Here is a 49,238-nt window from a genome sequence, read left to right as displayed (position 1 = left end):
CGCCTGAGCTACCGCGCACTTAGAAGCAAGAGCAAAAGCATGGGAACGGGGACGGGCATGGGATGAGGACAGGTATGCTGCGGGCTTGGCAGCAGCAAGCGCTTGCGCGATGGCTACGCACAAGTCCCTGACCCGCGGACCAGGCCACCTCCCGCGCTGCAAGCCGAACCACATCCTAATGTCGCGGTCTTCATAAACGAAGGATCCGCTTCATACCTTGGCCCGGTGGGTTTGCCACCGCGCTTGTGTCATCATGCTCCCACCGCCGGTGAGTCCTTTTTAAAGCCCTCTATGAACAAACCCTACGCATTGCTGCTTGCCTTCGCCCTGCTCCAGGGCTGCCAGAGCCTGCCCGCACACAAGGCCGAGCCTGCTGCTGCCGACGCCGGCAAACCCGAAGCCGAGAAGCCCATGGTGTACGGCTCGTTCAAGCAGGATACGCTCTATAACCTGTTGGTAGCCGAGCTTGCCGGGCAACGCAATCGCTTCGACATCGCCCTGGCCAACTACACCGATGAGGCCGCGCGAACCCAGGATCCTGGCGTCTCCGAACGCGCCTACCGTATCGCCGAATACCTGGGCGCCGATGAACCTGCGCTGGACAACGCCCTCATCTGGGCCCGCAACGACCCGCAGAACCTCGATGCGCAACGCGCCGCCGCCATCCAGCTGGCCCGCGCAGGCCGCTATGACGATGCCATGGCCTATATGGAAAAGGTCCTGCAAGGCCAGGGCGATACCCATTTCGATTTTCTGGCCCTGTCGGCTGCCGAAACCGACCAGAGCACACGTGACGGCCTGCTGCAGAGCTTCGAACGCCTGTTGGTCAAGTACCCTGACAACGGTCAGTTGATCTTCGGCAAGGCCCTGCTGCTGAATCAGGACGGCAAGGCCGAAGATGCGCTCGAACTGCTCGAAACGCACGCGCCACAAAACGGCGAAATTGCACCGATCCTGCTGCGCGCTCGCTTGCTGCAAGCCCTGGACCGTGGTCCAGAAGCCCTCCCCCTGCTGCGCAAGGCGATTCGCGAAAACCCCGACGACAAGCGCCTGCGCCTGACCTATGCCCGGACCCTGGTAGAACAGGACCGCATCGCCGACGCCAAGGGCGAATTCGTCAGCCTGGTCCAGCAGTATCCCGAGGACGACGAGCTGCGCTATTCCCTGGCGCTGGTGTGCCTTGAAAACAAGGAGTGGGATGAAGCCGAAGGCTACCTGCAGGAGTTGGTCGAACGCGACAGCAACACCGATGCCGCGCACCTGAACCTTGGCCGCATCCACGAAGAACGCCACGACCCGGCAGGTGCCCTGCGCCAGTACGCCCTGGTAGGGCCAGGGCCCGACTACCTGGCCGCGCAACTGCGCCAGGCCGACATCTTGATCGCCAACGGCCGCGGCACCGAAGCCTCTCGCCTGCTCGCCGAAGCCCGCGAAGCCCAGCCCGACTACGCGATCCAGCTGTTCCTGATCGAATCGGAAAGCTACAGCAACAATAACAAGGACGCCCAGGCCAACCAGGTGCTGCAACAAGCCATCCAGCGCTACCCGGACGACCTCAACCTGCTCTACACCCGTGCCATGCTCGCCGAAAAGCGCGATGACCTGCCCCAGATGGAAAAGGACCTGCGCGCCATCATTGCCCGCGAGCCGGAAAACGCCATGGCCTTGAATGCCCTTGGCTATACCCTGGCCGACCGCACCAATCGTTACGCCGAAGCCCAGGCCCTGATCGACAAGGCGCATCAGCTGACCCCGGACGATCCCGCGGTGCTCGACAGCCTGGGCTGGGTGAACTATCGCCTGGGCAACCTCGACAAAGCAGAGGGTTACCTGCGCCAGGCCTTCGCCAGCTTCCCCGACCATGAAGTCGCCGCCCACCTGGGCGAGGTGCTGTGGGCCAACGGCAAGCGGCGCGAAGCCCGCCAAGTGTGGGCCAAGGGCTTCGAAGCCCAGGCCGACAGCCCAGTGCTGCGCAAGACCCTCCTACGCCTGACCGGATCCGAGACCCTTTAAGACCATGCTATTGCGCCATTTCGTAACCTTCACCCTCATCGCCCTCCTGGCCGGCTGTGCCGGCATTGGCAGCCGCGAAGCCTTGCAGGGCCACGGCGACCCACAGCAGTGGCGTGCCCACAAACAGCAGTTGAGCAGCCTCGACGGCTGGCAGATCAACGGCAAGGTGGGCATCCGTGCCCCACGCGACTCGGGCAGTGGCACCCTGTTCTGGCTGCAGCGCCAGGACTACTTCGACATTCGCCTGGCCGGGCCGCTGGGCCGTGGGGCCGCACGCCTGACCGGCCGGCCTGACGCCGTGGTGCTGGAAGTGGCCAACCAGGGCCGCTACGAAGCCACCAGCCCCGAAGCGCTGCTGGAAGAGCAACTGGGCTGGAAGCTGCCTGTTTCCCACCTGGTCTGGTGGGTGCGCGGCCTGCCAGCGCCGGACACCAAGAGCAAGCTGACCCTCGACGGCGACAGCCGCCTGGCCAGCCTTGAACAGGACGGCTGGCAGGTCGAGTACCTGAGCTATGCCGAGCATAACGGTTACTGGCTGCCCGAACGCCTCAAGCTGCACGGCAAGGACCTGGACGTGACCCTGGTGGTCAAGGACTGGCAGCCCCGCCAGCTGGGGCACTGAGTCGATGCAAGCGCTTACCCTGCCCGCGCCGGCCAAGCTGAACCTGTGGCTGCACATCATTGGCCGCCGTGCCGATGGCTACCACGAGCTTGAAACGGTCTTCCAGTTTCTCGACCACGGCGACGAGCTAAGCTTCGCTGTGCGTGAGGACGGCATGATCCGCCTGCACAGCGACCTCGATACCGTGCCCCATGACAGCAACCTGATCGTGCGTGCCGCTCGCCAGCTGCAGGCCCAATCGGGCACGCCCCTGGGCGCAGACATCTGGCTGAACAAGGTGCTGCCAATGGGTGGCGGCATCGGCGGCGGCAGCTCGAATGCCGCCACCACCCTGCTTGGCCTTGCCCACCTGTGGCAACTGGATTGGGACGAAGATCGCCTGGCTGCCCTGGGCCTGGGCCTGGGTGCCGATGTACCGGTATTCGTTCGCGGTCATGCCGCCTTTGCCCAGGGTGTGGGCGAACAGCTCACGCCGGTCGATCCGGAACAACCCTGGTATGTGGTGCTGGTTCCGCAAGTGTCTGTAAGCACAGCAGAAATTTTTTCACATCCGCAGTTGACACGTGATTCTCTCCCCCTTAAGATGCGCCCCGTTCCCAAGGGAAACAGTCGAAATGACTGCCAACCGGTGGTAGAGCAGAATTACCCGGAAGTTCGCAACGCGCTGAACGCACTGGGAAAATTCACAGAGGCTCGACTAACCGGAACTGGAAGTTGTGTGTTTGGGGCCTTCCCAAGCAAAGCCGAAGCTGATAAAGTTCTGGCCCTTCTTTCAGCGACCCAAACAGGGTTTGTGGCGAAAGGAAGCAATATTTCGATGTTGCATCGCAAGCTGCAAAGTCTGGTCAAGAAGTCGAGTGCCTAGCGCTCGCAGCAACAGATACAGGGGCGTCGCCAAGCGGTAAGGCAGCAGGTTTTGATCCTGCCATGCGTTGGTTCGAATCCAGCCGCCCCTGCCATTTTCCTTATACTCATCCAGGTATACCCTCAGCCTTCAGGTACTGCGCGTGTCCAAGATGATGGTCTTTACGGGGAACGCTAACCCCGATCTGGCTCGGCGTGTCGTACGTCAGCTGCATATCCCTCTCGGTGACGTCTCTGTCGGTAAATTCTCCGACGGCGAGATCAGCACTGAGATCAATGAAAATGTCCGCGGTAAAGACGTCTTCATTATTCAGCCGACCTGTGCACCGACCAACGATAACCTGATGGAACTGGTAGTGATGGCCGACGCCTTCCGCCGCTCCTCAGCTTCCCGAATCACCGCCGTGATTCCTTACTTCGGATACGCCCGCCAGGACCGCCGTCCGCGTTCGGCACGTGTAGCCATCAGCGCCAAAGTCGTCGCTGACATGCTCACTGTCGTGGGTATCGACCGTGTACTCACCGTCGACCTGCACGCTGACCAGATCCAGGGTTTCTTCGATATCCCGGTCGACAACATCTACGGTTCGCCCGTACTGGTCGACGATATCGAAGACCAGCGTTTCGAGAACCTGATGATTGTCTCCCCGGACATCGGTGGTGTCGTGCGCGCACGTGCTGTCGCCAAGTCCCTGGGTGTCGACCTGGGTATCATCGACAAACGCCGTGAAAAGGCCAATCACTCCGAAGTGATGCACATCATCGGCGACGTCGAAGGGCGCACCTGCATCCTGGTAGACGACATGGTCGACACCGCCGGCACCCTGTGCCATGCGGCCAAAGCCCTGAAAGAGCACGGCGCTGCCAAGGTTTACGCCTATTGCACGCACCCTGTCCTGTCGGGCCGCGCGATCGAGAACATCGAGAAGTCGGTCCTGGACGAGCTGGTGGTGACCAACACCGTTCCACTGTCCGCCGCTGCTCAAGCCTGTGACCGTATCCGCCAGCTGGATATCGCACCGGTTGTCGCCGAAGCGGTTCGCCGCATCAGCAACGAAGAATCGATCAGCGCGATGTTCCGCTAAGCGGAACGCTCGCTGACGAAAAGCGCCCCGCCCCAGCACATCTGCTGGGGCGGGGCTTTTTTGCCATCCCCGTTGGCGCTGGTCGCAAACGCCCTCGGGGGGCTATTTTGGAGAAACAAAATGACTGATTTCACTCTGAACGCCCAAGCGCGTACTGACCTGGGGAAAGGTGCGAGCCGCCGCCTGCGTCACTCCGCCAGCATCCCAGCCGTAGTCTACGGTGGTGATAAAGAAGCTCAATCCCTGACCATCGTGGCCAAGGAAATCACCAAGCTGTTCGAAAACGAAGCTGCCTTCAGCCACGTCATCGAACTGAACGTTGACGGCGTCAAGCAGAACGTCATCATCAAGGCCATGCAGCGCCACCCGGCCAAGCAGTTCATCATGCACGCCGACTTCATCCGCGTCGTTGCAGGCCAGAAACTGACCGCCAAGGTACCGGTTCACTTCATCAACGAAGAAGGCCCGGTCAAGAAAGGCGGCGAAGTTTCGCACGTTGAGTCGGAGCTGGAAGTTTCCTGCGAAGCCAAAGACCTGCCTGAGTTCATCGAGGTCGACCTGGCCAATGCTGAAATCGGCACCATCATCCACCTGTCGGACCTGAAAGCTCCGAAAGGCGTAGAGTTCGTCGCTCTGGCCCACGGTGATGACAAAGCAGTTGCCAACGTTCACGCACCACGCGTGTCCGCTGAAGCTGAGGAAGAAGGCGCTGCCGAGTAATCCACTCGCACGCCGGCGTTGATCGGGTTACAGTGCCGCGCGCCCTGTAACCCACCAACTCCAAGGAAGAGCCCCTGACGTGACCGCCATCCAGTTGATCGTCGGCCTGGGTAACCCCGGCCCCGAATACGAACAGACCCGGCATAACGCAGGGGCTCTTTTCGTTGAACGCATTGCCAGCGCCCAGCGCATCTCGCTGACCGCTGATAAGAAATATTTCGGCCTGACGGCTAAATTCAGCCATCAGGGCAACGATGTTCGCCTGCTGATCCCCACCACCTACATGAACCGTAGCGGCCAGTCCGTGGCGGCGTTGGCCAATTTCTTCCGGATTAAACCGGAGGCCATCCTGGTGGCGCACGACGAACTCGACCTGCCTCCCGGCGTTGCCAAGCTCAAGCGCGGCGGCGGCCATGGCGGGCACAACGGCCTGCGCGACATCATCGCGCAGCTCGGCAACCAGAACGACTTCCATCGCCTGCGGCTCGGTATTGGCCATCCAGGCGACGCCAAGCTGGTCTCCAACTTCGTCCTGGGCCGCGCACCGCGCGCCGAGCAGGAGAAGCTCGACGCCAGCATCGACTTTGCCCTCGGTGTGCTGCCGGACGTGCTCGCTGGCGACTTCGCCAAGGCGATGCGCGAGCTGCACAGCCAGAAGGCCTGATTTCCTTTAGAGAGGGGAATACCCATGGGTTTCAATTGCGGCATCGTCGGCCTGCCCAACGTCGGCAAGTCCACCCTGTTCAACGCCCTGACCAAGTCTGGCATCGCGGCAGAGAACTTCCCTTTCTGCACCATCGAGCCGAACAGCGGTATCGTGCCCATGCCCGATGCGCGCCTCAATGCGCTGGCTGAAATCGTCAAGCCCAACCGCATCCTGCCCACCACCATGGAATTCGTCGACATTGCAGGCCTGGTGGCCGGTGCTTCGAAAGGCGAAGGCCTGGGCAACAAGTTCCTCGCCAACATCCGTGAGACCGACGCCATCGCCCACGTGGTGCGCTGCTTCGAAGACGAGAACGTGATTCACGTTTCCAACAGCGTCGATCCCAAGCGCGACATCGAGATCATCGACCTCGAACTGATCTTTGCCGACCTCGACAGCTGCGAAAAGCAGTTGCAGAAAGTGGCCCGCAACGCCAAGGGTGGCGACAAGGACGCCCTGGCGCAGAAGGCCATTCTGGAACAGCTGATCCCGCATTTCACCGAAGGCAAGCCAGCGCGCAGCCTGATGAAGAAGATGAGCGCCGATGAAAAGGCCCTGATCCGTAGCTTCCACCTGCTGACCAGCAAGCCGGTGATGTACATCGCCAACGTTGCCGAGGACGGTTTCGAGAACAACCCGCACCTGGACGTGGTGAACGCCATCGCCGAGGAAGAAGGCGCGGTGGTCGTACCGGTGTGCAACAAGATCGAAGCGGAAATCGCCGAGCTGGACGACGGTGAAGAAAAGGACATGTTCCTCGAGGCCCTGGGCCTGGAAGAACCTGGCCTGAATCGTGTGATCCGTGCCGGTTACGAGTTGCTGAACCTGCAGACCTACTTCACCGCCGGCGTGCAGGAAGTACGTGCATGGACCGTGCGCGTAGGTGCCACTGCCCCGCAAGCGGCCGGGGTGATCCACACCGACTTCGAGAAAGGCTTCATCCGCGCCGAAGTCGTGGCCTATGACGATTTCATCCAGTACAAGGGTGAGAGCGGCGCCAAGGAAGCCGGCAAGTGGCGCTTGGAAGGCAAGGATTACATCGTCAAAGATGGCGACGTGATGCACTTCCGCTTCAACGTTTGATCGACGCTTAACCGCAGCGTAAATAAGCAGGAGCGTTCAGCAGCCCAATTGAGGGTCTGCCGAACGCTCCTGTTTTTATTCAAGCCCGCAAAAAGCGGGAGCACGGCGCCAGTGCGTGCGGCTTACTCACCTCCCCCAGACCGCTGCTCGCCTGCCAGCATCACCAGCAAGACGATCACCATCACCGCGGCACCCAGGTTGTAGAGCATGCCGGCCACAAACGCATGCACATACTGGCCGGCTTGAACGACCAAGCCTTCCCCTGGCAGCGCCGCCGCGAAGAAAATCCCCACCACGGCCACCCCCAGCGCCGCACCGACCTGCTGCACTGCCCCGCACCTACCACGATCAGTACCGGGATCAGCCAAACGGGCACCAACTGTGCGCCTGCCGCCTGGACCTGGGCAATCAGCAACCCGATCGACAGCGCGTACAGCAAGGCCCCTACCACGATCGCTCGTATTCCCCAGCCCGCAACCAGCCGCGGGGCAGCAAGCGATGCCAGTACGAAACCCACACTGCAGGGTGCGAAGATACTGCCCGCCATGAAGGGATCCAGACCCAGCCCGCTCTGCATCAGCAGGGCGAAGCACAGAAAGAAGGAACTGGATGTGGAATAGACCACCAGCACCAGCAGCGTGCCCAGTGCAAAGCGGCGCTGCGTCAACAGTTGCATGTCCACCAAGGGCAACCTGCCGGTCGCTCGTCGCCGTTGCTGCTGGCGCTTGAACAGCGCGAGCAAGCCCAATGCCAGGCCGAGCGCGAAGAAACTCCAGGCAGGCCACCCCTGCCCCGGTCCTTCGATCAGCGGCACGAGTAGCAATGCCAGGCCGACGCTGACCAGCGCCACGCCTGCCCGGTCCAGGTCCGGGCGCTGGAGCGCGCGGGTCTCGGGGATGTAGCGCGCCGCCACGAAAGCCAGCAACCCAATGGGTACATTGATCAAAAAGATGCTGCGCCAGCCTGATCCGAACAGGTCAGCATGTACCATCCAGCCGCCCAGCACCTGGCCTGCGAGGGCAGCCAGCCCCAGCGTCATCCCTAGCAAGCCGAAGGCGCGGCGGCTGTCCTGGGCGTCGAAGTTGACCCGAATCGAAGCATAGACCTGAGGGAACAGCAGCGCGGTGGCCAGCCCCTGTACAGCCCGTGCACCGATCAGAAAAGCAGCACTGGGCGCCAGGCGCCGCTGGTGAGGCGTTTGATGCACGACCTGCCGCACGCGGCCTTCGTCCTCAACCTGCGCTGGGATGTACTGGGGTTCAATGGGCTAGCCGACGCACTCTTCGGCTTCGCCGCGCACCCGCCTGAGCGCCGCAACCTGCTCTGGCTGCTGTTCACCGACCCGACGATGCATGGGCGCTTGCACGACTGGGACAGCCAGGCCCCGATTATGCTGGCAAGCGTTCGTCGCGACTTCGCCCGGGCCACGCAGGAAGCCGATATCCACGCATTGGTGGACGAACTGGAGCATGTCTCGCCGGCCTTCAAGGCCGGCTGGCGCACCCACGACGTGCATGCATCCTGCAGCGGCGTACGCCAACTGGTCATCGATGGGCAGGCCCAGCTGTTCGAGCATACCTCGCTGACCGTCGATGAAGACCGGCACCTTCGGCTGGTGGTATACGCACGCCAAGATGGGCTGCCAGGCAGCCCATGATTCACGCGTCGTTTTCAGTTTCGGCCGGGCGTTGCCCGTCCTGCAACAGCACCATGCTCTGCGGCGCAGAGAGGGCGATACCTTCGTCGCGCAGGCGCCCCAGTATGGTGAACAGCAGGTCACTGCGGGCACCGCCCACCAACCGCGGCCCTGCCACATAACCACTGACGCCAATCACCATACCGGCATTGGTCAGGTCCTTGAACGACACCGATGGTGCCGGTGCTTCGAGGATGGCCTCGTGCTCCTGGAAGGCGGTCAGCAGCAGCTCACGGACCCGGTTGGCGTCGGTGTCCAGGGGCAAGGTCAGGGTAATACCGACCACGCCAAGGGCATTGCCCATGGTCACGTTGCGCACGTTCTGGGAGATGAACTGCGAGTTAGGGACGATCACGGTGGAGCGGTCCGACATCTGGATCTCGGTGGCGCGCACGTTGATGCGACGGATATCCCCCTCGACACCCGCCAGGCTCACCCAGTCACCCACCTTGACCGGGCGTTCGGTAAGCAGGATCAGGCCGGAGATGAAGTTCTGCACGATCTGCTGCAGGCCGAAGCCGATACCGACCGACAAGGCACTCACCACCCAGGTCAGGCTAGTGAGGTTGATGTGCAGGGTCGACATCACCAGCATGGCCAGGAACAGGAAGCCCAGGTAACCCACCAGGGTGACCAGCGAGGCGCGCATGCCGGCGTCCATGTCGGTTTCCGGCAGCAGGCGCTCACTCAACCAGCGCTTGACCACACGAATGGCCAGCATCCCGCCTACCAGTATGCCAAGCGCCAGCACGATGTCCTGGGGCACGATGTTCAGGTTGCCAAGTAGCTTGCCGCCCGTGCCATCCCAGTCACCCAGGCTCAGCAACAGTTCGCTGGGGCTGGTGCCCGACGGCATCAAGGTCAGCAGCAGGGCCAGGATCACCACGACGGTGCGACCAATGCCGGCGAGCACCGTGCTCGCCTGCGCCTGGTGCCGTGGTGCCAGGCCCAGCGTCGAGGCCAGCGCCAAGCCACCCGGTTGGCGAGGCGAGAGCAGCATTTCGCACAGATCACTCAGGAACGTTGTGAGCAAGTAGGCGCACGTGACGACCAGGCTTACCCATAGCAGCTTGGCTGTGAGGAAATAGGCCAGGGTGAGGTACCCGGTGATCAGCGATAGCAGGATCGCGGCTAGCCACACCACCATCACGAACGGGATCAAGCCGGCCAGGCCCGTCGCCCGGTCAATGCCATGCCGACGCCGAGCACGGCGGTAGGTCATCAGGGCGCCGGCGAAAATCAACGCCACCACCAGTGCAGTAAGGCCATTGACCGCCACGGTCAGGGCCAGGCTGACGCCGATCACACTGTTGATCCGCTCCAGGGTCATCATCACCATCAAGGCCAGTGCCAGCACCTTGGGGAACCAGCCCAGGGCCTCGGCCACTTCGTCGGCAATCGCCGGCAAACGCCAGGAGGGACGCTGCAACATCAACAGTGCCCGGCCAAGTCCGGTAATGAAGGCGCTGAACACCACCAGGGCAAGAATATGATCGGTCAGGCTGGCCAGGTCCGAACCCAGTTGCGCACTGCTTTCAACGCCCCAGCGCAACAACGATACCGAGCCGGCAATGGTGCCCAGGGTTGCCAGGCTTACACCCACGGCCAAGGCACTGCGACGCAAGCGTCCCTCCGGTAACCAGCGCACCATGGACCTTGCCAGCAGCCGCTCCAGCAAACCCCGCACCAAGGTCCATACCAGGATCGAAGCGATCAGGCTGGTGAAGAACAGCCAGCGGTGTTCAGCGCTCAGGGCACTGTCGAGCGCGTCGGTGATCTCGCCGCGCAGGTCATGCAGCCGTGCCACATCGTCCTGGGTAGGGCGGATCATGCTCTGCCAGAACGCAGGGCTCAACGGCGACGCTGCCCGGCTGGATATCTGCGAGTTGAACAGGCTGCGGCGCAGGTTGACGATCTGCGTGGACAGGTCCCGCGCCGACTGGGTCAGCTTGGTGGCCTGATCCTGCTGGGTCGCCAGGGTTTTCTTCTCGGCCTCCAGCGCCTTGCGCTGCTGGGTCAAGGTCGCAGGCTCGTCCGGCTGAGCGGGGCCGATGACCTTCAACTGATCGTCCACCTTCTGCGCATCGGCTGCACGCTGGGTGCTCAAAGCATCGGCCTGGCGCTGGACCTGCACGGCCGCCATGCGCAGTTGCGCCAGCAGGTCGTCGTTGGCATCACTGGTGACGCCCTGGCGAATCTGGTCCAGTCGGTCGCTAAGCTGGTCGACGCTCGCGGTTTCGTCCAGTGCCGGTGCGTCAGCGGCAGCCTGCGCCGTCGTCGCAGGGGCAGGTGCCGACCAGGCTGGGTTGGACACTGTCACAATCAGCGCCAGCAACAGCATCACGCTGTGACTAAAGCGGGAAAGGCTGACACGCCTCATCGAACATTCCTCTTTGCAATTCGATCTGGCGAGCGATTCTACGCCGCTTCGGGCCATCAGGAGAGGGCTGTTTCGCGCGCCAGCAATTGCCGTTTGCGCTCGATCCCCCAGCGGTAGCCGCTGATGTCGCCGTCCCGGCGCACCACCCGGTGGCATGGAATGGCCACGGCAATACGGTTAGCCGCGCAGGCCTTGGCCACTGCCCGCACCGCCTTGGGGGCGCCTATGCGCTCGGCGATGTCGCTGTAGCTGACCCGGCAGCCAGGGGGTACTTCACGCAGCGCTTGCCACACGCGCTCCTGAAAGACGGTGCCCTGCACATCCAGCGGCAGGTCCAGGCCGAGCGCCGGCGCCTCGACGAACCCGATGACCTGCGCCACGACCTGTTCGTACGCGCCATCGGCACCGATCAGCTCGGCGTTGCAGAACTGGTCTTCCAGGGCGTGCACCAGCGCCTCAGGATCATCGCCGAGCAAAATCGCGCAGATGCCCTTTTCGCTCTGGGCAACCAGGATGGCACCTAGTGAGCACTGGCCCACGGCGAAGCGAATGGTCACCCCGGCACCACCTGCGCGAAACTGCCGGGGTGGCATGCCCAGCCGCTGCTCAGCCCCGGCATAGAAGCGGCTGCTGGAGTTGTAGCCCGCCTCGAAAATGGCATCGGTGACCGAGCCCTGCCCATGCCCCAGGCTGCTCCTCAGGCGCTGGGCGCGGAAGGCCTCGGCGTAGGCTTTGGGTGTAAGGCCGGTTTGCGCCTTGAACAGCCGATGCAGGTGGAACGGGCTGACGGCCAGGCGCTCGCCCAACTGCTCCAGGCTGGGCGGTAGCTCGCACGCCTCGATCAGGCGACAGGCATCGCTGACCAGGCGCCGCGTACGCGCCGAAATGGCAGGCCGGCCCATGCAGCGCTTGCAGGCGCGGTAGCCCGCTGCCTCGGCCAATGCCGGGGACTCGAAGAACTCCAGGTTGCTGCGCAGGGGGAGCCTGGCCTTGCAGCCTGGATAGCAGTAGATGCCGGTGGTGCGCACGGCATAGACGAAATGGTCCGCCGCCTCGGCAACACGTGCCGCAACGGCCTGCCAGCGCTGCTCGGGAGTGGTGTAGGTTGTCATGTTCATCTTCTAGACTAAGTGCAGTTCGGCAAGCGCTCAGGCCCGCCACAAGTACCAGGCGGCGACGGTGCGATAAGGTCGCCAGGCGGCGCCCAGCGCGCGCATCTGTGCAGGCGTCGGTGCTTTTTCCAAGCCCTTGAGCCGCCGATAGCCCTCCCGTACGCCAAAGTCATCGACCGGCAACACATCCAGACGCTCCAGGCTGTAGATCAACAGCATCTCCACTGTCCATCGCCCTACCCCGCGCAGCGTCACCAGACGCTCGATCAATTCGTCGTCGGGCATGTCCAGGGCCTGCTCGCGGGTTGGCACCACACCGTCCAGGCGGCCTTGGGCAATGTCCAGCAGCGTGGCCAGTTTGCTGGCCGAGAAGCCGCAGCTGCGCAAGGCGGCGGGGTCCGCTGTCAGCAGTTGCGTGGGGGTGGGGAAAGCCTCTTGCCCAAATAGCGCCAGCAGTCGCCCGAGGATGGCGTCGCCTGCACGGGCGTGCAGTTGTTGGTAAGCGACCGACCTCACCAGTGCTTCGAAGGGTTCACGCCCCGGGGTAGTACGGTGGCGGCAGGGGCCGACGGCGGCAATGTGCCGCGCCCAGTCCGCATCCAGGCCACCCAGGTATTCGGCCGCTTGCCGGTAAGCGAAAGGTTCGGCGTCGATCAACATTGAAGCGGCTCCATCGATCAGTGGAGATGCCAGCTTAACCCAGCCACTCATCGGCCGACTGCCGGATCTTGCGCAAGTAATTCCTGAGGCAGCATTGCCCGCCATGGCCTTACCCGCATAGAATTGAGAACCATTCACAATCACATCCGACAGGAACCGACCGTGGCGACGATGCAGCTTCCCGACACGCTCAAACCGACCGAGGTCGCCCTGCTCTACCAATCCCACCATGCGTGGTTGCGCGGCTGGCTACGCAGTCGCGTCGGTTGCAGCGAACATGCGGCCGACCTGGCCCAGGACACCTTCGTGCGCCTGTTGCGCGCCCGGCAGACCTCGCCGTTGAAAGAGCCTCGCGCCTACCTCAGCAGCATCGCCCGCGGCCTGATGATCGATCAGTTTCGTCGCCGTGCGCTGGAGCGGGCCTACCAGGACAGCCTGGCGCACCTACCCGAAACCGATATCCCGAGCGAAGAACACAGGCTGGTCATTCTCGATAGCCTGGAGCGCCTCGATCGTGCCCTGCACCAGCTCAAGCCGCGTGCTCGCCAAGCCTTTCTGCATGCGCAACTGGACGGGCTGAGCATCATCCAGATCAGCTTGCTCCTGGGCGTTTCGAAAGCGACCGTGGAGCGCGACCTGGCCAAGGCGCTGAAGACTTGCTACCGGTTGCGTTATGCCGACGCCTGACCAAGCACCCGCCCAGGCCCGGGTCGACCAGGCCATCGACTGGTTGGTGAGGCTACGCTTCGGCAGCCCAGGGCCGGATGCCCAGGCGCAGTTCCAGCAATGGTTGTCGTTGCACCCTCACAATGGGTTGGCCTGGCAGCGCGTCAGCAACCTGGGCGATGAGCTCGCCGGGCTACCCAAGGACCTCAGCCGTCGTACCCTGCAAGGCAGCGAGCGCCAGGGCATCAGCCGGCGCGACCAGCTCAAGCTGGGGGCCTTGTTGGTGGTCGGCAGCGGCCTTGGCTGGATGGCGCGCGAGCCGCTGGGCCTGCCGGAGCTGCTGGCCGACAGTGCCACTGCCACCGGCGAGCGCCGACAATTGCAAGGCAGTGATGGCAGCCGCATCCAACTGAACACCGCCAGTGCTATCGACCTGCGCTTCACGGCGAGCCAACGCCGCCTGGCGCTTCTGCGCGGTGAAGTCAGCCTGGACAGCAATTCTGACGACAAACGCCCGTTCTTCATCGATACCCGAGTAGCCACCCTGCGCACCCTCGACGGGCAACTGCTGGTGCGCCAGAGCGATCACGGCTTGCTGGTGGCGGTGCGCCGGGGCGAAGTCACGGTGATGACCGGTGCTACGCCAGTGCGGGTGCATTCCGGCGAGACCTTGCGCGTGCAGGCCAATGGAAGCCATCAAGCCGTCACCCCGCCCAGTGACCCTTGGGGCTGGACGCAGGGTGTGCTCAGCGTTCGGCAAATGCCGCTGGCAGATTTCGTCGCTGAGCTGAACCGATACCGGCCCGGTCTGCTGCGCTGCGCCCCAGCGGTGGCGAAACTGATGGTTTCCGGGACCTACCAGCTGGCCGACACCAATCAGATCCTGCAGCTACTGGCCCGCAGCCTGCCAGTGCGTATCGCTTACCACACCCGGTATTGGGTCAACATCGACGCCGCTTAGCTCACTGACACGGCTCAGTTGGTAACCACCGGAGCGAGCTGCAATGCCGTTCCTGCAGGCAAATCCGCTAGCTTTCAGAGGGGGTGCAGGACGGCTGCTCACGCCGATAAGACTGCCGTGCAAAGCACACGAAAAGCCCGGCCATCAATGCCAGCGCCATGGGCAGCCCGTGGGGCGCCACGTCCATGGCCGCACCACTGATCAGCGGCCCCACCAGGCTGCCGACGCCCCACAACAAACCGACGCTGGCATTGGCGGTGACCAGGTCCTGCCCTTTGAAACGCTGGCCTATCAACACCAGTGCCAGGGTATAGATGCCGCCCGCGACAGCACCCAGTACTACTAGCAAGGGCCACAACAGCCACGTCATGTTCAGCAACCAGGGCAACCCGATGCCAATGGCCATGGCCACTACCCCGCACGCCAGGTGCAGGCCGGTGCGCTCGACGCGGTCGGCAAGCCAGCCCAGCGGCAGCTGGAACAGCATGTCCCCTGCGAACACCACGGTCACCATCAGCGCCGCCACACCCACGGCAAAACCGTGGCTGCTGGCGTACACCGGCAAGAGCGAGAGCACCACGGCATCGAAAAACGAGAAAAACAGCACAGCCACGCACAGCGCCGGGGCCACGCGAAAGAAGCCGGCCAGGCCGAAGCTCTTGTCGTCTTCAGCGTGCAGCACCCGGTCATTGGGCACCGTCACCACGATGCACGCCAACGCCAGGCCATAGCAGGCCGTGACCACGCCGGTAATCCAGGGGCTGTGGGCACCAAGCATCGCCAGCATCGCCGGCCCAAGCACTTGGAAACCGGTAAAGCTGGTGGCGTAGAGGGCCATGATCTTCCCCCGGTTGTGCTCCTGGCACAGTTCGTTGACCCACGACTCACCGAGAATGATCGCGATGCCCATGCCAAGGCCCAGCGCCAGGCGCAAGATCGCCAGCCACCACAACGAGGCAAATGCAGGTTCCAGCAGGCCGATGCTCAGTGTGCACAGGCTGAAACACAGCAAGTAGAGTGTGCGTCGCTTGAAATACCGGCAGCAGGCATCAACCAGAAAGGCCGACAGCATCATGCCAGCCGCCGGAATGGCGGAAATCATCCCGATTTCAAGGGTGCCTGCGCCAGCCTCGTGCAGGCGCAACGACACCAGGGGCAGGGTCGCGCCCAGGCTGAACCCCACGACCGAAACGGCGAACAGTAAGCCCGCCAGCAAACGCATGTTCATGAACCACTCCCAGCAAACCGATAAGACGTGCAGACAAAGGCACCCACCACCACGGCGGACGCTGTTCGAACGCTGATCAGTTCAGGTGTGGCGAGAAGGTGAAGGCAAACAGGACGCTGCGACGGCGCTTGAGCACGGTGTCGCTCGGCCAGGCACGGCGCAGCCCATCCGGGGCAGGCTGACGGCGACAGGGCAAGGACAGGAAACGGCGCATTGCTTTGGCTACTACGCAGAAAGTGAGCAAGAGGCGGCACTCTAGGCCAGAGCAGGCGATACCGTCAATTGCCTCAGTGCCTGTGGCGTCAAGGGGGCATCCCTGCCCCTTTTTGAGCATCAGCGCTTGCCCGTGCTCGGCAGCAATACCGCCAGCACCCCGAACAGGGGCAGGAACGAGCAAAGCCCGTACACGTATTCGATACCGCGCAGGTCAGCCACATAGCCCAGCAATGCCGCGCCAATGCCGCCAAAGCCGAACATCAGGCCAAAGAAGATGCCCGCGATCATGCCTACGCTACCGGGCACCAGTTCCTGGGCATACACCACGATGGCGGAGAATGCCGAGGCCAGGATGAAGCCGATCACCACGCTCAGTACCGTTGTCCAGAACAGGTCCGCGTAAGGCAGTGCCAGGGTGAACGGTGCCACGCCCAGAATCGAGAACCAGATCACCGCCTTGCGCCCGATGCGATCGCCGATGGGCCCGCCAAAGAAGGTGCCCGCCGCGACCGCGCCCAGGAACAGGAACAGGTGCAACTGCGAACTGGCGACCGATACGCCGAACTTCTCGATCAGGTAGAAGGTGAAGTAGCTGGTGAAGCTTGCCATGTAGAAGTACTTGGAAAACACCAGCAGCCCCAGCACCACCAGCGCGGCAACCACGCGCCCGCGGGAGATGCCGTGGGTAGCCTGTACCACCTTGCGCGCCTTGGCTTGGCTCAGGTGCTCGATGTACCAGCGGCGCAGCATCAGGGTCACGGCGAGAAAGAACAGTGCAGCCACGCCAAACCAGGCGACATGGGTTTGCCCGAACGGGATGACGATGGCCGCAGCCAGCAACGGGCCCAGGGCAGAACCTGTGTTACCGCCTACCTGGAAGGTCGATTGCGCCAGGCCAAAGCGGCCTCCGGACGCCAATCGCGCAATACGCGAGGTTTCGGGATGGAATGTCGAAGAGCCGATGCCCACCAGGGCCGAGGCGAGCAGAATCATCGGGAAGCTGCCGACGAACGCCAGCATCACGATACCGATCAGCGTGCACACCGTGCCCATGGGCAGCAGGTTGGGCGTAGGCCGGCGGTCGGTGAAAAAGCCCACCCAGGGTTGCAGCAGCGAGGCGGTGATCTGAAACGTCAGGGTGATCATGCCGATCTGGGCGAAGCTCAAGTTGTAATTGGCCTTGAGCATTGGGTAGATGGCCGGCAGCACTGACTGGATCAGGTCATTGATCAGGTGCGCCAAGGCGCAGAAGCCGATGATGCGCATTACCAACGGCGTAGCGGTGCTCGCCTGCGCTTGGGTGGACGCCGGGGCGGCGCTGGGGATGGCCATGGCCTGGATCTCCGTCGGAAAGCTGGGCTCCGATTATCGGGATACAAATAGATACATAGCTACCTTTTTTTCTACATCAGGTCTGGCCAGCCCTTTCTTCTAAAGCTCTGTGGATGCTCCGACTGGGCCGAGAGCGTCCGGGGCTCGAGCCGGTAAATACCGAAATTGAAGCCGATCAACCATACGATTTGGGGTTTTCAGGGGATGGATAACGCTGCGCGCACCGCGATCGCTCGCTAAGTTTTTGAAAGCGTGCAAATTTTTTTTATAAAGCGTGTTGACAGGGGGGCCGTTCAAGAGAATAATGCGCGCCATCGGCTACATAGCTCAGTTGGTTAGAGCATAGCATTCATAATGCTGGGGTCCGGGGTTCAAGTCCCTGTGTAGCCACCAAACAAGACGAAGGGCTTACCGCAAGGTAAGCCCTTTTTCTTTGCCCGCCAGAAAGTCAGGTGGTCTTCGCGAGCCTGCGCAATCACCTCACACCGCTCATCGCCAAAAAGACAGCTACCAGGCTAACCACGCCCAGTGCGCGAGCGACATGGGCGCGCGAAAGGCCACGTTAAGCCACAGCGGGATTGCTGACTCACCTGGGCTTGCTGCAAAAGGATGACGCCGCACTGCCGTCACCGCCCCAGGTGCGGTAGCCGGCCGTGTCCAGGTGAATGCGACCGCTCGGGTAGCGGCCAAGGCCCATGCCCCACGCCTGACCGTGCTGCTGCCAGAAACGGCACAGCGGGTTGGGGTCGGCCCAGGGCGCCAGCAGGACATCCACGGCGAATGCCTGGGTATGCGCACTGCCGATCGCCCCGCCGGCACAGCGATTGAGGCCTGGATCACGGTAGGCGGAGACCACTTCGAAATCGGGCAAGGCCCCCTGCTCACCCAGCGTTCGGAGCAACGACAGCGTAGCGCGCACGGCCGGCCAGTTTTGCTTGGGCGGCACGGCAAACGGTGAAGCCCGGCACAATTTCCAGTCCGAGGCCGAGCGCAAGAGCTGATGAATCGGCACCACGCCGTACACGCGTGCCTGCACGAGCATGTCTCGAAAAGGCCGTGTCGGGTGCTCACCCGCCCACTGGGCGAACATCCTCAGGTCGCGTTCATCGGCCAGGGCCCCGCTGGACGCCGAATTTACCGCCAGCAACAGCGCGGCAACCACACTCCGTTTCTTCGACATGGCACACCCCTGCACGTCTCGGCAGCGGCCCTGCCGCTGGCTCAGTCCGGGAACAACGTGCAGGCCATCACCAGCGCATCCTCGCGACCACCCGCAGCTGGATAATAGTCGCGCCGGCGGCCGATTTCATTGAAGCCGAAACGCTCGTACAGGCGATAAGCCGGGTTGCTGGCCCTCACCTCCAGGAAACACTCGCGACCGTTGAGCTGGTAGGCGCGCGACATCAGGTGTTCGAGCAGCCGCAAGCCCAGGCCGCGCCCCTGGTTTTCCGGCTTGACGGTGATGTTGAGCAGGTGAGCTTCGTCGATGATCACGTTGATCACGCCGTGGCCAACCTGTTGCTGCCCATCGAACATCAGCCAGACTTCATAGGATTTCAGGGCATCCAGAAAGATACCGCGGGTCCAGGGGTGGCTGAACGCGGCATATTCGATTTTCAGCACGGCATCCAGATCCGCCTCGGTCATGGGGCGAAAGCTGATCGAGTCACTCATTCAACGGGTTTCCAGCGCGCCATCAGCTGGCGCATGGCTTTCCAGACGTCCGCTTTACGCTGCGGCTCGTCCATCAACAGTTCCAGGCCCGGCAAGGCCCACGCCTCGCCCAGGCCGTCGAGCTTGAGGGTTTGGTAATAAGCCTGGTCGTCGGCGCCGGCAGCAAAGCGCAGCGCCGGCGTACCCACCAGCCACAGGCAGGTGCAGGGCGCTTCTTCCAGACGCGCCTGGACAAAACCCTGTACAAAATCGCGGGCTGCGTCCGGGCCCTGGTCCATGTTGCCGCGCATCAGCAGCGGCCAGCGCACTGGCTCACCCACGATCTGCGGGGCATCGGGTAGGCCAGCGGCGCGCAGCATGTCCTTGAGCAGCAGGTAGGACGGGTCACGGCTCTGGAAAGGCTGGCCGGTGGCCAGCTCGACCAGCAATAGGCAATCGCCAGCGCGCAGCAATTGCAAGGCAAAGCGCGGAGGCGGTACCGGCACTGGGCGAGGGGTCGCAGCCTGCTCGGGCGCCTCCACAGGCTTGGCCGCGGCCTTGGCGGAAACGCCAGGGCGCGGGACCTCGATCTTCGGCCGCTCGACGACCCGTGCCTGGGGGGCAACAGGTGATTTGTCGGCTATCTGGCGTGGCGGCGGCTCGAAATCGATGTCCTCGGGCGGCGCTAACGGCAGCAGCAGCTCGGGCCGCGACGGCGCGGCGAACGGCAGCTCGGCGCGCGGCAGCCAGTGCACCACTTGCATGGCGGACAGGTAGGCGCGACGACGTTGTTCGGTAAGCAAGGCGGTCATCCGAGGGGGTTGGGACAGGTGCGCATTCTAACGCCGATGACTCGCCAGTGCCGCATCAGCTCGGCGGTTTTTTACGCATCCCCTGCCTGCCTGGGCAAGCCATAGGAGGCGCGCGGTTCGATCAGCCTGTCGCACGACAGACCAAGCGGATAAGAACCAACCCGTCGGATGCAGTACAATCGCCCCCTTTTTCTTGGCCACGAGTCCAAGCCGATGATCGAACCCAAGCGCGTCCTGCGTGCCCTAGCCGAACACTGGGCCCTGATCGAGCCGCTGTGCGAGCGTTTCGACCAGGGCACCCTCAGCCTGGTGGAGCTGCGCCAGCATGTGGCCCGCCAGCAGATCGAGAGCACCCCGCAGGACATTACCCAACTGCTCGATGTGTGGATCCGCCTGGACATCCTGGTACCCGTTGCCAAGAGCCCGAACCGCTTCGAGCTCAATGCCCAGATCCACGATTTTCTCGCCTACCTGCGCCGTGAACATCGCCTCGGCCTGTGCCTGGAGATCGAGGCCTACCTGCGTCACCTGGAGCGCCTGGCCGGGCACATCCAGGATGCCTTCGACAACCGCGACAGCGACGACCTGGCGCGGCAACTGCGGTTGCTGGACATGCGCGTGCGGGATGTGCTGAAGAAGCTCGACAACGATGAGCAGGCCCTGGTGGCCGTCGCCGAGCGGGCCAAGACCAGCAGTCGCCAGATACCGCTGCGCCAGCGCTATGCCGAGGTGCTGGCCACCTGGGACGAATACGTCGAGCCGATGATCCAGCTGGTCAACGCCGACGGCGCCTTCGAGCAAGGTGTGCGCAAGGTCGAGACCGTGCTGCTGAAGCTACTCGGTGAACAGGCGCGCCTTGGCCACCTGGTCGACGACGACATGCTGCTGCGCACCCATGCGCGCATTCTGGAGATGCAGACCAGCGCCCAGCTTACCCTGCGTCATGCCCGTGAGCTGCTGCTGCCGCTGCGCGAGGAAGCACGGCGCCATAACGCGGTTACCCGTGGTGCAGCCCTGGCACTGTCGGTGGTGCGCCGCAAGGGCCTGGACGCGCTGCCCCAGGCGGCCATGCCGTTGTTTACCCGCCCGCAAAGCACCTTCCTGGGCAGCGCCAGCCAGGTCGAAGCCTATGTCTATGCCTTGGCACGCTTCGAGCCCAAGCCAGCGCGTTTCCCCAAGGCGCACAAGAGCACGTCCGACGCCAAGCCTCGCGCACCGCGCACGGTCAAGGAAATGACCGAACGCTGTGAACAGGCACTGCCTCTGCCAGACCTGATGGTGTGGCTGCTGGAGCAGGAGCCCGAAGGCGCCACCGACGAACTGCTGTACTGGTTCTCACGCCTGTCACGGGAAAAACGCTTCAACCGCGAGCGCCTCGAGCGGCGTGACTACGACACCCAGGAACACCGCGTCAGCCTGCGTTCGTACGCCCTGACTTCCAGCCGCGAAGACGCCGCCAGTGCGTCCCCAGAACCCCACGCGAGCCCAGCCCATGCATCTTGATCTTTCCGAACTGTCCCAGCTCGCACCGATCTTCCGCGAGCTGTTCAAAGGTTTCCACATCAGCCGCCGCGACCCGGAGCTGTACGCGCAGTTGTCCAACTTCCAGGACCAGTACCGCAGCCTGTTCAAGGCCCTGGGCTTCGAGCTGGTGTGCGACACCCGCGGTTTCTACTACTTCGTGCCGGACATGACGGCGGCGCAGGTCAACAAGACGGCGCAGCGCCTGTCGCTGTTCACCTTCATTCTGGTCGAGCACCTGGCCGATCAAGGCCGTGACCCGATCGCGGTGCTCGACGGCGGCAGCGTTGGTCGCGACGAACTGCCTTCGTTGCTCGACAAATACCGTGACCTGTTCCTGCAGGCCGAGGTGCAGACGGTCGAGGACTTGGAAGAAAAGATCCTGCGCCGCATGACCCAGCTTGGCTTCGCCCATGAAGAAGGTGGCATCTACCGTTTCCTGCCGCCGATGCACCGGTTCCTGGACGTTTGCCTGGCCGTGCAGCAGGACCGGGACTTGGCGGCGACGCTGCACAGCGCCCTGCCCTTGCCCACCCCAGTGCTGGCCGAAGACCACGCCGAGCCAATGCTCGAACACACGGACGATCCGCTCGACCTGACGTCGTTCGAGGCTGAGGAAGACGAAGAACAGGCCCTGGCTCGTGCCATTCGCCAAGAGCAACAGGAGATCGACGCATGAGCCAGGAACGCTACGGCATCCGCCGCTTCGCATTGCTCAACACGGCAGGCTACAGCCTGGGTTTGTTCCCGCTGGAGCACCCGCTGTCGGTGTACGGCGCCAACAACCTGGGCAAGTCGGCATCGATCAACGCCCTGCAGTTCCCGATCCTGGCCCGCATGTCGGACATGAGCTTTGGCAAGTACAGCCTGGAGCAGTCGCGCCGCTTCTACTTCGCCAGTGACACCTCGTACATCCTCTGCGAACTGAGCCTGCCCCACGGGCCGCACGTGATCGGGGTCGTCGGCCGTGGGCCGGGTGGCGGCTTCGGGCACCAGTTCTTTGCCTACCAGGGCGAGCTGGACCTGGCGCACTATCAGAAGAACGACACGTGCCTGCGCCAGAAAGAGCTGTTCACCAACCTTGAAAGCAAGGGCATCAAAGCCTACGAGCTCAAGCCGGACGAACTGCGCCGCCTGTTGGTCGGCGGTCATACCTCGGTGCCCCTGGACCTGACCCTGATCCCGCTGCGCTCGACCAGCGAGCAGAGCCTCAAGACCTTCCGCGCGTTGTTCATCAACCTGCTGCACATGCGCGAAATCACGGCGGCCAAGCTCAAGCAGCTGTTCCTCGATGCCTTCGAGCACAGCCTGCGTTCTGGCAGTGTCGACTACATTGCCGCCTGCGAAGAAGCCTTCCGCGATGTGCGACGCATGGAACAGGACTACAACGCCCTGGTCGCCGCCGGCCCACTGGTCGAGGCACTGGCCGGCGGCGTTGCCCAACGCGACATCCTGCGCGGCAAGCTGCACCGTATTTCGCCGGTGCTCGACAACCTGCTGGGTACCTGGCAGGACTACGCCATGGCGCGCAAGGAAGAGCTGGTCATCCAGGCCGAGCATTACCGGGGTGAACAGGACCGCTTGCAAAACGATCAGCGCGGCGGCACCCAGGAGCTGATGCGCCTTGAGCGTGAAATCACCGGCATCCAGCGCTGGCTAGGCGAGCTGTCGGTGTTGCGCCATCGTTTTGCCTTGGTCGATGACGTCAAGGTGCTGGAGCAGCAGTTGCTGGCGGCCAAGGATGCCCATGACGAGCTCGCCGGCGCCCTGGCCCAGTCCCGTCAGTTCAGTGCCGAAGACCTCGACCAGCGCGTTGGCGACCTGGAAAAACGCCTCAGGCAGGTCAAGCAGCAGCTCGATCACGCCGACAACAACAGTTATGCCCGTTTGCGCGAAGAGTTCTCGCAGCAGGATGTCGACCGCCTGATGCGCCTGTTCAACGGTGCCCTGTTCAGCCTGCCATTGGGTGAGCGTGGCATCGAGCTGGACGACAGCGACCTGTGGGTGAAATCCCTTGAAGCGGTGCTCGACCGCTTCAAGGGTGAGCGTTTCGAGGTGCCTGGCCTGTCCATCGACCTGTCCCACATCGACCCACCGGCCTTGCAGGCGCTGGCTGACCGCGCCGCGCTGCGTGATCAGAAGGAGCGCCTGGACAAGGAGCTGCGCCAGCTCAAGACCCAGCAGGCAGTGAGCGCCGACCGCTCGGCTTCCAAGGCGCAGACCGAAGCGCTGTACCAGCAGGTACTCGACGCCCAGAAAGCCCTGGAAGACTACCGCCGCAGCCAGACCCTGGCCGCCGAAGAGCCTGCCAAGCTCGAACAGCTCGCACAAATGGAGGCCGCTCAGGATGAACTCAAGCGCTCCAGCGATGCGTTTACCGAGCGGGTACAGCAGCTGTCGGCCAAGCTGCAACTGGTGGCGCGCCAGTTGGGTGACCTGGAGTCCAAGCAACGCACCCTGGACGATGCATTGCGCCGCCGTCAGTTGCTACCGGCCGACCTGCCCCTCGGCACCCCGTTCATGGAAGCCATCGACGACTCCATGGACAACCTGCTGCCACTGCTCAACGACTACCAGGACAGCTGGCAGAGCCTGCAGCGGGTGGATAACCAGATCGAAGCGTTGTACGCGCAGGTGCGCCTCAAAGGCGTGGCCAAGTTCGACAGCGAAGACGACATGGAGCGCCGCCTGCAGTTGCTGGTCAACGCCTATGCCCACCGTACCGACGAGGCATTGACCCTGGCCAAGGCGCGTCGCGCTGCCGTGACGGACATTGCCCGTACCCTGCGCAACATCCGCAGCGACTACGACAGCCTCGAGCACCAGCTTGCCCTGTTCAACCGCGAGATCAACCGACGCCAGGTGTCGAACCTGGAAAGCTTCCGTGTGGTGCTGGCACCGAACAAGGAGGCGCTCAAGCACATCGACCAGATCATCCACAGTGCTGGCCAATATGAAGAAGGCGAAACCCTGTCGGTGTTCGACCTCACCCAGAACGCTGACCAGGACAACCGGAACGAGCAGGCCAAGGAATACCTGGCGCGCCTGGTCGCCGCGAACCATAACCAGCTGGGGTTGAAGGACCTGTTCGAGCTGGCGTTCGAGATCACCAAGGTCAACGGCCAGCCGATCATCCACGCCGACATCGACGGCGCGGCGTCCAACGGCACGACCATGACCATCAAGGCGCTGACCAACATGTACCTGTTGCTGCACCTGATGGACCGCGACTTGGCTGGGCGTGTGCGCCTGCCGTACTACCTGGACGAAGCGGCGGACATCGACGAACGCAACCAGGCGGCATTGCTGGAGACCAGCCTGCAGCTGGGCTTCGTGCCGATCCTGGCGAGCGTCAAGCCGCAGGTTTCGGCACACGTGGCCATTGACCTGGAAGGCGGCAGCGGCCCCAACGGCATCTACATCGACGAATCGGACTGGAAGTTCATCAGCCCGCTGGAGGAGGTGAAGGTGGTGGTGCGCGAAGATCAGGGTGAAGTGGTTATCTGACGGAGATCGTGGGGCCGCTGCGCGGCCCCGACAATGGATGTTGCGAAGCTGAGGTTCTGGGACTGACACGCCTCCCATCACCCCCACCTCAACACTCACAACGCATCCAACTCAAATCGACCCAGACCTGCCCGTCACTGAGCCCACGGCAGAATCGGAATCGCCGTCACGGCATTCTGCGGGCTGCCTTCGACGATGCGATCGCTGTACACCAGATACACCAGCGTATTGCGCTTCTTGTCCAGGAAGCGCACCACCTGCATGGTCTTGAATACCAGCGATGTGCGCTCCTTGAATACCTCATCGCCATCCTTGAGCTCGCCCTTGAAGCTGATCGGTCCTACCTGACGGCAGGCGATCGAGGCCTCGGCGCGGTCCTCGGCCAACCCCAGTCCACCCTTCACACCCCCCGTCTTGGCTCGCGACAGGTAGCACGTCACACCTTCGACCTTGGGGTCGTCGAAGGCTTCCACGACGATGCGGTCGTTCGGCCCTAGAAACTTGAAGACAGTGGACACCTGGCCGATTTCCTCGGCGCCAGCCAGCATCGGCAACCCAAGGGCTGCCACGACAAACAGTTTCTTCAGCATGTTCATACCAGCACCAGATTGTCACGATGCACCAGCTCAGGCTCGGCGCTATAACCCAGGATAGACTCGATGACGTCGGAGGATTGCCCGATGATCTTCTGCGCCTCCAGGGCACTGTAGTTGGCCAGGCCCCTGGCCACTTCCAACCCATCAGGGCCCACGCACACCACCATCTCGCCACGTCTGAAGCTGCCCTGGATGGCCTTGACGCCCACTGGCAGCAAACTCTTGTTGGCCTGGCGCAGTGCCTGTACCGCACCCTCGTCCAATACCAGCGTGCCGCGGGTCTGCAAATGGCCCGCCAGCCACTGCTTGCGGGCTGCCAGCATGCCACGCTCAGGCGACAGCAAGGTGCCCAACCGCTCACCGGCCTTGAGACGATCAAGCACGCGCTCGATGCGCCCGCCAATGATGATGGTGTGGGCACCGGAGCGTGCCGCCAAGCGCGCAGCGCGCAGCTTGGTCTGCATACCGCCGCGCCCCAGTGCACCACCGGTGCTGCCGGCCACGGCGTCCAGCGCCGGATCATCGGCACGGGCCTCGAAGATCAGTTGCGCGTCGGGGTTGTTGCGCGGGTCGGCATCGAACATGCCATCACGGTCGGTCAGGATCACCAGCAGGTCGGCTTCCACGAGGTTAGCCACCAATGCCGCCAGGGTATCGTTGTCACCGAAGCGAATTTCGTCGGTCACCACGGTGTCGTTTTCATTGATCACCGGCACCACGCCCAGTTCGACGAGGGTGCGCAAGGTGCTGCGCGCATTGAGGTAGCGCTTGCGGTCGGACAGGTCGTCATGGGTCAACAGGATCTGCGCGGTATGCTTGCCATGCTCGCCAAAACTCGACTCCCAGGCCTGCACCAGGCGCATCTGACCGATGGACGCTGCTGCCTGCAGCTCGTTCATCGCACTGGGGCGTGACGTCCAGCCCAGCTGGCTCATGCCGGCGGCCACGGCGCCCGAGGAGACCAGCACCAACTCCACGCCCGCTTCACGCAGCGCGACCATCTGCTCGACCCACACGGCCATGGCGCCGCGATCGAGGCCTTTGCCATCGGCGGTCAGCAGCGCACTGCCAATCTTCACGACCCAGCGCCTGGCGCCCGTCACCTTGCTTCGCATCGTCTTCCAACCTATGTCGAATCTGTAGATACCGTGGATACAAAAACGCCGCTCAAGCGAGCGGCGTTTAGTGTACTGCAACCGATCAGTCGCGCACGTAAATGATTTCCGGGCCGTCTTCGTCGTCCTCGAAGTCATCATCCCAGCCATCGTCATCGCCGATGTCGTGCACGCTCTTGACACCGGTACGGCGCAAGGTGCGAGCATCGTCCAGGGCCTGCAACTGGGCCCGCGCCTCGTCCTCGATGCGCTGGTCGAGGTCGGCCAGTTCCTCGGCATAGGCCGGGTCGTTGGCCAGGCGGTCGGCACGGTCTTCGAGGTAGCGCATTAGGTCGTGGCTGAGCTTTTCGGTACCTTGCTTGGAGATGGCCGAGATCACGTACACAGGGCCCTCCCACTGCAGGCGCTCGACCACTTCCTTGACCCGCTCGTCGCGCTCGTCATCCATGACCATGTCGGCCTTGTTCAGCACCAACCAGCGCTCACGCTCAGCCAGTGACGGGCTGAAGCGGGTCAGCTCGTTGACGATGACTTCGGCGGCATCGGCCGGGCTGCTCTCGTCCAGCGGCGCCATGTCCACCAGGTGCAGCAGAACACGGGTACGCGCCAGGTGCTTGAGGAAGCGGATACCCAGGCCAGCACCGTCGGAGGCACCTTCGATCAGCCCAGGAATGTCGGCGATGACGAAGCTTTTCCAGCGGTCGACACTGACCACGCCCAGGTTCGGCACCAGAGTAGTGAACGGGTAGTCGGCCACTTTCGGCTTGGCGGCCGATACCGAGCGGATAAAAGTGCTCTTGCCCGCATTCGGCAGGCCCAGCAGGCCCACATCGGCCAGCACTTTCATTTCCATCTTCAAGTCGCGCTGCTCACCCGGCTTGCCAGGGGTGGTCTGGCGCGGTGCACGGTTGGTACTGGATTTGAAACGGGTATTGCCCAGGCCGTGCCAGCCGCCCTGGGCGACCATCAGCTTCTGCCCCGGCTTGACCAGGTCACCGATCACTTCCTGCGTGGAGGCATCGATCACCGTAGTGCCCACTGGCACACGCAGGAACAGGTCTTCGCCCTTCTTGCCCGTGCAGTCGGTGCTGCCGCCATTGGCGCCGCGCTGGGCTTCGTGGTGACGGGTGTAGCGATAGTCGACCAGGGTGTTGAGGTTCTCGTCTGCCACCATGAACACCGAGCCACCGTCACCGCCATCGCCGCCGTTGGGGCCACCGTTCTCGATGAACTTCTCGCGGCGGAAGCTCATGCAACCGTTACCGCCGTCACCGGCCTTGACCCGAATGGATACTTCGTCAACAAACTTCATTCAAAAACCGCCTCTCGCCTTCCGACGAGTTGAACACTGATAAACATGAGGCTCTTGCAAAAATGAGCGCGGCGGCCCCGTACGACCGTAGAAACCCACGCCGGCAACCCATACAAACAGCTTTGCAAGAGGCTCACCACAAACGAAAAAGCCCCGTCGCATGACGGGGCTTTTGGAGCGACGTCGCGATTAGGCTGCGACGATGCTCACGTAACGGCGGTTGAACTCGCCTTTCTTTTCGAACTTGATCACGCCTTCGATCTTGGCGAACAGGGTGTGATCTTTACCGATGCCCACGCCGTAGCCTGGGTGGAATTCGGTGCCGCGCTGGCGGACGATGATGTTGCCTGGCTTGATAACCTGGCCGCCATACATCTTCACGCCAAGGCGTTTCGATTCTGAGTCGCGACCGTTACGAGTACTACCACCAGCCTTCTTGTGAGCCATGGTTCAATTCTCCAAATAAATTCAGGGGATCTAGGGGATTAAGCCTGGATGCCGGTGATTTTGATCTCGGTGAACCACTGGCGGTGGCCCATGCGCTTCATGTGGTGCTTACGACGACGGAACTTGATGATGCGAACCTTGTCGTGGCGGCCTTGCGAAACGACTTCGGCCACTACTTTAGCGCCAGCAACAACTGGAGCACCGATGGTGACTTCTTCACCGTTGGCGACCAGCAGAACGCGATCGAAAGTCACGGACTCGCCAGTGGCGACTTCCAGTTTCTCGACCTTGAGGAATTCACCTTCAGCGACTTTGTACTGCTTGCCGCCGGTAACGATTACTGCGTAAGACATGGTATTTCTCCGATAATCCTGCTCACCCAGCGCTTTATATGATGAGTATTGGCTGGCATGGCTGCACAGGGCTGGAACGGCCCGGCGCAATTGCGTAAGGCAGGTGCTGCCCAGGAAGTTAGGGTGCGCGATTGTACGCAACACAGGTTTTGCTTGCAAGTGCAGCGCCCGACCGACCGGCACCGTGCCTTGACACACCGGGACCCGCAACCTAGCATGCCGCGCAACCTCACTGGAGCAGCCGATGCAACCCCAAACCTTCTACCGTGCGGTGGCTGACGATTTCAGCGCCGTCGACGAGATCATCAAGAAGCAGCTGACCTCGCGCGTGCCGCTGGTATCGAAGATCGGCGACTATATCACGTCGGCCGGCGGCAAGCGCCTGCGTCCATTGCTGGTGTTGCTGTGCGGCAAGGCTCTGGGCCACCGGGGCGACGACCTGCGGCTGCTGGCAGCCACCATCGAGTTCCTGCACACCGCTACCCTGCTGCACGATGACGTGGTCGACATGTCGGGCATGCGCCGCGGCCGCTCCACGGCCAACGCCCTGTGGGGCAATGCCCCAAGCGTGCTGGTCGGTGATTTCCTCTATTCCCGTTCGTTCGAGATGATGGTCGAACTGGGGTCGATGCCGGTCATGCAGATTCTGTCCAGGGCTACCCGGGTCATCGCCGAAGGCGAAGTGCTGCAGCTGTCGCGGGTACGCGATGCCAGCACCACCGAGGAGGTCTACATGGACGTCATCCGCGGCAAGACTGCCATGCTGTTCGAAGCCTCTACCCACAGTGCTGCGGCGCTGGCCCAGGCCTCCGATGCCCAGCGCGAGGCCTTGCGCATGTTCGGTGACCACCTGGGCGTGGCTTTCCAGCTGGTCGACGACCTGCTTGACTATGAAGGCGATGCCGAAGCACTGGGCAAGAACGTGGGCGACGACCTGGCCGAGGGCAAGCCCACCCTGCCTTTGATCTACACCATGCGCGAGGGCACTGCCGAGCAGGCAGCGCTGGTGCGTCAGGCCATTCAGAAAGGCGGCCTCGAAGACCTGGAGCAGATCCGTGCCGCCGTAGAGGCATCGGGTGCACTCAAGTACACCGCAGCCCTGGCGCAGGATTACGTCAAGCGCGCTATCGAGTGCCTGGAAGTGCTCCCTGCCAGCGAATACCGGGATGCGTTGGTCGAGCTCAGCCAGTTCGCGGTCGCACGCACCCACTGACGGCACGCCCTTCCCCACACGCGGTTCGTCCCCGAACCGCTACGGACTTTTGTCCGGACATAATCACTTCTGAAACCAGACCTTCTACAATGGCGGCTTTTCCGCCTGTCTGTTCGAGGAACCGAAGTGAGTACGTTGCCACCCTGCCCCAAATGCAACTCCGAATACACCTACGAGGATGGCACGCAGCTGATCTGCCCTGAATGTGCCCACGAATGGTCGGCCAACGGCGAAGCCGAACCTGCCAATGACGATGTGGTGAAAAAAGATTCAGTCGGCAACGTGCTACAAGACGGCGACACCGTGACCGTGATCAAGGACTTGAAGGTCAAGGGCTCGTCCCTGGTGGTCAAGGTCGGCACCAAGGTCAAGAACATCCGCCTGTGCGACGGTGACCACGATATCGACTGCAAGATCGACGGCATTGGCGCGATGAAACTGAAATCGGAATTCGTGCGCAAGGTCTGATTTTACCCAGATCCGCCAATTGGTTCTTGCTATTTTGATAATAAGAATTATTCTCATTGGAAAGTTATCCAAGGAGAGTAGTCATGACTTATCTGATCGATGCCTGGCTGGACCGCCCTCATCCGTATCTGCGCATTCTCCATCGTGAGACCGGTGAAGTGTGCGCGGTGCTCGAAGCAGAGGCGCTGGACGAACTGCGCGACCAGGGCGATCTGGACCTGCGCGGGCTGAATTCGAATGAGCCGGGGGTGCTGAAGGAGCTGGTGCGCAACTTGTTTCTGTTCTGCTATGCACGGGCATTGCGCCCGGTGGGAACAGACTGGAACTGACAGTTCTAGCGGCCGGGAAAGGGCCGCAACGCGGCCCCAGCGGTATTACAGAACGTCGAGCAGTTCGACGTCGAACACCAGCACGCTGTGCGGCGGGATGCTGCCGACGCCCTGGGCACCGTAGGCCAGTTCGCTTGGCACATACAGGCGCCACTTGCTGCCGGCGCTCATCAATTGCAGGGCTTCGGTCCAGCCTGCGATCACACCACCGACCGGGAATTCGGCTGGCTGACCACGATCATAGGAGCTGTCGAACACGGTGCCGTCGATCAGGGTGCCGTGGTAGTGCACACGCACCTGGTCTTCGCGCGATGGCTTGGCGCCTTCACCTGTGCTCAGCGCTTCGTACTGCAGGCCCGAATCCAGGGTGACGATACCGTCGCGCTTGGCGTTGTCGGCCAGGAACTGCTTGCCGGCTGCCGCTGCAGCCTCGGCCTTGGCGGCCGCCTGGGCTTGCATCACTTCACGGATAACTTGGAAGCTGGCCGACAGTTCGGCCTCGCTGACGCGGCTGTCTGCACCGTTGAAGGCGTCGGTCAGGCCGGCCACGATCGCGTCCAGGCTCACACCTGGCGGCGGGTTGTCACGCAGCTGGCCACCCAGCTGACGGCCGATGCCGTAGCTGACGCGGGTTTCGTCGGTAGACAGGTTGATCTCGGACATTGTCATGCTCCACTGCAGGGCGCAGCGCAGCCACGCCCTTGATGAAAAGGGCGAGCAGCCTAGCATATCGAGAGACACCTCGCTGCACGCGGCAGACCACCGCGTGCAGCTGAAGTTGTGGTCAGTGCTTGGTGAGCTTGTCCAGGTAACCCATGCAGAACGCCGAGACGACGAAGGTCATGTGGATGATGACGTACCACATCAGGTAATCGGTGGAGATGTTCTGTGCATCCATGAACACCCGCAACAAGTGGATGGACGAAATGGCCACGATCGACGCAGCCACCTTCATCTTCAGCGAGGAGGAGTCCATCTTGCCGAGCCAGTTGAGCTTTTCCTTGCTCTCGTCGATATCCAGCTGCGAGACGAAGTTCTCATAGCCGGAAATCATCACCATGACCAACAGGCCGCCGACCAGCGACATGTCGATCAGCGACAGGATCACCAGGATCAGATCGGCTTCGCTCAAGGCGAAGACGTTGGGCAGAACATGGACCACTTCCTGGAAAAATTTCAGCGCAAGGGCCAATAGGCCCAGGGACAGGCCGAAGTAGATGGGGGCGAGCAGCCAGCGGGAGGCATACATCGCATTTTCGAGAATACGTTCCATGGAGGATGGGGACTCGTAGGTGGCTGGAAAAACGACCGCGAGTATAGCCAGCCGCCTCATGCAGCAAAAGCTGGATGACTGCCCAGCCTTTTCAGGTCTCAGGATGAAACTGATAATCGCCGAGGTTTTTGGTGCGCTCGACGCTCATGCGCCGCAACTGCGCCTGCAGGTGCAGGCACCAGATGGGCGGGTCTTCGTTGAGCTGATACCCGTGCAGAGTCAGGCTGTCGACGATGGCATTGAGTACGGACTCGGCCACTTGCGGCCCGTGAAACGGCCCCTGGGCCTTTACCGCCGAGGGTTGTTCACCGGCCATGCCGGCGGCGAACAACAATGTCCACATACCGGTATCGCCAGCCAGGGGCCGAATGCTGCATTCGATGCGGGTCACAAGGCCCAGGCACTGACGTGTAAGGCTGAGGTTGCGCATGGCCGCGTCCTCTGAAAGCTCTGTTCAGCCCTGCGAATGGGCTGTCTTCATCCTGAACATTGATAGCGTCCTTGGTTCAGCATAGAAGAGCGCCAGCAAAAGATGGAAAACCGGCGCCGAACGGTAGCCATTGGCCGCCAGCGCCGGTTTATTGACTCAAGCAGGTTTAGCTTGCGCAATTACCTCTTCAAGACGTTCCTTCTCCGCCTTTTCGATATCTTCCTCGCTGATCATCTCGGCAATCTCGCGCAGCCGTTCGACCACGCGCGCATTGACGCTGCCTTCGGTAAACTGCCCTTTCTCGTCAGGCACACCCGCCTCCTCACCTACCAGCAGGCTCAGTGCCTCATCTGCCTGGCTGACCGCATACACGTGGAAAGTGCCGCTCTCAACCGCCTGCAGCACCCGTTCGTCGAGCATGAGCGTGGCCACGTTGGCACGTGGAATGATCACCCCCTGCTCACCGGTCAGGCCACGGGCTTCGCAGAGCCTGAAGAAACCTTCGATCTTCTCGTTCACACCACCGACCGCCTGCACTTCTCCGAACTGGTTGATGGAACCGGTGATCGCAAAGCACTGCTTGAGCGGGGTGCGCGAGAGGGCCGAGATCAACGTGCAGGCCTCACCCAGCGAGGCGCTGTCGCCGTCCACGTAACCGTAGGATTGCTCCAGAGCGATGCTGGCCGAGATCGCCAGCGGGAATTCCTGGGCATAGCGACTGCCCAGGTAGCCGGTCAGGATCATTACCCCCTTGGAGTGGATGGGCTGGCCCAGGTTGACCTCGCGCTCGATGTCGACGATACCGCTGCCGCCCGGGTACACGGTGGCCGAGATACGCGCGGGCATGCCGAATGCCGAGTCGCCCACCTCCAGCACGGTCAGGCCATTGCATTTGCCGATGGCCGCGCCCTGGGTATCGATCAGAATGATGCCGGCCAGCATATCGTCCAGCACCCGCTGCGAGACCCGCCCGGTGCGCGTCGCCTTGGCCTTGAGTGCACGTTCGATATGGCCAGCATCGGTCATTTCGTCGTTGGCCAGCTGACGGATGAAGTCGGCCTCGCTGACCAGCTGGAACAGATCGCCGATCCGGGCCGAGAGCCGTGCCTGGTTTTCAGCCAGTCGAGCGCTGTAGGTGGCCAGTCGGGCTACCGCGTCGCTGGTCAAGGGCGCCATGCCCTCCTCGTTGGTACGGGTGCGCAGCAGTTGGGCGAACTGCTCCAGATTCTCGTCGACCATGGGCATGTCTTCGTCGAAGTCCACTAGCACCCTGAACATCTCCTGGAAGTCCGGGTCGTGGTCCTGCAGCGCGTAATACAGCTGACGCGAGCCGATGATCACCAGCTTCACGTTGAGCGCAATTACCTGCGGGGTGAGGCTGACGGTTGCCACCCGGCCCAGCTCGCCCAGGGGGGACTCCATCTTGAGCTTGCGCGATTGCAACGCGCGTTTGAGCGCATCCCAGACAAAGGGCTCGCCCAGCATCTTCTCGGCTTCCAGGATCAGGAAGCCACCGTTGGCCCGGTGCAAGGCCCCTGGACGCAACTGCCGGTAGGAGGTGTAGAGCGCGCCCTGGTCGGTGCTGTACTCGATGCGACCGAACAGGTTGTCGTAGGTCGGGTGCGGCTCGAACACCACCGGCGCCCCGCCGTCATGATGATGGCCCACGACCAGGCTGGGTGCGTACTGCTCTTCGAGCATCTTGCGCGCCACGGCGTCAGTCTTGCTGTCCTCGACCAGTTGCTCGACCACCGTGCGCAACAGGTTCAGTTGCACCGATTGCAGGTAGGCACACACAGCAGCGTTCTCGGCGTACTTTTCCGACAACGGTGCCAGCAAAGGCTCAAGCGCCAGGGTGATGGTTTCTTCGTTGAGCTGACGCAACTGGTTGTTCGATTCACGCTTCCATTGCGGGAGGCTGGCCAGCTCTTCGTTCAAACGCTCCTCGAGCAGGGCGATGTCTTCGTGAAACTGTTCGCGCACGTGCTCAGGCAACTGGGCAAACTCAGCCTCATCCAGAGCCTTGCCGTCTGCCATCGGCGTGAAGGCCACGTTGCTGGCATCGCGGTACAGGGCCACGTCCTTTTCCAGCGAAGCGCGCTCGATCACATCCAGGGCGCGGTCGTAGCGCTGGTTGAAGGCGCGGTCGATGGCGCCTTTTTTCTGCTGATACGAGGGGTGCTCGAACACGGCCGGGAACGTCGCCAGCAAGTTGTCGATCAACCCGTTCATGTCGGCGATGAAGTCCCCGGCACTGCCCGATGGCAATTCCAGGGCTCGCGGCTCGCGGGTGTCGTCGAAGTGATTGACGTACAGCCAATCGGATGGGGTCTGCTGACGCTTGCCCTCGGCCTTGAGGTAGCGTTTGACGAACGAGAAGCGGCCGGTACCGGGCTCGCCCATGACGTATACGTTATAGCCGGGGCGCGGCATGGCCACGCCGAATTGCAGGGCCTCGACAGCACGCTCCTGGCCCAGTACGCCGCGGAACGGCTCCAGATCGTCCGTGTTGGTGAAAGCAAACTGCTCGGGAGAGAAACGCCGGGTGAGGGCTTCAGGCGCAAGACGCAGGCGCGCAGCGACAGGATCGGGCATTGGGTTTCCTTACTTCGGCGGGGCAGATACGCAGCATTCTGGCGCTGCCTGCGCGCGGGTTGCAAGGCTCCTGGGGATTTATGTCGCAGGTGCGACGGTGTCTTGTACAAGCAAATTTTTCGCAATCAGTAACGCAACCTTTGGAACATGCCTAAACTCCAACTTGCGCGGGTGGGTGAAATGCTTTCCCGACCTGGCACCCGAGTTGCCAGAAACCTGACCCTTGGTTTAAGTCAAATAGAGAATAAATGCTATGAAACGGATTCTTCTGGGTACTCTGTTCACCGTCGCTTCGCTCAACGCCATGGCCGACGCGCCAGGCGGCCCGAACTGCGGCTGGGGCAACATGCTGTTCGAAGGCCAGCGCGGCACTCCGGCACACTTCCTGGCTTCCACCACCAACGGCACTTCCGGTAACGCCACTTTCGGCATGACCTCCGGCACCAACGGCTGCTCCACCAAGTCTGCACTGACCTACGGCGGCAAATCGTGGTTTGCCATGAACGGCATGATGAACGAGCTTTCCGAAGACATGGCCATGGGTCAGGGTGAAGCACTGACCACCTACGCCGTGGTACTGGGCGTGGCGCCGGAAGACCGTGCGCACTTCGCATCGGTTACCCACGACCACTTCAACCAGATCTTCAGCAGCGCCGACGTCAATGCTGAAACCGTGCACAGCAACACCCTGGCCGTTCTGAAGAACGACCCACGCCTGGCCAAGTACGCTACCGAAGCCTAAACGCGCGTTTCCCGCCCCGGTTCCGGGGCGGGTCTCTCTTTCTTCGGCATCGTCTGGAAGTAGTTGCCCGATATGCTCAAACGCCTTGCCTCTCTGGCGCTGTTGCTCTGCGCCCCTGTTCATGCTGCGCCGATGCTGGATCAAAGCCGTCTCCAGCAGTTGGCCAGTACCCCCTACTGGATTGCTTTGGGCCATTACGAAACCGGCAAGCTCGGTGGCTGGCGCAGCTACGTGGATGATGACGCCTTCTTCCTTGCCCAGGATGGCGCACACCATCCGGACCGAGAGCTGAAAGCGACTGTACAGGCGCTGTATGCCCCGGCAAGCCTGGGCGACAAGCACGCCCAATGTGTATTCCCGGCCCGTACACGCTGGCTCAAAGAGCAACTTGGCCTACAGGATTTGCCGCAACCCCAGTGCCAGGAATTCAAGACCTGGTACCAGTCGATCGACCCGCACAGCGCCGCGTTGATCTTCCCGGCTGCATACCTGAACAGCCCCTCGTCGATGTTCGGGCACACGCTGCTGCGCATCGACCAGTCCACTACCCGCAGTGACGACACCACGCTGCTCAGCTATGCGATCAACTTCGGCGCGTACATCGAAGGCAGCGACAACAGCATTCTGTATGCCTGGAAAGGGTTGGCCGGTGGCTATCCCGGGCTGTTCGCGCTGATGCCCTACCAGGAGAAACTGTCGGAATACCGCAGCCTGGAAAACCGCGACCTGTGGGAATACCAGCTGGACCTCACGCCAGAAGAAACTGGCCGCATGGTCGAGCACGTCTGGGAACTGAAACAGATTCAGTTCGACTACTTCTTCTTCGACGAGAACTGCTCCTATCGCCTGCTGGAGTTGCTGCAGGTGGCTCGGCCAGGCCTGGACCTGACCTCGCAGTTCCCGCTGACCGCCATACCGACCGACACCGTGAAGGCGGTGAAGCAATCGGGCTTGGTCGCCAGTGAAATCTACCGGCCATCACGCGAACGCGAACTGCTGGCGCGTGCTGAGCCACTGGACCATGACGAGAAACGCCAGGTGCTGGCTGTAAGCGCCGACACGGCGCAATTGCAAAGCCCCGCATTCAAGGCACTGCCCCGTGAGCGGCAGGCCTTGGTACAAGACGCCGCCTACCGCCTTGAGCGCTACCGAGCCAATGGCCAGGAACGTGACCCCGGCCAAGCCAAGCGCAGCTTCGAATTGCTACGCGCGATCAACACCAACCCGCCGCCGCCGTTGGCCATCGAGCGCCCGGGCTTGCCCGAGGACGGCCATGATTCGCGGACCTGGCAATTGGGTGTGGGCACTCGCCAAGACCGCGCCTATGCCGAGTATGGCCTGCGCATGGCCTACCATGATCTCAACGACAACGCCTACGGCTTCCCATTGGGGGCGCAGATCGAGATCCTGCAACTGAAAGTGCGTCAGTACGAAGGCAATGACTGGCAAGTGCAACGCCTGGACCTGGCAACCATCCGTTCGCTGACACCGCGCAACGAACTGCTCAAGCCTTGGTCGTGGCAAGTGGCCGGCGGCCTTGAGCGAGTGCCGGGCAAACACGATGACGAGGTGCTGGTGAGCCACGTCAATGGTGGCGCCGGTGGCACCTGGCAGCTGGGTGATGACCTGCTGGGCTTTGCACTGGGCACGGTCCGTGTAGAACACCACAACGACTTCGCGCAATTCATCGCGCCTGCCGCAGGTTTCAATGGCGGGCTGCTGTGGCGCAATGGGCTTGGCAACATGACGCTGGAGGCCAAGGGCGATTACTTCACCAATGGCGAGGTGCGCCGAAGCGTCAGCCTGAACCAGCAGTGGGAAATCAGCCAGAACCTGGGGCTGCGCCTGAGTGCCTCGCGCCAGTTCAGCCACCTGTCCACAGCGCAGAACGAGGTGATGCTGGAAGTGAAGTGGTATCACTATTGATGGGCTGGTTTGTTGCGAAAGTGTTCATGTTTACAGCGGAACTGCGGCCAGTGGCCCGCCTCGACCAGTCTTTGACACGGTTTTGACAGCACGCCCACAACTGGCCTTCTAGACTTTACCTCGATGGCATGAGGGCAAGGTCTATGGGGCGGTTCTGGTGGGGTCTGTGCGTGGTGATGCTGCTGTCGGGGTGCGAAACGACTCACGAGCAGATGCTTGGCCAAGGGTTTCCCCCTGCCTACGCCGATGGCTTCGAGGACGGGTGCAGCAGCGGCCGTCAGGCCGCGGGCGTGCCGGCGGGTGATTTCCGCAAGAATGTGCCGCGCTATCTTCAAGACCGGCAGTACGAGGCTGGCTGGGACGATGGCTTTCGCCAATGCCAGGCCATGCAGGAGCGCGCCGAACAGCAGCGCTACCACGAGCGTTTCTGGGACGAACGGGACCGTCAGTGGCAGCAGGAGAAAGACCGCGGCGCCGCCCGCGCCTGGCGCTGAAGGTGTCGCAGCTGGACATCGCTTGAAACCCCTCCCCTGCCATGATGGTCTTCTGCACAAGGAGGCACTCATGAGCCGAGCATTCGTCAACGAAGACCAAGCCGCCGCCCAGGCCGACCAACCGGTCGAGCGGCGTGTCAGCGACCAGCGTAATTACGTCACCGCCAACGGCCTGCGCCAGCTGCAACGGCGCCTGACCGAACTCAATACGTTGCGCAGTGAATTGCAGGCTCAGGGCGAGCGTGCCGACAAACAGCGGTTAGCCGAAGTCGAGCGGGATCTGCGGTATTTCGCCGCCAGGGTGCAAAGTGCCCAGGTGGTGCCGGCAGCTCTGTCCACCGAAAAAGTGCAGATAGGCAGCCGCGTCAGGTTCATCGACGATCAGGACCAGGAACACTTGGTGTGCCTGGTTGGGGAAGATGAGGCTGACGCGGCACGTGGCCTGATCAACTGGGGATCACCTCTGGGCAGGGCCTTGCTGGGCGCAGCCCCGGGAGATGAAGTGACATGGCGCCGGCCTGTCGGTGAACAGGCCATCGAGATCATCGAGATCGAAGCGGCGGGCCAATAGCCCACCGCAGCCGGCCCGGCGAGGCCGCTCAATACCCGAGTAGCCGGCGATGGGCTGCGAAGCCTCACCCAATCAGACGACCCCCTGGGCCAGCATTGCATCAGCCACCTTCACGAAGCCCGCAATGTTGGCCCCTTTCACATAGTTGACCCGGCCATCGTCCTGCTCACCAAAGTGAACGCAGGCGTGGTGGATCGACTGCATGATGCCATGCAGCTTGCTGTCCACTTCGCCGGCAGTCCACAGCAAGCGCATGGCGTTCTGCGACATTTCCAGGCCCGACACCGCAACGCCACCGGCGTTGGACGCCTTGCCGGGCGCATAGAGGATGCCCGCCTCGAGGAAGATGTCCACAGCCGCCAGGGTCGTCGGCATGTTGGCGCCTTCTGCAACGCAGATACAGCCGTTGGCCAACAGCGCCTTGGCATCCTCGATGTCCAGTTCGTTCTGCGTCGCGCATGGCAGCGCGATGTCGCAGGCCAGGCTCCACGGCGTCTGGCCCTTGCGGAACTCCAGGCCGAACTCCTCGGCCAGCTCGCTGATGCGGCCGCGCTTGACGTTCTTGAGGGTCATCACCGCTTCCCACTGCGCGTCGGTGAGGCCCGCTTCGGCGTACAACGTGCCTTCGGAATCGGACAGCGAGATCACCTTGCCCCCCAGGTCCATGACCTTGCGCGCCGCATACTGCGCGACGTTGCCCGAACCCGAGATCGCCACGCGACGACCGTCGATGCGCTGGCCCTGGCGCTTGAGCATCTCCTCGGCAAAATACACACAGCCATAGCCCGTGGCCTCCGGACGAATCAGGCTGCCGCCATAGGTCATGCCCTTACCGGTCAGCACGGAGGTGAACTGGTTGGCCAGACGCTTGTACTGACCGAACATGTACCCAATCTCACGGGCGCCTACCCCGATATCCCCGGCCGGTACATCGCAGTCGGCGCCGATGTGACGGTACAACTCGCTCATGAAGGCCTGGCAGAAGCGCATCACTTCGGCGTCGCTCTTGCCCTTGGGATCGAAGTCAGACCCACCCTTGCCACCGCCCATGGGCAGTGAGGTCAGGGAATTCTTGAAGACCTGCTCGAATGCCAGGAATTTCAGAACACTGAGGTTCACCGAAGGATGAAAGCGCAGGCCGCCCTTGTAAGGGCCAATGGCGCTGTTCATCTGGATACGGTAACCGCGATTGACCTGGACCTTGCCCTGATCGTCCACCCACGACACCCGGAACAGCACTGCACGCTCAGGCTCGACCATGCGTTCGAGAATGCCCGCTTGCAGGTAGTGCGGGTTGGCTTCCAGAAAGGGCCACAAGGTGCGCAGCACCTCTTCGACAGCCTGGTGAAACTCCGGTTGGCCAGGGTCCCGCTGTTGCAGGCGTGCAAGGAAATTGTCGACGGATTCGATCATGGTAGACATCTCACCAAGAGGATTGGACTTATTGGTTTTTCCCGAATGTACCAAGAAGCAATTGCCCTGCAACAGGGCGAAATGTCGTTTTATTGAAATAATTTGGTGCGTTTTATGTAAATGTATACAAACCCTCGGGAAAAATGGGGGCGATCGTTCAACCATCACACGCCAGATCCCAGGCGCCTGAAGGTCTGGCGTAGGCTCTCACGACCTACCGAAAGAATCGCGCCAGTTGTGCTACACGCACGAAAATGGGGCCTCTGAGGGCCCCATTTCTGTGCAGCAAAATCTGGCTTATTGCGCCAGCTTCTTGTGCCGCACACGGTGCGGCTGTGCAGCGGCGTCGCCCAGGCGCTTCTTGCGATCGGCTTCGTACTCGGTGTAGTTGCCTTCGAAGAACACCACGTTCGAGTCGTCCTCGTACGCCAGGATGTGAGTCGCGACGCGGTCCAGGAACCAACGGTCGTGGGAAATCACGATAGCGGCGCCGGGGAAGTCCAACAGTGCCTCTTCCAGGGAACGCAAGGTTTCGACGTCCAGGTCGTTGGACGGTTCGTCGAGCAGCAGGACGTTGCCGCCCTCTTTCAAGGTCAGCGCCAGGTGCAGACGGCCACGTTCACCGCCCGAGAGGTCCTTGACGAACTTCTGCTGGTCGCCACCTTTGAAGTTGAAGCGGCCCACGTAGGTACGCGACGGGATTTCGTAGTTGCCGATACGGATCATGTCCGAGCCGTCGGAAATCTGCTGGAACACGGTCTTGGCACCGTCCAGGTCCTCGCGGCTCTGGTCGACACAGGCCAGTTGCACGGTTTCACCGATCTCGATGCTGCCCGAATCCGGCTGTTCCTTGCCCATGAGCATGCGGAACAGGGTGGATTTACCGGCACCGTTACCCCCGATCACGCCCACGATTGCACCCTTGGGCATGGCGAAGGACAGGTTGTCGATCAGGACGCGGTCGCCATAACCCTTGGTCACGTTCTTGAATTCGATGACCTTGTCGCCCAGGCGCGGACCGGCCGGGATGTAGATCTCGTTGGTTTCGCTGCGCTTCTGGAATTCCTGCGACTGCAGTTCTTCGAAACGCTGCAGACGTGCCTTGGATTTGGACTGGCGAGCCTTGGCGCCTTTGCGCACCCACTCCAGTTCTTCCTTCATGGCCTTTTCATGGGCGCTTTGCTGTTTGGATTCCTGGGCCAGACGGTCGGACTTGGCTTCCAGCCAGCCCGAATAGTTACCCTCATAAGGAATACCAGCGCCGCGGTCGAGTTCCAGGATCCAGCCTGCGACGTTGTCGAGGAAGTAACGGTCGTGGGTGATGGCCACCACGGTACCGGGGAAGTCGTGCAGGAAGCGCTCGAGCCAGGCGACCGAGTCAGCGTCCAGGTGGTTGGTCGGTTCGTCGAGCAGCAGCATGTCGGGCGCCGACAGCAGCAGACGGCACAGGGCGACACGGCGCTTTTCGCCACCGGAAAGGTGCTCGATGCGTGCATCCCAAGCCGGCAGGCGCAGCGCGTCGGCGGCCACGTCCAGCTGGCGTTCCAGGTTGTGCCCGTCGGCGGCCTGCAGGATGGATTCGAGCTTGGCCTGCTCGGCAGCCAGCTTGTCGAAGTCGGCGTCCGGCTCGGCGTAGGCCGCGTAGACCTCGTCAAGGCGCGCCTGGGCGTCCTTGATGACGCTGACGGCTTCCTCGACCACCTCACGGACCGATTTGCTCGGGTCCAGCTGAGGCTCCTGGGGTAGGTAGCCCACGTTGATGTCAGGCATCGGACGGGCTTCGCCGTCGAATTCCTTGTCGACGCCCGCCATGATCCGCAGCAGCGTCGATTTACCCGCGCCGTTGAGGCCCAGCACGCCGATCTTGGCGCCAGGGAAGAACGACAGGGAAATGTTCTTCAGGATTTCCCGCTTCGGCGGCACGACCTTGCTCAGCCGATGCATGGTGTAGACGTATTGAGCCAAAACCAAGCCCTCTAATTCAGATAGGTAAAGACATCGACGATCGCCCCAGCGGGTCGGCCAGGGTCGGGTGTCGTTGAACAAAGTGGACCATTCTACGCCAACGCGCAGTATTTGATAGGAGGCGCCGAGCGCAACAACGCGCCGGCATCACGGCGCTGTACACGCCTGGATCTGCCGGCGGTGCAGGCTTGGAACGGTCGTCGAGCAGCAGCGATCATGCCCTGCGGCCGCGCCTGGTGAGCAGCCCTTGCTCAGACGTGACGCTGGCGCACCTTGCCCCGTGGCAGTCGGCAACGGTCGCCTTGCTCGGCCAGGCGCGCCGCCCAGGCGGACTTGACGCAGAACCCGCCCGAGCGCGCAGGCTGCGCAGCGCCGACACGGTTATCAGAGGTGCCGGACGTGACCGATGCCGCCGTCGGCGCATGTGGGGCGGCGCCAACCACTGCAGCTGGGACGGGAGCCTTGGCAGACTTGCGCAGCTCGGCCAGCGACGGCGCCTTGCTTTTGGTAGAAGTGGCTGCCTCGGGCTTGGCCAGTGAGCGCTGGCACGATTTGCAGGACACGTCCTCGGTCACGGCAGAGCTGACAAGGGTCTGACTGCTGCGCCCACAGGCGGAATCGAGGCCATTGATGGAAAAATGAGTAACCAAAACCGAACATCTCCCAAGCATTGTCATGTAAAGCGGGCGGTATTCTCGCACAGCAGGCATGCGCTTGCCGAATAGGGGCGGTCAGAAGCATGAATGGCACTGGCACTTTGCCATAATGCGAGGCATGCTAGCCGGTTTCGAGTGGTCGGCTTATAGTGCGCCACCGCGCATCGGTTACCTCATAAAAAAAGCATACGCCATGCCCGCCCCCTCCCTGCCATCGCCAGGCCCATCGCAGGATCGACGCTTGATCACACTCACTCCACCGCCGTCATCGCGTAGCGTGTCCAAGGCGCCCGCTGCCAGCCTGCGCGGGTCGATCAAGGGTGCGCTGGCATTGCTCGCCCTGATTCTGCTCGGGCTGCTGCTATGGCAGCTGTTCGCGCAGTTCAGCCTGACCCAGGCCGAACTGCGCAACAAGCGCCTGGAAGACACGACCGAGCTGGCGGACCACCTGGGTCTGAACATGGCGCTCAAGGCACAGCAGGCCATCAACCTGCTCCAGCCCTACCCAACCGTGGCGGCATCGGCAGCTGGGCCCCTGGTGGTCACGCTGCGCGAGCGAGTGCCTGCGCTGCGCAGCGTGGTCTGGATAGACGATGCCGGGCAGATCGTTGCCGACAGTGCACCTGCCAGCGACGACCACGCAGTCATCGGTGAGGTGCTGAGGCTCAACCAGGAGCGGCCGTATTTCTTTACCAATGCGCCCAGCAACGCCAACGTGTACCTGTTGCTGAGCCAATCACCAGGCCAAGGCCATTGGCTACTGCGCTTGTCGCCTGATTATTACCGCGCCCTTACCGGCCACCTGCACGAAGCTGACCATCTGCTATGGCTGCTGGAAAACAGCCGTACAGGCGAGGTGCTGCAACGCGACCTGGCCGCCGAGCGCCCCGACGCGCCCTTGCAGAGCGTCATGCTGGCGTTCATCGACAACAGTGCCTGGCAACTGCGCGGCCTGTTCGACGCTGACCGGGCGCGCAATGACCTGCTGCCTGCCTTGATAGGCAAATGCCTGCTGGTGCTGTTCTGCGCCCTGCTCCCAGTGCTGGCGCTGGTCAACATGCGCCGCCGGCAGCGGGCCTTGCAGGAAGACCGCAGGCGTTATCAGGAGATCTTCGAAGGCACAGGTGTGGCCCTGTGCGTGCTGGACCTGTCCAGTTTGCCCGGCCAACTGGACCGCTATCACGTGCGCAACCGCGCCGCGCTCAAGCACAGCCTGATGCTGGACCCTCACCTGCGCCGCTCGCTCCTGGCGCAACTGAAGATCACCGAAATCAACCAGGTAGCGCGCCAGTTGCTTCAAATCGAAGACCACCAGCAGGCCTGGCAGCGCCTGATCGACGACAGCGGTGACGGCCAGGACAGCGTTGGCATGCAACTGCTCGAGGCCTTGATCGACCAACGCCCGTCCCTGGAGCTCGAAGTGCGCCTGCCTGCTCCGCATGGCGACGCACTGCACTTGTGGCTCACAGCGCGCCTGCCGCAATTGCGCCGAAACTACCAGGCCGTGATCCTCAGCATCAGCGACATCACCAGCCGCAAGAAGGTGGAGCTGTCGTTGCTCGAGCGCGAGCGGTTCTGGTCGGACGTGGTGCGTACCGTACCGGATCAGCTCTACGTCCAGGATATCCACAGCCAGCGGATGATCTTCAGCAACCGCCACCTAGGCCAGACGCTGGGGTATGACCGCACGGAACTGGCCCGCATGGGCGACCGCTTCTGGGAGCTGCTGCTGCACCCCGAAGACGCCGCGCATTACCAGGACCTGCGCCAACAGCAGCTCGACAACGGCCATGACTTGCCGCTGCACTGCCAGCTGCGTTTCCGGCACCATGATGGCAACTGGCGCTGCTACGACATACGTGAGCAAGTGCTGGCACGTGACGCCGACGGCCGGGTGACGCGCATCATCGGTGTAGGCAAGGACGTGACCGTACAGATCGAGGCGAGCCAGTCGCTGCGCGACAGCGAACAGCGCTATCGGATGCTGGCCGAAAGCATCAGTGACGTGATCTTCTCCACCGACAGCCAGCTCAAGCTCGACTACGTAAGCCCCTCGGTGCAAAGCGTGCTGGGCTATCACGCCGACTGGATCTTCGCCAACGGTTGGCATTCGATCATCGCCAACCCCGCCCAGCTCACGGGCATCTACGGGTTGATGGAGCGGGTAAGCAAGGCGATGGACGACCCGGCTCAACTGGCCGAACTGCGTGGCCAGTTGCCGACCCAGCTGTTCCTGTTCGACTGCCTGCGCGCCGACGGCCGCAAGATCCCCATCGAGTTGCGCCTGGTACTGGTCTGGGATGACGACCAGCGTTTCGAGGGTGTACTGGGAGTAGGTCGCGATATCAGCCAGCAGCGCCGTGCAGAGAAAGACTTGCGCATGGCCGCGACGGTTTTCGAGCACTCGACCTCGGCCATACTGATCACCGACCCTGCCGGCTACATCGTGCAGGCCAACGAGGCATTCAGCCGGGTCAGCGGCTACGCGGTCAGCGAGGTGCTGGACCAATTGCCGAGCATGCTGGTCATGAACGACCAGCAGCAGGCGCACCTGCGCTACATCCTCAAGCAGCTCAACCAGCGTGGCAGCTGGGAGGGCGAGGTGTGGCTCAAGCGCCGCGATGGCGATCACTACCCGGCCTGGGTAGGCATCACTGCCGTGCTGGACGATGAAGGCGACCTGGCCAGCTACGTGTGCTTTTTTACCGACATCAGCGAGCGCAAGGCCAGCGAACAGCGCATTCACCGCCTGGCCTACTACGACGCCCTCACACACCTGCCCAACCGGACGTTGTTCCAGGACCGGCTGTATAACGCCCTGCAGCAGGCCGAGCGGCAGAAGGCCTGGGTGGTGTTGATGTTTCTGGACCTGGACCGTTTCAAACCTATCAACGACTCCCTTGGCCACGCCGCGGGCGATCGCATGCTCAAGGACATGGCGCTGCGCTTGCTGGCCTGCGTGGACGAGGACGATACGGTCGCGCGCATGGGCGGCGATGAATTCACGCTGCTGCTACAGCCTCGGCCTACCCGCGAGCTGGCGTTGAACCGCGCCATTCACGTGGCCGAAAACATTCTCGGCAGCCTGGTCAAGCCGTTCGTGCTGGAGAACCGCGAGTTCTTCGTCACGGCCAGCATCGGCATCGCACTCAGCCCGCAGGATGGCGGCGAGTTGAGCCAATTGATGAAGAACGCCGACACCGCCATGTATCACGCCAAAGAGCGCGGCAAAAACAACTTCCAGTTCTACCAGGCCGAGATGAACGCCAGCGCCCTGGAGCGTCTGGAACTGGAAAGTGACCTGCGCCATGCCATGGAGCAGAACGAATTCATTCTGTATTACCAGCCGCAATTTAGCGGCGACGGCAAGCGCCTGACCGGTGCCGAGGCACTGCTGCGCTGGCGGCACCCCACCCGCGGCCTGGTGCCACCGGGCGACTTCATTCCCGTCATCGAAGAACTGGGCCTGGTGGTGGACGTCGGTGATTGGGTGCTGCGCGAAGCCAGCCGTCAGCTGAAGGCCTGGCACAAGGCCAAGGTGCGTGTGCCGAAAGTGTCGGTCAACATCTCCGCGCGCCAGTTTTCCGATGGTCAGCTGGGTACGCGGATCGCCAACATCCTGGAAGAAAGCGGCCTGCCACCGGCGTGCCTTGAGCTTGAGCTGACCGAAAGCATCCTGATGCGCGAAGTGAACGAAGCGCTGCAGATTCTGGCCAGCCTCAAGAACCTGGGCCTGAGCATTGCAGTGGACGATTTCGGGACCGGCTATTCTTCGCTCAACTACCTCAAGCAGTTCCCGATCGATGTGTTGAAGATCGACCGTACCTTCGTCGACGGCTTGCCCGAAGGTGAGCAGGATGCGCAGATCGCCAGGGCGATCATCGCCATGGCCCACAGCTTGAACCTGGCGGTCATCGCCGAAGGCGTCGAGACTCATGAGCAACTTGAGTTCCTGCGTGAGCACGGCTGCGACGAAGTACAGGGCTACCTGTTCGGACGACCGATGCCGGCGCATCAGTTCGAGGCACAGTTCGCCAATGAGACGTTGTTCATGTTCAATTGAGCCGCCCTTGACCCTGCCTTCGCGCTGCGGTTGAAACGGCAGCGAGGCCTCTCACGTCTGGTCGCGCACCACACGCAGGCAACGCCAAAAACCGGACCTGAAAGTCAACTCGAATGCCCGCCCAGCCCAGCAACGGCGCGGGATGCAACATGAGCCCCACTGGTCCGCGACTTGATGCCACTTCATATGCCAGCGGCGGGTCAATGGGGTAGAATGCCCACCCACTTCACCCCCGATCCTTGAGGACCGCCATGTTCAGCCGTGATTTGACCATTGCCAAGTACGACGCCGAGCTCTTCGAAGCCATGCAGCAAGAAGCCCTGCGCCAGGAAGAGCATATCGAGCTGATCGCCTCGGAAAACTACACCAGCCCGGCCGTCATGGAAGCCCAGGGTTCGGTACTGACCAACAAGTACGCCGAAGGCTATCCAGGCAAGCGCTACTATGGTGGCTGCGAATACGTCGACGTGGTCGAGCAGCTGGCCATCGACCGCGCCAAGCAACTGTTCGGTGCCGACTACGCCAACGTCCAGCCGCACGCCGGCTCCCAGGCCAACGCCGCTGTCTACCTGGCCCTGCTGTCGGCCGGTGACACCATCCTGGGCATGAGCCTGGCCCATGGTGGTCACCTGACCCACGGTGCTTCGGTCAGCTCGTCGGGCAAGCTGTACAACGCCGTACAATACGGCATCGACGGCAACGGCCTGATCGACTACGACGAAGTCGAGCGCCTGGCGGTCGAGCACAAGCCGAAGATGATCGTTGCCGGTTTCTCGGCCTACTCCCAGGTACTGGACTTCGCCCGCTTCCGCGCCATCGCCGACAAGGTCGGTGCCTACCTGTTCGTCGACATGGCGCACGTGGCGGGCCTGGTCGCCGCCGGCGTCTACCCTAACCCGGTGCCCTTCGCCGACGTCGTCACCACCACCACGCACAAGACCCTGCGCGGCCCGCGCGGCGGCCTGATCCTGGCTCGCAAGAACGAAGAGATCGAGAAAAAGCTCAATTCCGCGGTCTTCCCAGGCGCCCAGGGTGGCCCGCTGGAGCACGTGATTGCAGCCAAGGCCATCTGCTTCAAGGAAGCTTTGCAGCCAGAGTTCAAGGCCTATCAGCAGCAAGTGGTGAAAAACGCCCAGGCCATGGCCAGCGTCTTTATCGAGCGTGGCTTCGACGTGGTATCCGGTGGTACCGAAAACCACCTGTTCCTGCTGTCGCTGATCAAGCAGGACATCTCGGGCAAGGACGCTGACGCGGCCTTGGGCAAGGCGTTCATCACCGTCAACAAGAACTCGGTGCCGAACGACCCACGCTCCCCGTTCGTCACCTCGGGCCTGCGTTTCGGCACCCCGGCCGTGACCACTCGCGGTTTCAAGGAAGCCGAGTGCCGTGAGCTGGCTGGCTGGATCTGCGACATCCTCGCCGACCTGAACAACGAAGCGGTGATCGACGCCGTGCGCGAGAAGGTCAAAGCCATCTGCAAAAAGCTGCCGGTGTACGGCAACTGATCGCTGATCGCTAACTGGAAAGCCCGGCCAGGTGCCGGGCTTTTTTGCATCCTGCGTTAGGAACCCGTTCCGGTTATCCCCTGTGCGCATCAGCATAGATTTCTGAGTTCGTCCCTGAAACATTGGAGGCATGCGATGACCCACAGCGTGGAGACTCACATACGCGTCTAGCGGTAACACGTTTAATCTGGTCCAGCAGGAAGCTGGGCTTGTTGCGATGCGTGTCCAATCGTCTGCATGCCTGTGCTGACGGCCACGCACCCGCTTTCCAACTCCCCAAGCCAGGCACAGACCCTGGCTATTGGAATTGCCTGGATTCGATACAGTAAGTCAGCAAGTCCTGGTCACTGTCGACATTGAGTTTGCGCATCGCCGACACCTTCTGCGCGCTGACTGTCTTGTTGCTGCGCGACAGTTGCCGGGCGATATCACCTACGGTCATCCCAGTGACAAAGAGCCGGATGACCTCGAGTTCTCTGGGGGACAGCTGATTGAAGCGTGCCTCGACCTTCACGGCTTCGCGCACCACGGATGTGGGTGCCGGCAATGGGCTTCGGTACCGCCGCCGCTTGCGGATGGCACTCAGCGCTTTTTCGATTTCATCATGCAGGTGATTTTTCTGAATGACCCCTGCCACACCCAGTTCCTGAAGCCGGGACAGAATCAACCCGTTAGAAATCATGGTCAGAATGATGACCTGGGTGTCCGGGAAGTGACGCAAAATGTACTCGATAAGTTTGAAACCATCCCCGTAGGTGCAATCCCCTGGCATATTGAAGTCGGTGATCAAGGTGCGAGGGTTGTGCAGGCGCAGTTGATCGATCAATTCAGATGAGTTGGTGGCTTGACCGACGACTTTATAACGCCCGATGCGTTGAATGACTTCACGCACCCCCAGCAGAACGATGGGATGATCGTCAGCGATGACAACCTTG

The 49,238-nt window shown here is 62.3% G+C and carries 45 protein-coding genes and 2 tRNA genes (1 of these 47 cut by a window edge); 24 read left to right on the top strand and 23 right to left on the bottom strand.

The genetic code is table 11. The features are described from left to right. Positions 1–291 precede the first annotated feature (291 nt). From ACF8GB_RS12985 to ychF, 8 genes are all read left to right on the top strand, one after another. A complete protein-coding gene (locus ACF8GB_RS12985) occupies positions 292–2,013 on the top strand; it encodes a tetratricopeptide repeat protein (protein WP_392527137.1) in 1,722 nt (573 codons plus the stop codon). Positions 2,014–2,017: 4 nt separating this feature from the next. Further along, positions 2,018–2,635, top strand: coding sequence for a lipoprotein insertase outer membrane protein LolB (gene lolB / locus ACF8GB_RS12980; RefSeq protein WP_023533208.1), 618 nt, complete (start codon positions 2,018–2,020; stop codon positions 2,633–2,635). A gap of 4 nt (positions 2,636–2,639) precedes the next feature. Beyond that, on the top strand, positions 2,640–3,500 hold the full coding sequence (gene ispE / locus ACF8GB_RS12975; RefSeq protein ID WP_058638601.1) for a 4-(cytidine 5'-diphospho)-2-C-methyl-D-erythritol kinase: 861 nt from the start codon (positions 2,640–2,642) through the stop codon (positions 3,498–3,500). Between the two features lie 19 nt (positions 3,501–3,519). Then, a tRNA-Gln gene (locus ACF8GB_RS12970) sits at positions 3,520–3,594 on the top strand. Between the two features lie 48 nt (positions 3,595–3,642). After that, positions 3,643–4,584, top strand: a complete 942-nt coding sequence (locus ACF8GB_RS12965) for a ribose-phosphate pyrophosphokinase (RefSeq protein ID WP_003247410.1) — start codon at positions 3,643–3,645, stop codon at positions 4,582–4,584. A gap of 120 nt (positions 4,585–4,704) precedes the next feature. Continuing rightward, positions 4,705–5,304 (top strand): 50S ribosomal protein L25/general stress protein Ctc, encoded by a 600-nt coding sequence (locus ACF8GB_RS12960; protein WP_023533244.1) that lies wholly within the window; start codon positions 4,705–4,707, stop codon positions 5,302–5,304. 79 nt (positions 5,305–5,383) lie between these two features. After that, positions 5,384–5,968, top strand: coding sequence for an aminoacyl-tRNA hydrolase (gene pth / locus ACF8GB_RS12955; RefSeq protein WP_016501511.1), 585 nt, complete (start codon positions 5,384–5,386; stop codon positions 5,966–5,968). 24 nt (positions 5,969–5,992) lie between these two features. Then, the gene (gene ychF / locus ACF8GB_RS12950; RefSeq protein WP_392527136.1) at positions 5,993–7,093 is read left to right on the top strand and encodes a redox-regulated ATPase YchF; all 1,101 of its coding nucleotides are present in this window, start codon (positions 5,993–5,995) and stop codon (positions 7,091–7,093) included. Positions 7,094–7,274: 181 nt separating this feature from the next. Here ychF and ACF8GB_RS12945 read toward each other — a convergent pair whose 3' ends face one another. After that, positions 7,275–8,312 (bottom strand): MFS transporter, encoded by a 1,038-nt coding sequence (locus ACF8GB_RS12945; protein WP_392527135.1) that lies wholly within the window; start codon positions 8,310–8,312, stop codon positions 7,275–7,277. Between ACF8GB_RS12945 and ACF8GB_RS12940 the strand changes: the two genes are divergently transcribed. Next, positions 8,295–8,750, top strand: a complete 456-nt coding sequence (locus ACF8GB_RS12940; RefSeq protein WP_194286086.1) for an XRE family transcriptional regulator — start codon at positions 8,295–8,297, stop codon at positions 8,748–8,750. The two genes, ACF8GB_RS12945 and ACF8GB_RS12940, sit on opposite strands and share 18 nt — an antisense overlap. A gap of 1 nt (position 8,751) precedes the next feature. Here the strand turns inward: ACF8GB_RS12940 and ACF8GB_RS12935 are convergent, their stop codons facing one another. From ACF8GB_RS12935 to ACF8GB_RS12925, 3 genes are read right to left on the bottom strand one after another with little or no spacing between them, the layout of a single operon-like run. Beyond that, positions 8,752–11,169 carry a DUF3772 domain-containing protein gene (locus ACF8GB_RS12935; RefSeq protein ID WP_078479110.1) on the bottom strand — a complete coding sequence of 806 codons (2,418 nt, stop codon included), beginning with the start codon at positions 11,167–11,169 and terminating at the stop codon, positions 8,752–8,754. A 56-nt stretch (positions 11,170–11,225) separates the two neighbouring features. Continuing rightward, complete coding sequence (gene ada, locus ACF8GB_RS12930; protein ID WP_145256772.1) at positions 11,226–12,281, bottom strand: bifunctional DNA-binding transcriptional regulator/O6-methylguanine-DNA methyltransferase Ada; 1,056 nt, start codon at positions 12,279–12,281, stop codon at positions 11,226–11,228. 36 nt (positions 12,282–12,317) lie between these two features. Continuing rightward, complete coding sequence (locus ACF8GB_RS12925; protein ID WP_078479112.1) at positions 12,318–12,941, bottom strand: DNA-3-methyladenine glycosylase; 624 nt, start codon at positions 12,939–12,941, stop codon at positions 12,318–12,320. A 171-nt stretch (positions 12,942–13,112) separates the two neighbouring features. On the opposite strand from ACF8GB_RS12925, the gene ACF8GB_RS12920 reads away from it, so the two are divergent. Together ACF8GB_RS12920 and ACF8GB_RS12915 are read left to right on the top strand one after the other, a co-directional pair. Further along, entirely contained in the window at positions 13,113–13,628 is a 516-nt protein-coding gene (locus ACF8GB_RS12920; protein WP_027915459.1) for a sigma-70 family RNA polymerase sigma factor, read from the top strand. Then, on the top strand, positions 13,615–14,568 hold the full coding sequence (locus ACF8GB_RS12915; RefSeq protein WP_078479113.1) for a FecR domain-containing protein: 954 nt from the start codon (positions 13,615–13,617) through the stop codon (positions 14,566–14,568). Before ACF8GB_RS12920 ends, ACF8GB_RS12915 begins: the two co-directional genes overlap by 14 nt. 67 nt (positions 14,569–14,635) lie before the next feature. Here ACF8GB_RS12915 and ACF8GB_RS12910 read toward each other — a convergent pair whose 3' ends face one another. The 3 genes from ACF8GB_RS12910 to ACF8GB_RS12900 all read right to left on the bottom strand — a co-directional run bounded on the left by ACF8GB_RS12910 (position 14,636) and on the right by ACF8GB_RS12900 (position 17,344). After that, positions 14,636–15,796, bottom strand: coding sequence for an MFS transporter (locus tag ACF8GB_RS12910; RefSeq protein WP_058603093.1), 1,161 nt, complete (start codon positions 15,794–15,796; stop codon positions 14,636–14,638). Between the two features lie 76 nt (positions 15,797–15,872). After that, entirely contained in the window at positions 15,873–16,010 is a 138-nt protein-coding gene (locus ACF8GB_RS12905) for a hypothetical protein (RefSeq protein ID WP_167338938.1), read from the bottom strand. A 119-nt stretch (positions 16,011–16,129) separates the two neighbouring features. Next, positions 16,130–17,344, bottom strand: a complete 1,215-nt coding sequence (locus tag ACF8GB_RS12900; protein ID WP_182140280.1) for an MFS transporter — start codon at positions 17,342–17,344, stop codon at positions 16,130–16,132. A gap of 316 nt (positions 17,345–17,660) precedes the next feature. Here ACF8GB_RS12900 and ACF8GB_RS12895 point away from each other — a divergent pair. After that, positions 17,661–17,737: transfer RNA gene (locus ACF8GB_RS12895), tRNA-Met, on the top strand. A gap of 193 nt (positions 17,738–17,930) precedes the next feature. Here ACF8GB_RS12895 and ACF8GB_RS12890 read toward each other — a convergent pair. Genes ACF8GB_RS12890 through ACF8GB_RS12880 form a run of 3 tightly spaced genes read right to left on the bottom strand, consistent with a single transcriptional unit; the run spans position 17,931 to position 19,800 of the window. Further along, positions 17,931–18,524, bottom strand: coding sequence for a D-Ala-D-Ala carboxypeptidase family metallohydrolase (locus ACF8GB_RS12890; RefSeq protein WP_392527134.1), 594 nt, complete (start codon positions 18,522–18,524; stop codon positions 17,931–17,933). Positions 18,525–18,565: 41 nt separating this feature from the next. Further along, positions 18,566–19,018, bottom strand: coding sequence for a ribosomal protein S18-alanine N-acetyltransferase (gene rimI / locus ACF8GB_RS12885; protein ID WP_023533216.1), 453 nt, complete (start codon positions 19,016–19,018; stop codon positions 18,566–18,568). After that, a complete protein-coding gene (locus ACF8GB_RS12880) occupies positions 19,015–19,800 on the bottom strand; it encodes an energy transducer TonB (RefSeq protein ID WP_078479453.1) in 786 nt (261 codons plus the stop codon). The genes rimI and ACF8GB_RS12880 overlap by 4 nt, the downstream gene beginning before the upstream one ends. Positions 19,801–20,022: 222 nt before the next feature. On the opposite strand from ACF8GB_RS12880, the gene mksB reads away from it, so the two are divergent. From mksB to mksF, 3 genes are read left to right on the top strand one after another with little or no spacing between them, the layout of a single operon-like run. Next, positions 20,023–21,312, top strand: a complete 1,290-nt coding sequence (mksB, locus tag ACF8GB_RS12875; RefSeq protein ID WP_058638609.1) for an Mks condensin complex protein MksB — start codon at positions 20,023–20,025, stop codon at positions 21,310–21,312. Further along, on the top strand, positions 21,302–22,009 hold the full coding sequence (gene mksE, locus ACF8GB_RS12870; protein ID WP_058638610.1) for an Mks condensin complex protein MksE: 708 nt from the start codon (positions 21,302–21,304) through the stop codon (positions 22,007–22,009). The genes mksB and mksE overlap by 11 nt, the downstream gene beginning before the upstream one ends. Then, positions 22,006–24,837 carry an Mks condensin complex protein MksF gene (mksF, locus tag ACF8GB_RS12865; RefSeq protein ID WP_058603096.1) on the top strand — a complete coding sequence of 944 codons (2,832 nt, stop codon included), beginning with the start codon at positions 22,006–22,008 and terminating at the stop codon, positions 24,835–24,837. The genes mksE and mksF overlap by 4 nt, the downstream gene beginning before the upstream one ends. Before the next feature lie 134 nt (positions 24,838–24,971). Here the strand turns inward: mksF and ACF8GB_RS12860 are convergent, their stop codons facing one another. From ACF8GB_RS12860 to rplU, 5 genes are all read right to left on the bottom strand, one after another. Beyond that, on the bottom strand, positions 24,972–25,427 hold the full coding sequence (locus ACF8GB_RS12860; protein ID WP_371259680.1) for a CreA family protein: 456 nt from the start codon (positions 25,425–25,427) through the stop codon (positions 24,972–24,974). 2 nt (positions 25,428–25,429) lie between these two features. Then, positions 25,430–26,548 carry a glutamate 5-kinase gene (proB, locus tag ACF8GB_RS12855; RefSeq protein ID WP_058603097.1) on the bottom strand — a complete coding sequence of 373 codons (1,119 nt, stop codon included), beginning with the start codon at positions 26,546–26,548 and terminating at the stop codon, positions 25,430–25,432. An 85-nt stretch (positions 26,549–26,633) separates the two neighbouring features. Next, complete coding sequence (gene cgtA, locus ACF8GB_RS12850; RefSeq protein WP_058638611.1) at positions 26,634–27,860, bottom strand: Obg family GTPase CgtA; 1,227 nt, start codon at positions 27,858–27,860, stop codon at positions 26,634–26,636. 189 nt (positions 27,861–28,049) lie between these two features. Further along, the gene (gene rpmA / locus ACF8GB_RS12845) at positions 28,050–28,307 is read right to left on the bottom strand and encodes a 50S ribosomal protein L27 (RefSeq protein ID WP_023533198.1); all 258 of its coding nucleotides are present in this window, start codon (positions 28,305–28,307) and stop codon (positions 28,050–28,052) included. 38 nt (positions 28,308–28,345) lie between these two features. Next, positions 28,346–28,660 (bottom strand): 50S ribosomal protein L21, encoded by a 315-nt coding sequence (rplU, locus tag ACF8GB_RS12840; RefSeq protein ID WP_023533254.1) that lies wholly within the window; start codon positions 28,658–28,660, stop codon positions 28,346–28,348. Between the two features lie 244 nt (positions 28,661–28,904). Between rplU and ACF8GB_RS12835 the strand changes: the two genes are divergently transcribed. The 3 genes from ACF8GB_RS12835 (at position 28,905) to ACF8GB_RS12825 (ending at position 30,670) form a co-directional block, all read left to right on the top strand. Further along, the gene (locus ACF8GB_RS12835) at positions 28,905–29,873 is read left to right on the top strand and encodes a polyprenyl synthetase family protein (protein ID WP_058638612.1); all 969 of its coding nucleotides are present in this window, start codon (positions 28,905–28,907) and stop codon (positions 29,871–29,873) included. A gap of 126 nt (positions 29,874–29,999) precedes the next feature. After that, positions 30,000–30,341, top strand: a complete 342-nt coding sequence (locus tag ACF8GB_RS12830; protein WP_058603098.1) for a zinc ribbon domain-containing protein YjdM — start codon at positions 30,000–30,002, stop codon at positions 30,339–30,341. Between the two features lie 83 nt (positions 30,342–30,424). Next, positions 30,425–30,670: a hypothetical protein gene (locus tag ACF8GB_RS12825; RefSeq protein WP_023533238.1), complete on the top strand. Its 246-nt coding sequence runs from the start codon at positions 30,425–30,427 to the stop codon at positions 30,668–30,670. A gap of 45 nt (positions 30,671–30,715) precedes the next feature. Here the strand turns inward: ACF8GB_RS12825 and ACF8GB_RS12820 are convergent, their stop codons facing one another. From ACF8GB_RS12820 to ACF8GB_RS12805, 4 genes are all read right to left on the bottom strand, one after another. After that, on the bottom strand, positions 30,716–31,333 hold the full coding sequence (locus ACF8GB_RS12820) for an FKBP-type peptidyl-prolyl cis-trans isomerase (RefSeq protein WP_058603099.1): 618 nt from the start codon (positions 31,331–31,333) through the stop codon (positions 30,716–30,718). 121 nt (positions 31,334–31,454) lie between these two features. Further along, positions 31,455–31,943, bottom strand: coding sequence for a TIGR00645 family protein (locus tag ACF8GB_RS12815; RefSeq protein WP_003247486.1), 489 nt, complete (start codon positions 31,941–31,943; stop codon positions 31,455–31,457). Between the two features lie 91 nt (positions 31,944–32,034). After that, complete coding sequence (locus tag ACF8GB_RS12810; RefSeq protein ID WP_392527133.1) at positions 32,035–32,373, bottom strand: hypothetical protein; 339 nt, start codon at positions 32,371–32,373, stop codon at positions 32,035–32,037. A 156-nt stretch (positions 32,374–32,529) separates the two neighbouring features. Further along, positions 32,530–34,968, bottom strand: a complete 2,439-nt coding sequence (locus ACF8GB_RS12805; protein WP_058603100.1) for a Lon protease family protein — start codon at positions 34,966–34,968, stop codon at positions 32,530–32,532. A gap of 253 nt (positions 34,969–35,221) precedes the next feature. Between ACF8GB_RS12805 and ACF8GB_RS12800 the strand changes: the two genes are divergently transcribed. From ACF8GB_RS12800 to ACF8GB_RS12785, 4 genes are all read left to right on the top strand, one after another. After that, the gene (locus tag ACF8GB_RS12800) at positions 35,222–35,710 is read left to right on the top strand and encodes a DUF3015 domain-containing protein (protein WP_023533283.1); all 489 of its coding nucleotides are present in this window, start codon (positions 35,222–35,224) and stop codon (positions 35,708–35,710) included. Positions 35,711–35,782: 72 nt separating this feature from the next. Continuing rightward, positions 35,783–37,636 carry a DUF4105 domain-containing protein gene (locus ACF8GB_RS12795; protein WP_058638613.1) on the top strand — a complete coding sequence of 618 codons (1,854 nt, stop codon included), beginning with the start codon at positions 35,783–35,785 and terminating at the stop codon, positions 37,634–37,636. A 143-nt stretch (positions 37,637–37,779) separates the two neighbouring features. Then, positions 37,780–38,130, top strand: coding sequence for a hypothetical protein (locus ACF8GB_RS12790; RefSeq protein WP_145256793.1), 351 nt, complete (start codon positions 37,780–37,782; stop codon positions 38,128–38,130). 70 nt (positions 38,131–38,200) lie between these two features. After that, positions 38,201–38,701, top strand: a complete 501-nt coding sequence (locus ACF8GB_RS12785) for a GreA/GreB family elongation factor (RefSeq protein WP_058638615.1) — start codon at positions 38,201–38,203, stop codon at positions 38,699–38,701. Positions 38,702–38,773: 72 nt separating this feature from the next. Here ACF8GB_RS12785 and gdhA read toward each other — a convergent pair whose 3' ends face one another. From gdhA to ACF8GB_RS12770, 3 genes are all read right to left on the bottom strand, one after another. After that, the gene (gene gdhA, locus ACF8GB_RS12780; protein WP_145256796.1) at positions 38,774–40,114 is read right to left on the bottom strand and encodes an NADP-specific glutamate dehydrogenase; all 1,341 of its coding nucleotides are present in this window, start codon (positions 40,112–40,114) and stop codon (positions 38,774–38,776) included. Positions 40,115–40,411: 297 nt separating this feature from the next. Next, the gene (ettA, locus tag ACF8GB_RS12775) at positions 40,412–42,079 is read right to left on the bottom strand and encodes an energy-dependent translational throttle protein EttA (protein WP_023533201.1); all 1,668 of its coding nucleotides are present in this window, start codon (positions 42,077–42,079) and stop codon (positions 40,412–40,414) included. Between the two features lie 251 nt (positions 42,080–42,330). Next, on the bottom strand, positions 42,331–42,729 hold the full coding sequence (locus ACF8GB_RS12770) for a hypothetical protein (protein ID WP_078479116.1): 399 nt from the start codon (positions 42,727–42,729) through the stop codon (positions 42,331–42,333). Positions 42,730–42,928: 199 nt separating this feature from the next. Between ACF8GB_RS12770 and ACF8GB_RS12765 the strand changes: the two genes are divergently transcribed. Next, positions 42,929–46,798 (top strand): bifunctional diguanylate cyclase/phosphodiesterase, encoded by a 3,870-nt coding sequence (locus ACF8GB_RS12765; RefSeq protein WP_196125967.1) that lies wholly within the window; start codon positions 42,929–42,931, stop codon positions 46,796–46,798. A gap of 251 nt (positions 46,799–47,049) precedes the next feature. Then, the gene (gene glyA, locus ACF8GB_RS12760) at positions 47,050–48,303 is read left to right on the top strand and encodes a serine hydroxymethyltransferase (RefSeq protein WP_023533265.1); all 1,254 of its coding nucleotides are present in this window, start codon (positions 47,050–47,052) and stop codon (positions 48,301–48,303) included. Between the two features lie 298 nt (positions 48,304–48,601). On the opposite strand, the gene ACF8GB_RS12755 is transcribed toward glyA, so the two are convergent. Further along, on the bottom strand, positions 48,602–49,238 hold the 3' portion of the coding sequence (locus ACF8GB_RS12755; RefSeq protein WP_058638618.1) for a response regulator. Its footprint extends 11 nt past the window's final position; only the last 637 of its 648 coding nucleotides appear in the window; the start codon falls outside the window, past its right edge — the gene reads right to left on this strand; it ends in the stop codon at positions 48,602–48,604.

The sequence above is a fragment of the Pseudomonas sp. xss_4 genome (genome assembly GCF_043104125.1).
GTDB classification, from domain to species: domain Bacteria; phylum Pseudomonadota; class Gammaproteobacteria; order Pseudomonadales; family Pseudomonadaceae; genus Aquipseudomonas; species Aquipseudomonas parafulva_B.
This window is presented reverse-complemented; position numbering and strand designations above follow the sequence as displayed.

Coding starts and splice junctions, on each gene's coding strand:
- ACF8GB_RS12985 (WP_392527137.1), top strand. CDS start 292: ATGAACAAACCCTACGCATTGCTGCTTGCCTTCGCCCTGCTCCAGGGC.
- lolB (WP_023533208.1), top strand. CDS start 2,018: ATGCTATTGCGCCATTTCGTAACCTTCACCCTCATCGCCCTCCTGGCC.
- ispE (WP_058638601.1), top strand. CDS start 2,640: ATGCAAGCGCTTACCCTGCCCGCGCCGGCCAAGCTGAACCTGTGGCTG.
- ACF8GB_RS12960 (WP_023533244.1), top strand. CDS start 4,705: ATGACTGATTTCACTCTGAACGCCCAAGCGCGTACTGACCTGGGGAAA.
- ychF (WP_392527136.1), top strand. CDS start 5,993: ATGGGTTTCAATTGCGGCATCGTCGGCCTGCCCAACGTCGGCAAGTCC.
- ACF8GB_RS12940 (WP_194286086.1), top strand. CDS start 8,295: ATGCACGACCTGCCGCACGCGGCCTTCGTCCTCAACCTGCGCTGGGAT.
- ACF8GB_RS12935 (WP_078479110.1), bottom strand. CDS start 11,169: ATGAGGCGTGTCAGCCTTTCCCGCTTTAGTCACAGCGTGATGCTGTTG.
- ada (WP_145256772.1), bottom strand. CDS start 12,281: ATGACAACCTACACCACTCCCGAGCAGCGCTGGCAGGCCGTTGCGGCA.
- ACF8GB_RS12925 (WP_078479112.1), bottom strand. CDS start 12,941: ATGTTGATCGACGCCGAACCTTTCGCTTACCGGCAAGCGGCCGAATAC.
- ACF8GB_RS12920 (WP_027915459.1), top strand. CDS start 13,113: ATGCAGCTTCCCGACACGCTCAAACCGACCGAGGTCGCCCTGCTCTAC.
- ACF8GB_RS12915 (WP_078479113.1), top strand. CDS start 13,615: ATGCCGACGCCTGACCAAGCACCCGCCCAGGCCCGGGTCGACCAGGCC.
- ACF8GB_RS12910 (WP_058603093.1), bottom strand. CDS start 15,796: ATGAACATGCGTTTGCTGGCGGGCTTACTGTTCGCCGTTTCGGTCGTG.
- ACF8GB_RS12905 (WP_167338938.1), bottom strand. CDS start 16,010: ATGCGCCGTTTCCTGTCCTTGCCCTGTCGCCGTCAGCCTGCCCCGGAT.
- ACF8GB_RS12900 (WP_182140280.1), bottom strand. CDS start 17,344: ATGGCCATCCCCAGCGCCGCCCCGGCGTCCACCCAAGCGCAGGCGAGC.
- ACF8GB_RS12890 (WP_392527134.1), bottom strand. CDS start 18,524: ATGTCGAAGAAACGGAGTGTGGTTGCCGCGCTGTTGCTGGCGGTAAAT.
- rimI (WP_023533216.1), bottom strand. CDS start 19,018: ATGAGTGACTCGATCAGCTTTCGCCCCATGACCGAGGCGGATCTGGAT.
- mksB (WP_058638609.1), top strand. CDS start 20,023: ATGATCGAACCCAAGCGCGTCCTGCGTGCCCTAGCCGAACACTGGGCC.
- mksE (WP_058638610.1), top strand. CDS start 21,302: ATGCATCTTGATCTTTCCGAACTGTCCCAGCTCGCACCGATCTTCCGC.
- mksF (WP_058603096.1), top strand. CDS start 22,006: ATGAGCCAGGAACGCTACGGCATCCGCCGCTTCGCATTGCTCAACACG.
- ACF8GB_RS12860 (WP_371259680.1), bottom strand. CDS start 25,427: ATGCTGAAGAAACTGTTTGTCGTGGCAGCCCTTGGGTTGCCGATGCTG.
- proB (WP_058603097.1), bottom strand. CDS start 26,548: ATGCGAAGCAAGGTGACGGGCGCCAGGCGCTGGGTCGTGAAGATTGGC.
- cgtA (WP_058638611.1), bottom strand. CDS start 27,860: ATGAAGTTTGTTGACGAAGTATCCATTCGGGTCAAGGCCGGTGACGGC.
- rpmA (WP_023533198.1), bottom strand. CDS start 28,307: ATGGCTCACAAGAAGGCTGGTGGTAGTACTCGTAACGGTCGCGACTCA.
- rplU (WP_023533254.1), bottom strand. CDS start 28,660: ATGTCTTACGCAGTAATCGTTACCGGCGGCAAGCAGTACAAAGTCGCT.
- ACF8GB_RS12835 (WP_058638612.1), top strand. CDS start 28,905: ATGCAACCCCAAACCTTCTACCGTGCGGTGGCTGACGATTTCAGCGCC.
- ACF8GB_RS12825 (WP_023533238.1), top strand. CDS start 30,425: ATGACTTATCTGATCGATGCCTGGCTGGACCGCCCTCATCCGTATCTG.
- ACF8GB_RS12820 (WP_058603099.1), bottom strand. CDS start 31,333: ATGTCCGAGATCAACCTGTCTACCGACGAAACCCGCGTCAGCTACGGC.
- ACF8GB_RS12815 (WP_003247486.1), bottom strand. CDS start 31,943: ATGGAACGTATTCTCGAAAATGCGATGTATGCCTCCCGCTGGCTGCTC.
- ACF8GB_RS12810 (WP_392527133.1), bottom strand. CDS start 32,373: ATGCGCAACCTCAGCCTTACACGTCAGTGCCTGGGCCTTGTGACCCGC.
- ACF8GB_RS12805 (WP_058603100.1), bottom strand. CDS start 34,968: ATGCCCGATCCTGTCGCTGCGCGCCTGCGTCTTGCGCCTGAAGCCCTC.
- ACF8GB_RS12800 (WP_023533283.1), top strand. CDS start 35,222: ATGAAACGGATTCTTCTGGGTACTCTGTTCACCGTCGCTTCGCTCAAC.
- ACF8GB_RS12795 (WP_058638613.1), top strand. CDS start 35,783: ATGCTCAAACGCCTTGCCTCTCTGGCGCTGTTGCTCTGCGCCCCTGTT.
- ACF8GB_RS12790 (WP_145256793.1), top strand. CDS start 37,780: ATGGGGCGGTTCTGGTGGGGTCTGTGCGTGGTGATGCTGCTGTCGGGG.
- ACF8GB_RS12785 (WP_058638615.1), top strand. CDS start 38,201: ATGAGCCGAGCATTCGTCAACGAAGACCAAGCCGCCGCCCAGGCCGAC.
- gdhA (WP_145256796.1), bottom strand. CDS start 40,114: ATGATCGAATCCGTCGACAATTTCCTTGCACGCCTGCAACAGCGGGAC.
- ACF8GB_RS12765 (WP_196125967.1), top strand. CDS start 42,929: ATGCCCGCCCCCTCCCTGCCATCGCCAGGCCCATCGCAGGATCGACGC.
- glyA (WP_023533265.1), top strand. CDS start 47,050: ATGTTCAGCCGTGATTTGACCATTGCCAAGTACGACGCCGAGCTCTTC.